46 protein-coding genes, 15 tRNA genes, 2 rRNA genes and 1 pseudogene (1 of these 64 running past the window's edge) are annotated in these 57,671 nt (G+C 50.8%); 52 read left to right on the top strand and 12 right to left on the bottom strand.

Annotation, left to right across the window (positions count from 1 at the left end; all coding sequences use genetic code 11):
- From K341_RS0109345 to K341_RS0109275, 15 genes are all read left to right on the top strand, one after another.
- A 23S ribosomal RNA gene (locus K341_RS0109345) occupies positions 1-155 on the top strand; its annotated part reaches 280 nt to the left of the window's first position; the annotation flags it as partial.
- 230 nt (positions 156-385) lie between these two features.
- Positions 386-502: ribosomal RNA gene (rrf, locus tag K341_RS0109340) — 5S ribosomal RNA — on the top strand.
- Between the two features lie 5 nt (positions 503-507).
- Positions 508-583, top strand: a tRNA-Asn gene (locus tag K341_RS0109335).
- A 160-nt stretch (positions 584-743) separates the two neighbouring features.
- Positions 744-820 (top strand) — tRNA-Gln (locus K341_RS0109330).
- Positions 821-861: 41 nt separating this feature from the next.
- Positions 862-937, top strand: a tRNA-Lys gene (locus tag K341_RS0109325).
- 85 nt (positions 938-1,022) lie between these two features.
- Positions 1,023-1,098 (top strand) — tRNA-Lys (locus tag K341_RS0109320).
- Between the two features lie 6 nt (positions 1,099-1,104).
- Positions 1,105-1,180, top strand: a tRNA-Val gene (locus K341_RS0109315).
- 19 nt (positions 1,181-1,199) lie between these two features.
- Positions 1,200-1,276, top strand: a tRNA-Asp gene (locus tag K341_RS0109310).
- Between the two features lie 8 nt (positions 1,277-1,284).
- A tRNA-Phe gene (locus K341_RS0109305) sits at positions 1,285-1,360 on the top strand.
- A gap of 71 nt (positions 1,361-1,431) precedes the next feature.
- A tRNA-Thr gene (locus K341_RS0109300) sits at positions 1,432-1,507 on the top strand.
- A 1-nt stretch (position 1,508) separates the two neighbouring features.
- A tRNA-Gly gene (locus K341_RS0109295) sits at positions 1,509-1,582 on the top strand.
- Between the two features lie 14 nt (positions 1,583-1,596).
- Positions 1,597-1,685: transfer RNA gene (locus tag K341_RS0109290), tRNA-Leu, on the top strand.
- 19 nt (positions 1,686-1,704) lie between these two features.
- Positions 1,705-1,790 (top strand) — tRNA-Leu (locus K341_RS0109285).
- Positions 1,791-1,829: 39 nt separating this feature from the next.
- Positions 1,830-1,915, top strand: a tRNA-Leu gene (locus K341_RS0109280).
- Between the two features lies 1 nt (position 1,916).
- Positions 1,917-2,002 (top strand) — tRNA-Leu (locus K341_RS0109275).
- A 66-nt stretch (positions 2,003-2,068) separates the two neighbouring features.
- On the opposite strand, the gene K341_RS0109270 is transcribed toward K341_RS0109275, so the two are convergent.
- Positions 2,069-3,199, bottom strand: a complete 1,131-nt coding sequence (locus tag K341_RS0109270) for a cation diffusion facilitator family transporter (protein WP_026762613.1) — start codon at positions 3,197-3,199, stop codon at positions 2,069-2,071.
- Positions 3,200-3,507: 308 nt separating this feature from the next.
- On the opposite strand from K341_RS0109270, the gene K341_RS0109265 reads away from it, so the two are divergent.
- The gene (locus K341_RS0109265) at positions 3,508-4,848 is read left to right on the top strand and encodes a lipase family protein (RefSeq protein WP_026762612.1); all 1,341 of its coding nucleotides are present in this window, start codon (positions 3,508-3,510) and stop codon (positions 4,846-4,848) included.
- 565 nt (positions 4,849-5,413) lie between these two features.
- The gene (locus tag K341_RS0109260) at positions 5,414-6,073 is read left to right on the top strand and encodes a trimeric intracellular cation channel family protein (protein WP_211221216.1); all 660 of its coding nucleotides are present in this window, start codon (positions 5,414-5,416) and stop codon (positions 6,071-6,073) included.
- Positions 6,074-6,320: 247 nt separating this feature from the next.
- On the opposite strand, the gene K341_RS0109255 is transcribed toward K341_RS0109260, so the two are convergent.
- Both K341_RS0109255 and K341_RS0109250 read right to left on the bottom strand, forming a co-directional pair.
- On the bottom strand, positions 6,321-6,545 hold the full coding sequence (locus tag K341_RS0109255; protein WP_009350094.1) for a TOBE domain-containing protein: 225 nt from the start codon (positions 6,543-6,545) through the stop codon (positions 6,321-6,323).
- Between the two features lie 122 nt (positions 6,546-6,667).
- Positions 6,668-7,576, bottom strand: coding sequence for an LPP20 family lipoprotein (locus K341_RS0109250; RefSeq protein WP_026762610.1), 909 nt, complete (start codon positions 7,574-7,576; stop codon positions 6,668-6,670).
- Between the two features lie 193 nt (positions 7,577-7,769).
- Here K341_RS0109250 and K341_RS0109245 point away from each other — a divergent pair.
- Positions 7,770-7,858: transfer RNA gene (locus K341_RS0109245), tRNA-Ser, on the top strand.
- A 155-nt stretch (positions 7,859-8,013) separates the two neighbouring features.
- On the opposite strand, the gene K341_RS0109240 is transcribed toward K341_RS0109245, so the two are convergent.
- Positions 8,014-9,282, bottom strand: coding sequence for an SLC13 family permease (locus tag K341_RS0109240; protein ID WP_026762609.1), 1,269 nt, complete (start codon positions 9,280-9,282; stop codon positions 8,014-8,016).
- A 304-nt stretch (positions 9,283-9,586) separates the two neighbouring features.
- On the opposite strand from K341_RS0109240, the gene secA reads away from it, so the two are divergent.
- The 5 genes from secA (at position 9,587) to csaB (ending at position 18,224) form a co-directional block, all read left to right on the top strand.
- Entirely contained in the window at positions 9,587-12,223 is a 2,637-nt protein-coding gene (secA, locus tag K341_RS0109235; protein ID WP_026762608.1) for a preprotein translocase subunit SecA, read from the top strand.
- A gap of 429 nt (positions 12,224-12,652) precedes the next feature.
- Positions 12,653-13,759 (top strand): peptide chain release factor 2, encoded by a 1,107-nt coding sequence (gene prfB / locus K341_RS0109230; RefSeq protein WP_009350105.1) that lies wholly within the window; start codon positions 12,653-12,655, stop codon positions 13,757-13,759.
- Positions 13,760-14,314: 555 nt separating this feature from the next.
- The gene (locus tag K341_RS0109225; protein ID WP_026762607.1) at positions 14,315-14,998 is read left to right on the top strand and encodes a hypothetical protein; all 684 of its coding nucleotides are present in this window, start codon (positions 14,315-14,317) and stop codon (positions 14,996-14,998) included.
- A 25-nt stretch (positions 14,999-15,023) separates the two neighbouring features.
- Complete coding sequence (locus K341_RS0109220) at positions 15,024-17,072, top strand: DUF5693 family protein (protein WP_026762606.1); 2,049 nt, start codon at positions 15,024-15,026, stop codon at positions 17,070-17,072.
- A gap of 57 nt (positions 17,073-17,129) precedes the next feature.
- Positions 17,130-18,224, top strand: a complete 1,095-nt coding sequence (gene csaB / locus K341_RS0109215; RefSeq protein ID WP_009350111.1) for a polysaccharide pyruvyl transferase CsaB — start codon at positions 17,130-17,132, stop codon at positions 18,222-18,224.
- Positions 18,225-18,362: 138 nt separating this feature from the next.
- Here csaB and K341_RS0109210 read toward each other — a convergent pair.
- The 5 genes from K341_RS0109210 to pyk form a co-directional block, all read right to left on the bottom strand.
- A tRNA-Ala gene (locus K341_RS0109210) sits at positions 18,363-18,438 on the bottom strand.
- Between the two features lie 83 nt (positions 18,439-18,521).
- Positions 18,522-18,773, bottom strand: a complete 252-nt coding sequence (locus tag K341_RS0109205; RefSeq protein WP_026762605.1) for a hypothetical protein — start codon at positions 18,771-18,773, stop codon at positions 18,522-18,524.
- A 100-nt stretch (positions 18,774-18,873) separates the two neighbouring features.
- Complete coding sequence (locus tag K341_RS0109200) at positions 18,874-20,034, bottom strand: YibE/F family protein (RefSeq protein WP_026762604.1); 1,161 nt, start codon at positions 20,032-20,034, stop codon at positions 18,874-18,876.
- A 409-nt stretch (positions 20,035-20,443) separates the two neighbouring features.
- Entirely contained in the window at positions 20,444-20,815 is a 372-nt protein-coding gene (locus K341_RS0109195; RefSeq protein ID WP_026762603.1) for a RidA family protein, read from the bottom strand.
- 137 nt (positions 20,816-20,952) lie between these two features.
- The gene (gene pyk, locus K341_RS0109190; protein WP_026762602.1) at positions 20,953-22,368 is read right to left on the bottom strand and encodes a pyruvate kinase; all 1,416 of its coding nucleotides are present in this window, start codon (positions 22,366-22,368) and stop codon (positions 20,953-20,955) included.
- Positions 22,369-22,574: 206 nt separating this feature from the next.
- Between pyk and K341_RS0109185 the strand changes: the two genes are divergently transcribed.
- Together K341_RS0109185 and K341_RS0109180 are read left to right on the top strand one after the other, a co-directional pair.
- On the top strand, positions 22,575-23,294 hold the full coding sequence (locus K341_RS0109185) for a DUF4198 domain-containing protein (protein ID WP_081657301.1): 720 nt from the start codon (positions 22,575-22,577) through the stop codon (positions 23,292-23,294).
- 242 nt (positions 23,295-23,536) lie between these two features.
- Positions 23,537-24,286, top strand: coding sequence for a hypothetical protein (locus K341_RS0109180; protein ID WP_026762600.1), 750 nt, complete (start codon positions 23,537-23,539; stop codon positions 24,284-24,286).
- A gap of 86 nt (positions 24,287-24,372) precedes the next feature.
- On the opposite strand, the gene K341_RS0109175 is transcribed toward K341_RS0109180, so the two are convergent.
- Entirely contained in the window at positions 24,373-25,743 is a 1,371-nt protein-coding gene (locus tag K341_RS0109175; RefSeq protein WP_026762599.1) for an FAD-dependent oxidoreductase, read from the bottom strand.
- 213 nt (positions 25,744-25,956) lie between these two features.
- On the opposite strand from K341_RS0109175, the gene K341_RS0109170 reads away from it, so the two are divergent.
- The 26 genes from K341_RS0109170 (at position 25,957) to K341_RS0109035 (ending at position 55,418) form a co-directional block, all read left to right on the top strand.
- Complete coding sequence (locus tag K341_RS0109170) at positions 25,957-26,898, top strand: AEC family transporter (RefSeq protein WP_026762598.1); 942 nt, start codon at positions 25,957-25,959, stop codon at positions 26,896-26,898.
- 15 nt (positions 26,899-26,913) lie between these two features.
- A complete protein-coding gene (gene wbaP / locus K341_RS0109165; RefSeq protein WP_026762597.1) occupies positions 26,914-28,347 on the top strand; it encodes an undecaprenyl-phosphate galactose phosphotransferase WbaP in 1,434 nt (477 codons plus the stop codon).
- 251 nt (positions 28,348-28,598) lie between these two features.
- Positions 28,599-29,726: a glycosyltransferase family 1 protein gene (locus K341_RS0109160; RefSeq protein WP_026762596.1), complete on the top strand. Its 1,128-nt coding sequence runs from the start codon at positions 28,599-28,601 to the stop codon at positions 29,724-29,726.
- 15 nt (positions 29,727-29,741) lie between these two features.
- A complete protein-coding gene (locus K341_RS12635; protein WP_156024931.1) occupies positions 29,742-30,611 on the top strand; it encodes an O-fucosyltransferase family protein in 870 nt (289 codons plus the stop codon).
- Positions 30,601-31,437, top strand: coding sequence for a glycosyltransferase family 2 protein (locus tag K341_RS11805; protein WP_051217799.1), 837 nt, complete (start codon positions 30,601-30,603; stop codon positions 31,435-31,437). Before K341_RS12635 ends, K341_RS11805 begins: the two co-directional genes overlap by 11 nt.
- Positions 31,412-32,377: a glycosyltransferase family 2 protein gene (locus K341_RS0109140; protein WP_081657299.1), complete on the top strand. Its 966-nt coding sequence runs from the start codon at positions 31,412-31,414 to the stop codon at positions 32,375-32,377. Before K341_RS11805 ends, K341_RS0109140 begins: the two co-directional genes overlap by 26 nt.
- Positions 32,374-33,267 (top strand): glycosyltransferase family protein, encoded by an 894-nt coding sequence (locus K341_RS12105; RefSeq protein ID WP_026762593.1) that lies wholly within the window; start codon positions 32,374-32,376, stop codon positions 33,265-33,267. The genes K341_RS0109140 and K341_RS12105 overlap by 4 nt, the downstream gene beginning before the upstream one ends.
- Positions 33,268-33,313: 46 nt before the next feature.
- Positions 33,314-34,345, top strand: coding sequence for a GDP-mannose 4,6-dehydratase (gene gmd / locus K341_RS0109130; protein ID WP_026762592.1), 1,032 nt, complete (start codon positions 33,314-33,316; stop codon positions 34,343-34,345).
- Positions 34,342-35,286 carry a GDP-L-fucose synthase family protein gene (locus tag K341_RS0109125; protein ID WP_026762591.1) on the top strand — a complete coding sequence of 315 codons (945 nt, stop codon included), beginning with the start codon at positions 34,342-34,344 and terminating at the stop codon, positions 35,284-35,286. Before gmd ends, K341_RS0109125 begins: the two co-directional genes overlap by 4 nt.
- Positions 35,287-35,450: 164 nt before the next feature.
- Positions 35,451-37,190: an ABC transporter ATP-binding protein gene (locus tag K341_RS0109120; RefSeq protein ID WP_026762590.1), complete on the top strand. Its 1,740-nt coding sequence runs from the start codon at positions 35,451-35,453 to the stop codon at positions 37,188-37,190.
- A gap of 42 nt (positions 37,191-37,232) precedes the next feature.
- The gene (locus K341_RS0109115; protein ID WP_026762589.1) at positions 37,233-38,885 is read left to right on the top strand and encodes a cytidylyltransferase domain-containing protein; all 1,653 of its coding nucleotides are present in this window, start codon (positions 37,233-37,235) and stop codon (positions 38,883-38,885) included.
- Between the two features lie 65 nt (positions 38,886-38,950).
- Complete coding sequence (locus tag K341_RS0109110; RefSeq protein ID WP_248676902.1) at positions 38,951-39,610, top strand: TylF/MycF/NovP-related O-methyltransferase; 660 nt, start codon at positions 38,951-38,953, stop codon at positions 39,608-39,610.
- 65 nt (positions 39,611-39,675) lie between these two features.
- The gene (locus K341_RS0109105; RefSeq protein ID WP_248676901.1) at positions 39,676-40,731 is read left to right on the top strand and encodes an N-acetylneuraminate synthase family protein; all 1,056 of its coding nucleotides are present in this window, start codon (positions 39,676-39,678) and stop codon (positions 40,729-40,731) included.
- Positions 40,732-40,739: 8 nt separating this feature from the next.
- Entirely contained in the window at positions 40,740-41,831 is a 1,092-nt protein-coding gene (locus K341_RS0109100) for a class I SAM-dependent methyltransferase (protein WP_156024929.1), read from the top strand.
- Positions 41,832-41,885: 54 nt separating this feature from the next.
- Complete coding sequence (locus K341_RS0109095; protein WP_081657298.1) at positions 41,886-43,175, top strand: DUF4910 domain-containing protein; 1,290 nt, start codon at positions 41,886-41,888, stop codon at positions 43,173-43,175.
- A 342-nt stretch (positions 43,176-43,517) separates the two neighbouring features.
- Positions 43,518-44,750: an MBOAT family O-acyltransferase gene (locus tag K341_RS0109090; protein WP_211221215.1), complete on the top strand. Its 1,233-nt coding sequence runs from the start codon at positions 43,518-43,520 to the stop codon at positions 44,748-44,750.
- A gap of 130 nt (positions 44,751-44,880) precedes the next feature.
- Entirely contained in the window at positions 44,881-46,140 is a 1,260-nt protein-coding gene (locus K341_RS0109085; protein WP_162141748.1) for an alginate O-acetyltransferase AlgX-related protein, read from the top strand.
- Between the two features lie 94 nt (positions 46,141-46,234).
- Positions 46,235-47,626 carry a hypothetical protein gene (locus tag K341_RS0109080; RefSeq protein WP_026762582.1) on the top strand — a complete coding sequence of 464 codons (1,392 nt, stop codon included), beginning with the start codon at positions 46,235-46,237 and terminating at the stop codon, positions 47,624-47,626.
- Between the two features lie 32 nt (positions 47,627-47,658).
- Entirely contained in the window at positions 47,659-48,435 is a 777-nt protein-coding gene (locus K341_RS0109075; protein ID WP_026762581.1) for a polysaccharide deacetylase WbmS family protein, read from the top strand.
- A gap of 8 nt (positions 48,436-48,443) precedes the next feature.
- Entirely contained in the window at positions 48,444-49,655 is a 1,212-nt protein-coding gene (locus tag K341_RS0109070; RefSeq protein ID WP_026762580.1) for a nucleotide sugar dehydrogenase, read from the top strand.
- Positions 49,656-49,876: 221 nt separating this feature from the next.
- A complete protein-coding gene (locus K341_RS12100; protein ID WP_026762579.1) occupies positions 49,877-50,479 on the top strand; it encodes an FkbM family methyltransferase in 603 nt (200 codons plus the stop codon).
- A 29-nt stretch (positions 50,480-50,508) separates the two neighbouring features.
- Positions 50,509-51,450: a sugar transferase gene (locus tag K341_RS12390; RefSeq protein WP_071604419.1), complete on the top strand. Its 942-nt coding sequence runs from the start codon at positions 50,509-50,511 to the stop codon at positions 51,448-51,450.
- A 16-nt stretch (positions 51,451-51,466) separates the two neighbouring features.
- Positions 51,467-52,357: a hypothetical protein gene (locus tag K341_RS0109050; protein ID WP_026762578.1), complete on the top strand. Its 891-nt coding sequence runs from the start codon at positions 51,467-51,469 to the stop codon at positions 52,355-52,357.
- 38 nt (positions 52,358-52,395) lie between these two features.
- The gene (locus K341_RS12385) at positions 52,396-53,604 is read left to right on the top strand and encodes a glycosyltransferase family 9 protein (RefSeq protein ID WP_156024928.1); all 1,209 of its coding nucleotides are present in this window, start codon (positions 52,396-52,398) and stop codon (positions 53,602-53,604) included.
- 32 nt (positions 53,605-53,636) lie between these two features.
- The gene (locus tag K341_RS12380; protein WP_248676899.1) at positions 53,637-54,356 is read left to right on the top strand and encodes a class I SAM-dependent methyltransferase; all 720 of its coding nucleotides are present in this window, start codon (positions 53,637-53,639) and stop codon (positions 54,354-54,356) included.
- An 87-nt stretch (positions 54,357-54,443) separates the two neighbouring features.
- Entirely contained in the window at positions 54,444-55,418 is a 975-nt protein-coding gene (locus K341_RS0109035; RefSeq protein WP_026762575.1) for an SDR family oxidoreductase, read from the top strand.
- A gap of 66 nt (positions 55,419-55,484) precedes the next feature.
- Here K341_RS0109035 and mtnA read toward each other — a convergent pair whose 3' ends face one another.
- Positions 55,485-56,540, bottom strand: coding sequence for an S-methyl-5-thioribose-1-phosphate isomerase (gene mtnA / locus K341_RS0109030; protein WP_026762574.1), 1,056 nt, complete (start codon positions 56,538-56,540; stop codon positions 55,485-55,487).
- Between the two features lie 103 nt (positions 56,541-56,643).
- A pseudogene (locus tag K341_RS11785) lies at positions 56,644-57,072 on the bottom strand (class II aldolase/adducin family protein); the annotation flags it as partial.
- A gap of 125 nt (positions 57,073-57,197) precedes the next feature.
- Here K341_RS11785 and K341_RS0109020 point away from each other — a divergent pair.
- Positions 57,198-57,671 (top strand): IS256 family transposase (locus tag K341_RS0109020; RefSeq protein WP_026762573.1); only part of this gene is annotated, 474 nt, incomplete at its 3' end.

Genomic DNA, 57,671 nt, shown 5'->3' with positions numbered 1-57,671 from the left:
CTGAAAGCATCTAAGCGTGAAGCCCGTCCCGAGATGAAGTATCTCATCTTTTAAGAGAGTAAGACCCCTTGCAGAAGACGAGGTAGATAGGCTGGGCGTAGAAGTGCGGCAACGCATGCAGCTGACCAGTACTAATCGGTCGAGGGCTTGACTTAAGCAGAGAGTTAGGTTTGCGCGATATAAAGAGCGCAAAGCTATACGAATCGCTTATGCGACGGTTACGAAGTCGGGAGACTGAGTAAATGTCGCTACGGCGTGGGTAACGTCCCAAGAACATGAGCGAAAGCGAAGTGTGGTTGGCAGACGTTGACCGCTCATTGGTATTTCGCAACTAATTTGCAAAGAGTTTCTTCTGTCTAGTTTTGAGTGAACAACACTCTAGTAATGCGGTGATGATGCCCGGACGGTTCCACCTGTTCCCATTCCGAACACAGCAGTTAAGCGTCCGCAGGCCGAGGGTACTTCGTTGGAGACGACGCGGGAGAGTAGGTAGTTGCCGCAATATATTCCTCGGTAGCTCAGTTGGTAGAGCGTCTGACTGTTAATCAGAATGTCACAGGTTCGAGTCCCGTCCGAGGAGCCATTTTTGATTTCTCGCTGTAATTGCAGTAATAGATACAAGCGGTCAACGTCTGCCAATCACACGTCGCTCACGCTCGTGTTCTTGGGACGTTTTCGCATACGACCTGTTACCCGTTCATCGTTCGCGCTGTGCGCTCCGATTCACGGACAGGATCAGTAGTTGGGGTATAGCCAAGTCGGTTAAGGCACGGGACTTTGACTCCCGCATCCGTTGGTTCGAATCCAACTACCCCAGCCAATTTATCTCATCTCCGGATGGGATGTGTGGCGGCTGATAAAGGTTCACTAGCTCAGTTGGTAGAGCATCTGACTTTTAATCAGAGGGTCCCGGGTTCGAGTCCCGGGTGAGCCACCACTTTTTACTTTTTTAGGATACACTAGCGAAACGGAAGTTTTGATGCATCACTAGGCGCAAAAATCCCGTTTTGCGTCTCTATCATGACTCACTAGCTCAACTGGCAGAGCAACTGACTCTTAATCAGTAGGTTCACGGTTCGATTCCGTGGTGGGTCACCATTTTATGGGCGATTAGCTCAGCTGGGAGAGCGCTTGCCTTACAAGCAAGATGTCGGCAGTTCGATCCTGTCATCGCCCACCAAAGGATGCTTTTAGCACACGGCCCGGTAGTTTAGTTGGTTAGAATGCCGCCCTGTCACGGCGGAGGTCAGGGGTTCAAGTCCCCTTCGGGTCGCCATTTTTTATGCCTCGGTAGCTCAGTTGGTAGAGCAGGGGACTGAAAATCCCCGTGTCAGTGGTTCGATTCCGCTCTGAGGCACCACTTTTGACCATGTTGGTCATCTTTTGACGCAAAGGACAGTATCTCCGGCAGTTTGCTCCGATGTATCTGCCGCTGGCGTAGCTCAATCGGTAGAGCAGCTGATTTGTAATCAGCAGGTTGGGGGTTCAAGTCCTCTCGCCAGCTCCACGCGGGTGTAGCTCAATGGTAGAGCCCCAGCCTTCCAAGCTGGTCACGTGGGTTCGATTCCCATCACCCGCTCCATTATTGCCTACTGCGCCGGGGTGGCGGAACAGGCAGACGCAGGGGACTTAAAATCCCCCGGTTGGCAACAATCGTACCGGTTCGATTCCGGTCCTCGGCACCATTTTCATCTATATTGTCACGCGGTCGTGGCGGAATTGGCAGACGCGCTACTTTGAGGGGGTAGTGTTCACAAGACGTGTGGGTTCAAGTCCCACCGACCGCACCATTTTTTAGGCAGTAAATACCATTAACTAAATACAGTCACGCGGTCGTGGCGGAATGGCAGACGCGCTAGCTTCAGGCGCTAGTGATGGCAACATCGTGGAGGTTCAAGTCCTCTCGACCGCACCACGCGGTTGTGGCGGAATTGGCAGACGCGCTACTTTGAGGGGGTAGTGTTCACAAGACGTATGGGTTCAAGTCCCATCAACCGCACCATTTTGAGAAGATACCGTTACGGGAAACCGCAGCGGTTTTTTGTTGTGTTTTAACGGAAGAAAGAATTTAATACTCTCCGTCGGCATAGTTGATGTCCGGGCGCGCGACGATGGTATAATCGGGGAAGAGGGCGGCGATTTCGCTGCAGATGGCCTTTAGGATGGGGCGGTAGTCATAGCCAAAGTGGAAGGTGACGTCGAAGAAGAGTTCTTTGCGGCTGTCGTAGAGACAGATGCCGTGAAAGCCGGCGATTGCTTCCTGTGCGGCGGCATGACACGCTAAGATGTCGTGTACCTTTTTTGTGTTCGGCGAGGTGAAATCGATGGCGTAGAATCCTACGGTGACGATGCAGTTAAATTCTTTGAGGAGGTCTCGCTCAATTTGGAAGAGCAGGGGATAGGTTTCGCTCAAGGATTTGCTGCCGTCGAGCTCCACGTGGATGGAGCCGAGGTAGGAATCGGGACCATAGTTATTGAGCCGTAAATCATGCGCGCCTAAGACGAAGGGATAGGAGCGCACCTTATCATAAATCTCTTTCGTGAGTTCGCTGTCGACACGCTCTCCGAGGAGTATGGAGCCGGTTTCTTTGAGGATGTCAAGCCCTGCTTTGATAACGGCAAGGGAGATGAGACCGCCCGCATAGGCGTCGATATTGAGCTCCCATAGGAAATAAGCGGCTGCCGAGAGGAGCGTCACGACGGAGATGAGGGCGTCGCTTCTGGCATCGATACCGGCGGCTTTGAGCGCGCCCGAATGCACTGCCTGCCCTACGTTGATCGTGTAATTGGCAAGGAATACTTTTGCAATGATCGTGATGATAATGATGAGGACAAAGCCCGCGGAATATTCGACTGGCGTAGGATGTAGGATGCCTTCGACGGACTCTGCGGCGGCGCCGATCCCGGCGGCGAGGACGATCGCGCCGATGATGAGGGCGGTGATGTACTCAAGGCGCCCGTGACCAAAGGGGTGTTCTGCATCCGGCAATTTGCCCGCCATCTTTGTCCCCGCGATGGTGATGATGGAAGAAATGACATCGGACAGGTTGTTGACCGCATCGGTGACGAGCGCAAGAGAGCCCGCGAGTGTGCCGACGGCAGCTTTGACGATGACGAGGAGGACGTTTGCGGCAATGCCGATATAGGATGTGCGCAGGATGCGCGCCTCGCGTGAGCGTGCACCGGATGGAACGTTCATAATAGCTCCTTACTGTCAAGATGATATTCTGCGTGATGCGTATGATACCGGTATCTGACGTTATGCAAAGTGTATCGATCGTTTTTGTAGACCCTATGGAGAGCCGCCTGCCGGGGAGCGTCGTTAATTCATCGATTTTACCATAAAGATCCGGGGATTGCCAACGGATCATGGGAAAATCACTGCTTTGCGGTTAGGGGGAGGGGGAGACGATGCACGATTGCGATTGAAATTGACAAAATGGAAAAAGTATATGAAAATATAGTCTATGAATTTGACGGGGCGATAACGAGGAGATCATTGATGTGATGAAAGCGGCGAAGGAGCGGAACATGCTTGCACGAGTTCTATTATGCATTGTCTTTTTCGTTGTCATTGGCATGCCGCAGCGTGCGCTTGCTGTGCCGTCCGATCTGCCGTCGCTCCTTTTTGTGACGGCCGCGGCATCGGAGGCGGCGTACAGCGGGGAGCTCTCCGAGATGCTGCGGGCACGGCTCGTCGCAGCGGGTTGGCGCATTGAGGGTTATGAGACGCCGGGGCGGCAGCGGACGGTGGGGCGGTTCTTCCATATGGTGCGCACGGCGCCGGACGGCAGCGAGACGCACCTCCTCTCGTTCCCGGGGACGGAGCGCGGCAGCGACGTCTTTACCGACCTGCGCCTGGGGCGTGCGCCGTTCGGCGGGCATACGCCGGCGGAGTTCTTAGAGACGGCAAATGCGCCGGTGTCGGAGCGAAAGGAAACGCCGCTCGTGCACCGCGGCTTCCTCGACTATACGCAGGCGGCACTTTTTACCGACACGCTCGATGAATACGGCGGGCGTACGGCGGGGGAGGTGATTGCGGCGGAGCTGCGGGCGCATCCGTCGGCGAAGATCTATCTCACGGGGCACAGTCTCGGCGGGGCGGCGGCAGTTCTCGCGGCGGCGCGGCTCGCGGATATGGGCGTCTCGCCCACGCAGCTCGAGGTCGTGACGTTCGGCGCGCCTGCGGTTGGAAATGCCGCGTTTGTGCGCGCGTATACGGAGAAATTTACCCTGCACCGCGTCGTGATGCAGGGCGATCCGATGAAGGACTTGCTCGCCGCGCCGCTCGGATTTCGGCAGTTTGGCGAGCGGATCGCGTGGCGTCCCGCGCCCTCCGTGGCGGCGTTTCCCCATGCGATGATTGCCTATGTGGATGCGGCGATCCGCCGGCTCTATGACAGCGCGGGGACGGACAGCTTTCTCTTTCTCGCAGCACAGCCGAATCGTGCGGCGGGTCGGACGGTCTATGTCGCACCGATCGCGGCGGAGGTCGACGGTGTGCTCGCGGCGGATGCGCCGTATATGAAGGCGCTCCTGCGCGACGGGCTCTATGCGCGCAATGCCGGTACCGTGTTCGCGGCGGCAGACGGCGGACTCTCAGAGAATGGGCTGCTCTCGGAGCTCGAAGAGCACCTCACGGCGGCGCGGGAAGCGGGCGCGACGATGCTCTATGCATACCGCATCTCCGGGGCAAAAGTGCGTGACCAGCGTGAAACCTATCGGTTGACGCTCGAGCGCGCGGTCTACGATATGGAAGGGAACCTCGTCGCGGCATCGTCGCGGTCACAGGTGACGGGGATGTTGACGCCGATTGAGACTATACTGTATCTCTTCACCCAAGACTGAGATGTGACGTGCGATATTTGTGCATGGCGTTGTCATATCGTCGAATGCTTCGCTAGGAGTAGCTTTTTACTACGCCGTCGCTCGCATTCTCCTCATTCCTAGCCCTGCATCAAATCTTGCACGTCACTCAGGTTACGGCGGGATGTGACACGGGATTTTCGCGCCTAGCAGTGTCATTTTTGGCAAACGCTTCGTTGACGTAGGTTTTGGCTGCGCCTTCCTCGCGTTTGCCGCAATTCCTATGTACGCAAATAAAAAGACACGTACGCAACGTGTCTTTGTGCTGATATAATGGTTTGTGAGGTGCTGCCACAGCGGTAGGCGGTCAAATCTTGCCCCTAATTTTGAGGGGGTGGGTACTATGAACGAGACAAATGTAACACTGTTGCTTTTTATCGTCTTTGTCGTACTCTTAACAAGAAAGTAACCGCCCCTAGCTCACAACTTTAGGCGGTTACTTTTCCGTATAAAAGATTTGGGGCTGACCGTCTGCCGGAGCACCTTTTCTAGGCATATTATACGATAAGAGACGATTGATGTCAAATCTTACATAGTGGCAGGAGGTATGTTTGTGGATGCTGCGGCGCTTTGGCGACTGTTTGATATGATTGGGACGATTGCGTTTGCGGTGTCGGGGACGCTGGTCGGGATTTCGCGGCGGATGGATATCTTTGGCATCTCGGTGCTTGCTCTCGCTACGGCGGTTGGAGGCGGGATGATTCGCGACTTGCTCGTGGGGATTACGCCGCCGATGACGCTGCGTGATACGACCAATTTCCTCCTGTCGGTCGGTGTTGCCGTTATCACCTGTCTGCTCTACCAATGGACGGCGCTTCATCGGCTGCGGCGCCGGCGCCTCCTCACGGTGTTCAATGTGTCGGATACGATCGGACTTGCGGCGTTCACGGTCACGGGGGCGTTGACGGGGATTCGGTTTGTGCCGGAGGGCAGCTTTGTTCTGCCGATCCTGCTCGCTGCGATCACGGCGGTCGGGGGCGGGATGATCCGCGATGTACTAGCCTCGCGGATGCCTGTTGTGCTATATGCGGAGGTCTATGCGGGGGCATCGCTTGCGGGCGCGTTTGTATTTTGCCTCCTGCGCCCTGTGCTCGGCGTAGAGGTTAATTCGTGGCTTGCCTTTACGCTGGCACTCCTGATTCGGTTTGCAGCGATTCGGGGGAATTGGAGCCTTTACCATCCCCGCTCCCCGCGCCGGAAGGCATGAAGCAGGATTTTGGCGCATCGCTGTGTCATGTCGTCGAACGCTTCGCTAGGAGCAGCTTTTTTCTGCGCCGTCGCTCGCGTTCTCCTCATTCCGTGCGCTGCATCCAAACTTCTGCTTCACTCAGGTTATGGTATAAAAGATGGGATCTTGACGCTTAGCGTTGTTAGTCCGAAAATCCTGCACAAAAAAATCCCTCTGCGCGTACGGTGCAGGGGGATTTTGTACGCGTCGCTATGGTGCGGCGGTTTTATTTGCAGTGGTGGTGATCGACGCCGACCATGACGGACGTCGCCTTGATGACGGCGTATGCATCGCCGCCGACTGTGAGCCCGAGCTCCTCGATGGCGCTGAGAGTGATGGTCGCACTGATGACGTCGCCGCCCTTGAGCTCAATGCCGACGATGCCGTTGACGGCGCCCTTTTCGATTGATACAACCTTGCCCTTGAGCTGGTTTCTTGCACTCAGTTTCATAAAAAGTTCCCTCCTTAATTCATAATACTTATTTATTATAACACAAAACCCTCTGTAGATTTCGTGACAAAGGTCACATTTTACAGAGGATTTTGCAGAGGAAGGTGTATCGGCAGAAAGGGTCAGCGGATGAAGACGACGTTGGTGGCGTCGAGGAAGCCGCTTGCTCCGTTCTCAATGAGGACACGGCGTGCATCGTCGGCGGAGAGGACGGGATTTGCTCCCGCATCCACGGCGACAGCGCGGACGATGAGCGGATTGCGTCCCGCACGCGTCGCGTCGGATTCGCTGCGGACATAGCCCGCCATTCCGTTCTGCACGACTTTGTCGCTGTCAAGGTTCTTGTACCCGTAGATGGGACGTCCGTTGTCTGCCTTGATGACCGGGCTCATGACGGGACGCAGACCAAGTCCGCGGCAGTCGACGATGAGACCCGTATAGCTGCCGACGGCACGTCCGGAAGGCGCACTTGCGGCGGAACTGGTCGAGGGGGTGCGGCGTGCGGGCGCGGCAGGTGTTGTGTAGGTGCCGTATCCCGTGGTGTCGTAGCCGCGTCCGCCGTCGTAGGGCTCATAGACGCTGTCGGGAGACACCCATTGTGCACGCGTTTCGTTCCGTGTAAAGACGGAGCTTGCGAGTGAACCGACGCCAAAGACGGGAACCTCGAGGGTGACGGTGTAGGCACCGTCCTTCAGCGCTTTTTCACTTACGATACGTGCGCCGCGTACGAGGGCGCTGACGTGGGTGCGGACGGTGTCGTTTGCGACCATCATGTTCTCAACGGTGGTCGTGGCATCGACGTCCACGCCCTGAATCTGCTCGGCGAGCGCCCGGTAGGCGTCGGCAATGGCGGCACGTCGGGCGAGCGCACGTGCCTGTGCGGCACTGACGGTGCGCGCGGGGGCAATACCCGTCCCCTCGGCGCGGATGCTCCCGCCGTTCCAGTCAGTCGCCGCCTCCGCTGCGGGGAGCGAGATGAGCGCGAGCACACACACGAGGAGTGCGCAGATGCCGGATTTTAATAGATGCATAGAGAAACCTCCTTGGCAATATTTGTGCTTATGCTTTCTCTAGCAATATCGCAAAGAAAGGATAAAGGAGGATGAAGCCGGGATTAGTATTCTGTGAAATCGTGGGGGAGGCAAGTTCGGGCGTGTTTTGCGGAAAAATCCCTTGCCAATGCGCCCGCGCGTGTGCTATAATGCCACATGTCGCAATCGCGATGGAGAGGTGTCCGAGTGGTCGAAGGTGCTTGACTCGAAATCAAGTGTGGTGATGAGCCACCGTGGGTTCGAATCCCACCCTCTCTGCCAGTAAAATCAATGCTCCCGAGGATTTTCCCCCGGGAGCTTTTTTTGTGCCTGTTTTATAGGTGCCTGCCTCATATATGCCCAGCAGAAAACCCCGCCGAAGCATTACACCTCGGCGGGATTGATATGTGTGCTCCAACTATAATGATGAGACGTCTTTATTTGAACGGCCACACGAGCGGGATCACCGCGACGCAGACGAGCAGCGAGATAAAGACGAGCGGCAGCCCGATCTTCACATAATCCATGAAGCGGAATTTGCCGGGACCGAGCACGAGTGTGTTCGGCGGGGTCACGACCGGGGTTGTGAACGCGCAGGACGCCGCGATGCCGATTGCCATGACGACCGGGTACGGCGAGACGCCGATGGACTGCGCGATGGAGATGGCGATCGGTGCGAGCAGCGCCGCCGCCGCGGTGTTCGACATGAACTGCGTGAGACCGCACGAGAGGATGAACATGGCGACGACGATGAGGTACGGGGAGGGGGCGTCGCCCATGAGTCCGACGACGAAGTTCGCGATGAGTGCGCCCGCGCCGCTCTTTTCCATCGCGCTCGCCAGAGGAAGCATCCCGGCGAAGAGGAAGATGGTCGTCCAGTCGATGCCCTCGTATGCCTGCTTTTCATTGAGGCAGCCGGTGAGGACGCAGAGGAGACCGCCGATGATGGCGGACATCTGCATCGGGATGTGAATTTCCTTTTCGAGTACCATAGCGGTGACGACACCGAGGAGGATTGCGGCGCAGATCATCATCTTGCGCGTGTCCTTTGCCTCTTCCTTTGAACCGCTGCCGGCGGAGGCGTCGGACTCGACCATGTGGCGCGGGCAGAGCTTGCGGCCGATGGTCAGCATGTAGATCATGCCGACGATGGACAGAGGCACACCGATCCATGCGAATTCGAAGAAGCCGAACGGCTCAAGCCCCGTTGCCTGGAGCGTCGCGCTCATGAGGATGTTCGGCGGCGTGCCGATCATCGTGATGGTGCCGCCGACGTTCGCGGCGACCGCGAGCGCCATGAGCTGCGGGGAGACGGGCAGTTTTGCCGCGGCGCAGATCTGGATGACGACGGGCATGAGGCACGCGACGGTCGCGGTGTTTGACGAGACCGAGGACAGCACGATGGTGATGAGCATCAGCGCCGCCATGAGCGGGCGCTCGTCACTGCCCGACTTCTTGACGACGGCGATGCCGATTTTCTGTGCGAGCCCCGTTTGGAACATCGCCGCGCCGATGATAAACATGCCGGCGAAGAGGACGACCGTGGAATTGGACAGGCCGGAAAAAACCTGCGCGGGTGTGAGGACGCCCAAGAGTCCGAGTGCAATCGCCGCACCCATGGCGGTGACGGCAAGCGGGATAATTTCGGTGGCGAAAAGAAGTGCCGCGACGGCGAGCACGCCTAATGTGAGCATTGCTGCATCCATTGATTCAACTCCATTTCTTCAGTTCTGACTGTGTTTCCATCGAAAAAATTTAGAAACCTACTATAATGTACTTCCTAAGAGAATACATAGATGTTAATATATACACCTCCTTTATTTTGTAATAATAACACATAATCAATGTTAATTCAATTCATAAATGATTTCAATTAAATTTGAATACGCTTTTCAGGAGTTCACTTCAACTTTAGATATTGAACTTTTTGTGCAAAGGCGGGGGCTTTGTGCTATAATAAGGCGGATATTGTCTTTCGATCGGATGTAATCATTAGGAGTGTGAAACCACTTGTTTGGAATATCTTCCATTTTGAAGCGTTTTCTTGGCGACAACAATGATAAGGAAATCGCGCGGTATCGCGAAATCGTCGATCAAATCAACGGGTTCGAACCCGCGATGACGAACCTCACGGACGATAAGCTGACTGGCTACACGCGCCGGTTTCGCGAGCAGATCGATAACGGCGCGCCGCTTGAGGAGATCCTTCCCGAGGCGTTCGCGGTCGTGCGCGAGACGTCGCGGCGCGTGCTCGGAATGCGGCATTTCGACGTCCAGCTCATCGGCGGCATATGCCTGCACGAGGGGCGCATCGCCGAGATGCGCACAGGCGAGGGCAAGACGCTCGTCGCGACGACGGCGGTCTACCTCAACGCGCTTTCGGGGCGCGGCGTCCACATGGTCACCGTCAACGACTACCTCGCACGGCGCGACAGCGAGTGGATGGGCAAACTCTACCGCTACCTCGGGCTCTCGGTCGGACTCATCGCGCACAACATGGATTTCCCGGAGCGCAAGGCGGCGTACGCCTCCGACGTCACGTTCGGCACGAACAACGAGTTCGGCTTTGACTATCTGCGCGACAACATGGTGCTCTCGGAGAGTCAGATGGTACAGCGCGATCTGCATTACGCGATCGTCGACGAGGTGGACTCCATTCTCATCGATGAGGCGCGCACCCCGCTCATCATCTCGGGTCCCGGAACAAAGTCGACGGACAACTACGCCGTCATGGCAAATGCCGTGCGCCACCTCAAGGAGGGCGAGGACTACACAGTCGACGAGAAGCAAAAGACCGTCGCGCCCGCCGACAGCGCAGTGCCAAAGATCGAAAAGCTCGTCGGCATCCAGAACCTCTATGCGCCCGAGAACATCGAGCTTTCGCACTGCTTCACCGCCGCGCTGCGCGCCAAGGCGCTCATGCACCGCGACCGCGATTATGTCGTGCGGAACGACGAGATCGTCATCGTGGACGAATTCACGGGGCGTCTCATGGAGGGACGCCGCTACTCGGACGGTCTGCATCAGGCGATCGAGGCGAAGGAAGGCGTAAAGATTCAGCGCGAGTCACAGACGCTCGCGAGCATCACGTTCCAGAACTATTTCCGCATGTATGAAAAACTCGCGGGCATGACGGGCACGGCAAAGACCGAGGAGAACGAGTTCCTCAAGATCTACAAGCTGCCCGTCATCGTCATCCCGACGAACAAACCCGTGCAGCGCATCGACCACCCTGATGTCATCTACAAGACGAAGGCGGCGAAATACCGCGCGGTCGGGCAGTCGGTGAAGGACATCCACGCGTCGGGGCAGCCCGTCCTCATCGGCACGACGTCCATCACGCAGTCCGAGGAGATGTCGAACGTTCTCAGGAAAAACGGCATCCCGCACGTCGTCCTCAACGCGAAATTCCATGAAAAAGAAGCCGAGATCGTCGCAAACGCGGGGCAAAAGGGTGCCGTCACGATCGCGACGAACATGGCGGGACGCGGTACGGACATCAAGCTCGGCGAGGGCGTCGAGGAACTTGGCGGACTCTTCATCGTCGGCACGGAGCGGCACGAGTCGCGGCGCATCGACAACCAGCTCCGCGGGCGTTCCGGGCGTCAGGGCGACCCCGGCGCGTCGAAATTTTTCCTCTCGCTCGAAGACGACCTCATGCGTCTCTTTGCCTCCGACCGCATCGCGAGCATCATGGATAAGCTCGGCATGGAGGAGGATGAGCCGATCGAGCACGCCATCATCACGCGCTCGGTGGAGCACGCGCAGAAAAAAGTCGAAGCGCGCAATTTTGACATCCGCAAGCACGTCCTCGAATACGACGACGTTATGAACCAACAGCGCGAGGTCATTTACGGCGAGCGGCGCAAGATCCTCTGCGGGGAGAACCTGCGCGAGAACATCCTCGCGATGGTCAAGCACATCATCAAGGACGAGATGACGCAGTACGCGAACGAGAAGCTCTATCCCGAGGAGTGGCAGCTCGACGCACTCATCGAGGATGCGGAGAAGGTCTATGCGCCGCAGGGCAAGTTGAAAAAGGAAGAACTCGAAGCACTCGCGCGCGACGAGATCCAAGAACTCCTCGAACAGCTTGCCGAGGAGGGCTACAAGAACCGTGAGCTCATGTTCGGCGAGGAGAATATGCGCGAGCTTGAGAAGGTCGTCATGCTCCGCGTTGTCGATCAAAAGTGGATGGATCACCTCGACCACATGGATATGCTGCGCGAGGGAATCAACCTGCGCGCGTATGGACAGCGCAACCCGCTCGTTGAGTATAAGATCGAGGCGCTCGAGATGTTCGAAGCGATGGAAGCCTCCATCATGGATCAGATCGCGAACCTCATGTACCATGTGAGCATCGTCACCCCGCAGACCGCGCCGCCCATGCAGAGTAATGTTGCGCCGGACGGCACGCCCGCACCCGTCGCCGATCCCGCCGCCGCACAGCGCGCGCACGAACTGCTCGCGCGCGAGCGGTCAAAACTCGAGGATCACCTCCGCACAGCCCGCACCTCGCACGGCGGAGAGAGCGCGCCCGCCGAGGCGCGCGCCGAAAAGGACGAGGACGGCAGGAAGATCGGGCGCAACGATCCGTGCCCGTGCGGGAGTGGGAAGAAATATAAAAACTGCCACGGCAAGGCGTGACGCGGGATTTTCGCGCCTAGCGTCGTCACTGTGTCGGTCGCGGCGGTCGACGTAGGTCTTAACTACGCCTTCCCTTGCGACCTCCTTGTTCCTAGCTATGCATCGAAACTTCCGCGTCACTCACGGTACGGTATGACGTGCGATCTTGGCGCATAACTGTGTCACTGCGAAAAATACTGCGCTCGTAGTAGCTTTTTCTACGACGTCGCTTGTATTTTTCTTGTTCCTTGTTCTGCATCCAAGCTTGCGCGTCACTTAGGTTGCGGTATAATGGCTGACGCGGGATTTTCGCACATAGCGTCGTTTGCGGAGCGGCGAGAAAGATACCCTGAGCCGCATATAACGTAAGGCTTTTCTACGCAACGGCAAGACACATGCCTGTGCGCTGCGGCAACCAATATGAATTTATCGAAATAGGAAAGAAACAACATGCTGGAAGATCTGAAACCAACACTCAATGATTTGGGCGAAAAGCTGGATCAGATGCGCATTTCCCTTGAAATCCCTGCGAAAGAGGAAAAAATCGCCGAGCTCGAATACAAAATGAGCGAGCCGACCTTTTGGGACGACGCGGCGGCGGCGCAAAAAGTCAATCAAGAACTCGCGGGACTCAAGGGCGGCGTCGACACCTACAAAGCCCTCGCCGCCAAATACGAAGACGCCGAAACCCTCTACGAAATGGGCATCGAGGAAAACGACCCCACCATGGAGGGCGACATCCGCGCAGAGCTGGACGCGATCGCCGAGGGGCTTGAGACACTCCAGCTCGAGGTGCTCCTCTCGGGTGAGTACGACGCCAACAACGCCATCCTCACACTCCACGCGGGCGCGGGCGGCACCGAGGCGCAGGACTGGACACAGATGCTCCTGCGCATGTACGGACGCTGGGCGGAGCGGCACGGATTTTCCGTTGAGACCGCCGACCTCCAGCCGGGCGACGAGGCGGGCGTCAAATCCGCGAGCCTTTTCATCAAGGGGCACAACGCCTACGGCTTTTTGAAATCCGAAAAAGGCGTGCATCGTCTCGTCCGCATCTCCCCGTTTGACTCGCAGGCGCGGCGGCACACATCGTTCTCCGCGTGCGACGTCATGCCCGAGATCGACGACGCCGTCGAGGTCGACATCGACATGGACGACGTGCGCGTCGACTACTACCGCGCGAGCGGCGCGGGCGGACAGCACATCAACAAAACCTCGTCCGCCGTCCGCATGACGCACGAGCCGACGGGCATCGTTGTCCAGTGCCAAAACGAACGCTCGCAGCTTCAAAACAAGGAGCAGTGCCTCAAGATGCTCCGCGCAAAGCTCTTTGAGTTGGAGCAGGAGAAAAAGGAAGAGGAGCTTGCCAAGCTCGAAGGAGTCCAGCAAAAAATCGAGTGGGGCAGTCAGATTCGTTCCTACGTATTTCAGCCGTATACCATGGTCAAGGATGTCCGCACGAACGCCGAGACCGGCAACGTGCAGGCAGTTATGGACGGGGAGATTGATCCGTTTATTAGGGCGTACTTAAACGCAAAGGCTAATCATGACTTTTAGGTGTGATGGTGTGACGCGGGATTTTCGCGCCTAGCGTCGTCATTTCGTCGAACGCTTCGTCGACGTAGGGTTCATCTACGCCTTCCTCGCGTTCTCCTCACTTCCTAGCTATGCATCGAAACTTCCGCGTCACTTGCGTTGCGGCTTGGGCGGTAGTGCCCGCGACATCGTGGTATTGAATGTCACACCGAGCTGTTGCGCCCTCCTTCGATCTGCGCGTGCGTTGCATCGTGCCGTACATGATGTGCGAATCCGTATCGCCGTTACCTATCGCACGGTGAGGGGGCGCATATCGCCGTCGCGGAGCTTTTACCCCATAGGGGCGTAGTATCTGAGCATACCGTCGGTGACGCGCACGTCGTTTGCGCAGCGACAAGAATGCGCCTGCGAACCGGAGATGCCGAAAAAATGCCTCATTTGCGCAGCAGCGAGAAAGATACCCTGAGCCGCTATACGTTGCATACCTCGCTTGCACAGCGACGTCGATATGCGCCCACGACCCAAAGACACCGCCGCGCATTCATCCCACAAAATACCCAAAGGAGGGACGCTCTCATGTGGAAAGCCGCCGTCACACTGCTCGTCGTCATTATCATCGCCGCAGGAGCGGCGCTCGTCCTCCCCGGCATTGCCACGAACCTCATTGTTGACGCTCTGCGTGAGCAGACGGCGGCGGAGGACGTACAGATCTCCATCACGGACAGCCCGCGTCTCATCTTCGGTGAGATCGGTGCGGTGGACGGCGTCATGCGGCAAGGGCGCATCGGCAAAATCTTTGTCCGCGAGCTCACCCTTAGGGGAACAGGGCTGCACATCGCCCCCATGACGCTCCTGACCGAACACAAGGCTGTCCTCACCTCTGCCGAGACGGCGGAGCTGCGCGGCGTGATCGACGCGGAGGCGATCCGCGAGCTGATTACAAAATCCTCGGGGAAATTCGAGGATGTCGCCGTGACCGTAACGCCTGCGGGCGTTACCGCGACCGCAAAGACCAAGGCGCTCGGGCAGACCTTTGACGTGACGCTTGAGGGCGCGTTCGAGGTCGTATCGGGCGATCTTTACTACAAGATTCGCCGCATTTCGGCGCGCGGGCGCGGCATGAATACGCTCAGCCTCGACTCCCTGTTTCCCGACGTCGTTGTCGCGCGTGCCGATGCGCTCCCCCTCGGGCTTACCTTTCGGAGCGTAGAGGCGCGCGATGATGTCGTTATCGTGACGGCGGGCAAGGACGCACCGTGATTTTCGCAGCGGAGAAGGAAGGTTCATGAAGAAATTTCACTATCATCCCGTGCTGCTCGCAGCCATATTCATCGGACTTATTGCCTCGCTTGTCATCGGTATGCAGCGCCACGCCGTCGAGGAGGAGAGCTGCACGGTGGAGCTCGCCATCGACTATGAGGGGCTCTTGGAGCTCGCCGCGCGCGAGGGACTGCCCGCGGACGAGGTGTTCGCGCGTGCGAAGGACGCGGGCATCACATCGCTCGCCGTCTACGAGACGACGTTTAAGAAGTTCAACGTGAACGGCAAGGCGGTCGCACTCACGGGCGCAGACATCCTCGCGCGCTACCATGCGGGGATGCTGACCAATCCGCTGTGGCGCGCAATGGTCGAGGACGGGAAAATCGTCGGGACGGAGATCTACATCGTCGGGCATGATGCGGCGGCATTCGCAGAGCTCAAGGACGATCTCTTCCGCAGGTTCGGCGCACAGCGCGTGACCGTCCACACAGTCGGAAGCGACGAGGTCATCGCGGTCAAGGACTATTACGAGGCATTCGAAAAGCGCAACATCGGCTTGCCGAGCGATGAGCTGCGTGCGGTGAACGCGGCGGGCTTCGACGTCATCGCGCGCCCGTCGAACTACCATACGGCAACGTCCGACGATGTGCGGGCGGTCTTTGCGCGGCTCGACGGTATCCGTGTCTCGGACATTGTATTTTCGGGGACGGAGACGCTCGGCGCGCCGAAAGCGCTCCAAACGACCATTGACGAGATGCGCGCGCGCAATTTAACCCTCGGACTCATCGAGGGCGTGACACAGCTGCAGTTTTACAACCAACAGGGCATGGAGGAGATCGCAAAGGGCGTCGGCTACGATCATGTCGCGCGGCTCTACTCCATCCCAAAGGATGAGTTGACAAAGCTCAAGATCGACGCCGCCGTTGAGCGATGGGTGACGACGGACGAGGAGCGCAACATCCGCATCAACCTCCTGCGCATCTACGAAGATCCTGCGCCGAATATGTCGCTGCTCGAAACGAATATGAAGTATTTTTCCGATACGAGCGCGGCGCTGCGTGCGCACGGATTCAAAATCGGAAAAGCCGGGACATTTGCCGCCTACGAGCCGCCGCGCATCCTGCGTGCCCTCGTCGTCATGGGCGTCGCGGCGGCGGGCGTGCTCTACCTCTCGCTCGTCGTTCCCGCGCTGAACCGCAGGCGGCGCGCCGTCCTGCTCTTCTTCGCCATCGCGGCGCTCATCGGCATGATGCCGATCCTCCTCGGTGCAGGGAGCAAAATCCGGATTCTCGCGGCGCTCGCGAGCGCCAACCTCTTCCCCGCACTCGCGATGGTGGGACTTCTCGACCTCCTGCGCGGCAGACGGTTCCAAAAGGACGCCCCCGTATGGCGCATCATCGTTGCGGGGCTGATACTGCTCTCCATCACAAGCGCGCTCTCGATGATCGGTGCTTCCTATCTCTCGGGCGCGCTCGCGGACACGCGCTACTTCCTCGAGTTCGACATTTTCCGCGGGATCAAGCTCACCTTTGTCCTGCCGATGATTTTGGTGGCCGTTGCGTTCATGCAGCGGTTTGACATATTTGACGGGCGGTTCGACACCTCCGCGGGCGTCATGGGACAAGTGCGGGAGATTTTGGACACCCCTGTGCGTGTCGGCTCGCTGCTCGGCGCACTTGTGCTCCTCGGGGCGCTCGTCGTCCTCGTCCTGCGCAGCGGGCACACCTCAGGTCTGCCTGTACCCGGCATCGAGCTGAAGCTGCGCGCCTTCCTCGAACAGCTCTTTTATGCGCGTCCGCGGACGAAGGAATTTCTGATCGGGCATCCCGCGTTCCTGCTCGGCATCTACGCGGCGGCGCGGCGGTGGAAAACCATGATCGTGTTCGGACTTGTCCTCGCCGCCACCATTGCGCAGGGATCGATGGTCGAGACATTTGCGCATATGCGCACGCCGATCGAGATGTCGCTCGTGCGCGGCGTCGGCGGTGTCCTGCTCGGAGGGGCGATTGGAGCCGTGCTTGTCGCGCTCGTTGCGGCATGGAATCGATTGCTCGAGCGGGTCAAGGCGGCATGATGCAGAGGGAACACAACCAATACTATGGGATCGAAGGAACGGAGGGGATCTGACCCGATGAAGCGGATCGTCGTATCGGGGTACTACGGTGCAAAGAATGCGGGCGACGAGGCGATGCTCGCGGCGATGCTCGAGGTGCTCGGAGACCTGGACCCGGAACTTCATATCACGGTGATCTCCGCCGATCCCGCCGACACGCGCCGCCGGCACGGCGTCGAGGCGATCGGCTCGTTTGATGCGGGGGCGATTTTTTCCGCCATGCGCCGCGCGGATCTCGTCGTCAGCGGCGGCGGGAGCCTCCTCCAGAACGTCACGAGCGGGCGCAGTCTGTACTACTACATGGCGGTGATCTTCCTGGCGCTGCTCCTCGGCAAACGTGTTATGCTCTACGCGCAGGGGATCGGTCCCGTCACGGGGGTGTTTGCCTGCCGCGCGATGCGCTGGCTTGGCAACCGTGTGTCGCTCATCACCGTGCGCGATGAGGGCTCCATGGCGGAGCTGCGGCGGCTCGGCATCATGCGTCCGCCTATGGAGTGCACCGCCGACCCTGTGCTCGGCATCCATCCCGTCGGAAAGGAGGCGGGGCGCGCCATCCTCGCGCATTACGGCGCGGACGGCGCAAAGCCCGTTGTCGGCATCTCTGTGCGCGACTGGCAGGGTTGGCAGCATTATAAAGAAGTCCTCGCCGAGATCAGTGATGCTGTCGTCCGGGAGCTCGGCGCGCGCGTCATTTTCCTCCCCATGCAGTACCCCGAGGACGTCCGCACCGCCGAGACCGTTGCCGCCCGTACGCACGAGGAATGCACCGTCCTCACGGACGAATACACGACGAGCGAACTCCTCTCCCTCGTCGCGAACATGGATCTCATGATCGGCGTGCGCCTGCATGCACTCATCTTCGCCGGCGTTATGGGCGTCCCCATGATCGGTATCTCATACGACCCAAAGGTCGACCGCTTCCTGCGCTCCATCGGCGAAAAACCCGTCAACGACCTGCAGGACATCACAACGGCAAGTGTCCTCAAAGAAGTGCGGCGCAAGTGGAACGAGCGCCGCAGCTTTGCCGAGACAAGCGGCGAACTCCTCGCGCAGATGCGCACTCTCGCCGCGCGCAACGCAGAGCTTGCTCTGCGGCTCATTCATGAAAATTGAGCAATAAAATTGGGCTTGCATCGCCGGAGAAATCCGATGGTGCAAGCCCGGTTTTTATTTGTTTTTCCTTGTCGCGGTCAATTGCCATACATACAAAAAACGGAGAAACCGTGCGGCTTCTCCGTATACTGTCGTCGATGGTGGAGACGAAGAGGATTGAACTCTCGACCCCCAGATTGCGAACCTGGTGCTCTCCCAGCTGAGCTACGTCCCCATGACTGACAAGGGACATTATAACGCGGCACCGGGAAAAAATCAAGCTCTTTTTTCTCATCGGGGGCAAAGCTTGTGTTGTGGTCAATGCGCGTGGCTGTGGTCGTGTGTGTGTTCGCCTGTAGTGCCGAAATCGGCGGGGGCTGCTTCGATCTCGCCGTGCGAATGGGTGTGGTGATGATCGGAGGACTGCACGTCATGCTTGTGCTCCACGAAATGCTGATAGACGGGGATGGCGATCATCACGGCGAGCATGAAGAGAATCGTGATGATGAGCGATCGGCTCGGGCGGCGGCTGCGTTTCGGCGGCTCCTGCCCCTGTGGAATATGTTCCATGCGGACGACCTTCTTTCTCGGTGCAGACGATGCGCACGTTCCGGATACCGACAGCATACCATAATTTTGGGAAAAGTGAAATGGGGGAACAGCTTTTACATCAGCTTCGTTCAGTCTCCGGCAGAGCATCTGATTTTTCCCGCCGTCTGCGCGTCGGCTTCACGGTCAGTAGAAATGCGGTCGCGTACGCGGTGATGGGGATGGCGCAGAGGAGCCCGATGCTGCCGATGAGCGAGCGTACGATCTCGGCGGCGATCATGTTGAGGTTCAGGACGCGAATGAGGTCGATATTTGGCTGTGCGGAGATGAGGAGAATGAGCGGCAGTGCGCCGCCGATATAGGCGAGGACGAGGGTGTTTGCCATTGTCCCCATGACGTCGCGCCCGACCGACAGCCCAGAGGAGACGAGCGCTTTGAACTTTGTCGCGGGGGCGAGCTGCTTCATCTCGTACTGCGCGGCAGCGATGGAGACGGCGACGTCCATGACCGCACCGAGCGCGCCGAGGATGATGCCCGAGAAGAGCAGTTCGCGGAAATCAACATCCTGCAGATAGAGCACCTTGAGCATGGTCGCCTGCTCTTCGTCGATGCCGGTCAGGTACGTTCCGTGAATGGCAATCAGCGCCAGAATACCCGCAACGAAGATGCCGCCGATGGTGCCGATGATCGCGCCCGCCGATTTCCGATTCCGGCCGCCGATGATGAGCTGCGTGGCGAGCGTGATGACGCTGCCGATGAGGAACGTCCAAAAGAGGATGTGCGACGGGGAAAAGAGGATGAAGGAGATCAGCCCCTTTGCGATGAGGAGCACCGCAAAGAGGAGGACGAAGAGTGCCTTGAGTCCCGTCAGCCCGCCAAAGAGCACGAGGAGAACGCCAAAGCCGATGAGCAGCCATATGATTCCGGGCAGGCGGTCATAGTCCGCAATGGCATAGCCCTCACCCTCGGCGCGCAGGAGCACATCCTCGCCCGCCTGCGGGTGGATGTCAAAGGCGGGATTATTCGCAGTCGCGTGCAGGAACGAGACTTCCGTCCCTGCGGCGGAGCCCGACGTGAGCCGTGCCGTGACGTCGTACTGGACGCTGCCGGGGGCAAAGGAAGCAAACGCACCGTCCGTCTGTGTCGCGGAGATGATTTCCGCCTTGTAGGTCGGGGGCTCGGCGTCCTCTCCGCCCGGCAAGTGGAAGATGCAGTAGAGCAGCACGGAGAGCGAGAAGCAGACGGCGAGAAAGCGTGCAAATCGGCGCGGGTGAATTTTCATAGCAGGCAGCCTTTCGTCTAGCAGTGGGAATGGTTGAAATTATCATACAATAACAACGTGATAATTGCATGAAGGAAATTGGGGCGTGTGCGCAGTATAAAACTTGACGAATCACATCGGAAGTCATATAATAAGCATAGAAAAGGTGCTGTATCTGCGGTGACGCGGTAAAGCCCCATATATGTGTTCTGGAATTAACCGCCACAAGATTGGAAGCTAGGGGCGGTTAATTTCTTTGTAGGAGAACCACGAGAACGACGAGGAGCAACAAAGTTACATTCGTGTTATCCATGGTGCTCACCCCCTTCCAGGGGTAAGAGTTAACCGCGCCTCCGCTGTGCAGAACAGCACCTCAAAACTATTATATCACAGCTTGCAGGCACGATGACAACGTGCCTTTTTGTTTTGGCTATACCTCGGCAATGACCTCGATCTCGCAGAGCGCGCCCGCAGGCAGCGCCTTGACGGCGAAGCAGGAACGGGCGGGTTTGCCCGTAAAGTAGCGTGCGTAGACCTCATTGAATGCGGCGAAGTCCGCGATGTCCGCGAGGAAGCAGGTCGTCTTGACAACGCGTGTGAGATCCGTGCCGGCGGCTGCGAGCACGGCGCCGAGGTTTTTGCAGACCTGCTCTGTCTGCGCGTCGATTGCTCTTGCCGTGATCTTGCCCGCAGCGGGATCAATGCCGATCTGTCCCGAGGTGTAGACGAGATTGCCGACCCGCATGGCTTGGCTATAGGGACCGAGGGCGGCGGGGGCGTTGGGGCTGTGGATTATTTCCATGGATAATTTCTCCTCCTTAAAGACGTGACGCCGTTATGGGACGCGGGATTTTCGCGCCTAGCTGCGTATATCCGCGCACCTACGAAAAGAAGCCGTCCAAGAATATTGAGACGGCTCCCTCCGGTTCATTTCAAAAATTAGTTGATGGTTGTGACGCGCACGGCGACGGAGCTTGCCTCGTTGTAGGTCATGCCCGCGACCATGACGACTTTGTCGCCCTGTGCGACGTAGCCGTGTGCGAGTGCACCGCGCGTGCAGGACTCGATCATCTCCTCGACGCTCGACCATTTGCGCCCGAGGATGGAGTAGACGCCCCAGCGCAGGTTGATGTGGCGCGCGACCATGTGGTTCGGCGCGTAGGCGACAATCGTTGCCTTCGGGCGGTACTTCGACACGACGCGCGTGGTGTAGCCGGACTGGGTCGGCGTGAGGATCGCCGCCGCGCTCGTCTCGTATGCGAGCTGTACGGTCGCGTGCGAGACGGCGTCCGTGACGGAGGAGCGTTCGCGGATGCTGCGCGAGCGGATGATGGTGTCGTACTCGAGCGATTCCTCCATGCGCAGGGCGATGGTGCTCATCATCTTGACCGCCTCGACGGGGTAATCACCGCTCGCGGTCTCGCCCGAGAGCATGATGGCGTCCGCGCCGTCAAAGATGGCGTTGCCGACGTCCGAGACCTCCGCGCGCGTGGGGCGCGGGTTCGTGGTCATGGATTCGAGCATCTGCGTGGCGACGATGACGGGCTTGCCGACGGCATTGCACTTGCGGATGATTTCCTTTTGGATGACCGGGACATCCTCTGCCGGCACCTCGACGCCGAGATCGCCGCGCGCGACCATGATGCCGTCCGAGACGGCGAGGATCGCGTCGAAATTATTGACGCCCGCGAGGTTTTCGATCTTTGGGATGATCTCCATGTGTCCGCCGTGCTTGGCGATGAGGTGTCGGATCTCCTCAACGTCCGCGGGGCGCTGGATGAAGGAGGCGGCAACGAAGTCCATGTCGTTCTGGATGCCAAAAATAATGTCGCGCTCGTCCTGCTCGGAGATCGCCGGGAGGCTCAGCTCGATGCCGGGCGCAGCGACGCGTTTGCGCGTGGACATGGGACCGCTGTTCTGGATCGTCGTCACGATGTCCTTGCCGCGCACCTCGTCGACGACGAGTCCGACGAGACCGTCCGAGAGGAGGAGCGTGTCGCCGGGTTTGACCTCTTCCCAGAGTTTCTTATGGTTGACGCTGACGTGCGTCTCGTCGCCGGGCGCGTCGTCGTAGGTCAGTGTGAATTTGTTCCCCTTTTCGAGATGCACCTTCCCTTCGGCGAACTCGCCGAGGCGCATCTCGGGGCCTTTGGTATCGAGGATGAGCGAGATGACCTTGCCCGAGCGCTCCGCCGCCGCGCGCACCTTCTTGATGCGCACGAGGTGTTCCTCATGTGTGCCGTGGGAGAAGTTAAAGCGCGCGCAGTTCATCCCATTCTCGATGAGCGCGTCCACAATCCCGTCCGGATCGGTCGACGGCCCCTGCGTGCATATGATCTTGGTTTTCTTCAGCATCATAAATATCCCCGCCTTTTATTCCCTGAGTGTTTGTAACTGATAATATTTTACACTCTTTTTTAGGAGAAGTAAAGAACGGCGCGGTGTTATTTGAAAAATCCGCCGGGCGGTACGCTTGCAAATATCTCTTATTTTTATTATAATAAATGAAGATGTGCGGGGGATCCCGCGAAAATCTTCTCTCTGCGTTAGGAGGATGACTGATGAAAAAATTTCTTTCTGCCGCGCTCGGCGCGGTCGTAGGGCTCGGGCTCTATGCGGCACCCGCGGATGCGCACGGCGTGTACTTTGCCAATCGGTTTGACCAAAAGGCGCTCGTCCTGGGCGAGGGCCCGATCGACAATGCCTATGATCCGGCGTGTGCGCTCGGCATCGATGCGTACGATGTGGACTTTATGCCGACGACGATTGAGCGCGTCGATTACAGCGACCACATGTCCGTTGTCCCGTCTGACCGGCTCGGCGTGACGGCGACGTTCTTTGACTACGGATATTTCGCAAAGACGACGGATGGGCAGGTCATCCCGACGCGCGATTACTCGAACATCGAGAATCTCGTCTCGGTGACGCACGCGCGCAAGTACAACGTGCATTATTGGAGCGAGGCGGTCAAGCCGGGCGGGCTCTACAACGTGCCGATCCAGATCGTGCCGAGCGTGAACCCGCTGACGCTGCGCCGCGGCGATACGCTCGAACTCCGCATCTATAAGGACGGTCAGCCGTATGCGAACGCGCCCGTCATCGCAGACGTCATCGGCAACCTCGCATCGGAGATGCAGGCGGATGCGAACGGCTATGTGTCCGTGCGCGTTGCGAACAACGGACTCAACGTCATCGGCGTCGAGGTCGCGTTCCCGACCGCCGATCCGAATGTGAAGGAGAAGGTGTTTAGTTCGCTGTCGTTTATTCTCCCTGCCGAGTGAGACGCGAGACGTGACGCGGGATTTTGGCGCATAGCGTCGCCATTTTTGACGAACGCTTCGTCGACGTAGGGGTCATCTACGCCGTCCTTGCGTTCGTCTCAATTCCTTGCTCTGCATCCAAACTTCCGTGTCACTCACGCTGCGGCGGGGCAGCACGAGATTTTGGCGTATCAAATGAGACAGCCACCCTGCGCAACAATGCGTCCGGGCGGTTGTCTCGTTTATTTTATGGGGGAGTACCAATGAAACATCAAATAAGCGACGCCTACACCCCCTTCGTCTTGGGGCGCCAAGCGGTGCTCGATGCGGTACGAGCGCATGCCGGGGCACGGCTCTTCACTGCTACAGGTGATGTCTTCCGTCCGGAATCATTCCGCGCCGTCTATGTCCCTTTTTGGCGTTTTCGTACCACTGCGATGTGCGAATATCAAGGTGCGTGGGACGAGGAGCAGGACTATGAGGACAGCGACGGGAACTGGCAGACGGACACCGACCGCCATTACATCAGCGGCACGGCACATTATGATCTCGACGACAACATCCTTATCTCTGGTGCAGAGGAATACACGGATTCCTTCGAGGAGGGGCTTTTCCCTTATGACCTTTCACAGGGAGAAAACGGTGTCCCGGGGCATACGGCGGGTGTTGATATTGTCTCCTGCACTGTCAATTCACAAGACGCGTGGGACGGTGCGCAGGCGGAGATACAGGACTTGCTTGCAGGACGCATCGAGGACGATTTGTGCGGGGAATATCAAACGCAGTCGGCAGAGGTACATGAACTGAATATCTCATACGGCGATATTGTGCCGGAATGTATCCTTCTGCCGCTTTGGGAGATCTCATTCATCCATGACGGCACGACCTATACCGTCCGCGTGAACGGTCAGACCGGAAGTGTCTGCGGGGATCTGCCGCTTGCTCCGCGGCGCACAGGATGCCCGGCGGCAGTGGCGGCAATACTGTCTATATTGCCGGTTTTATGGCAGTAACGTAAAAAGGAGCATCGTGATGGGATGCTCCTTTTTGGTATGCCGGTTTATCCTGTGACGGGAGGTCGTGTCTCTTTCCGTCCGCCTTACACAAACAGATCGTTCAGCGCCTCGCTCATGGTCGGGTGGTTGTAGATACTCTGTCCAAGCGTATGCGCGGTAATGCCGGCGTCAATGGCGAGTTTCATGAGGTTGATCATCTCTTCCGAGCCGGGGCAGAAGAAATGCGCGCCGAGGACTTTATCCGTCTTGGTGTCGACGATTGCCTTGAGCAGACCGACAGGGTTCCGGAGGACTTGCGCCTTTGGTACGGCGGCGGCCTCGAGCTTCAACATGCGCACGTCGTATCCCGCCGCGCGCGCTTCATCCTCGGTCATGCCGACGCGTGAGAGCGGCGGATCGAGGAAGACGGTGTAGGGAACGGCACCGCGGTTCTCCGTTGTGCGCGCACCCGCACCGGCGAGCTGATCCCGCACAATGCGGAAGTCGTCGAGCGAGATGTAGGTGAACTGAAGGCCGCCCGTCACGTCGCCCATCGCCCAGATATGCGGCACATTGGTTTGCAGGTGCGCGTCCACGGCGACCGCGCCGCGCGGCGTGACATCGATGCCTGCTGCCGAGAGGTTCAGCCCCTCAATGTTTGGTTTACGCCCTGTGGCGAGGAGGACGGCATCGGCGGAGATGGACTGCTCTCCGACAGAAGTCTGAACGACGACCGTCGTCTCTGCCGCATTGTCCTCAATACGCTGCGGTGCGGCATCGGTCAGCACGGTAATGCCGCGCGCCTTGAGCGATGCCTTGACGCGTGCCGCGATCTCCGTATCCTCACGCGGGATGAAGTTCGCACCGTCCTGGACAACCGTGACCTCCGAACCGAAATTCGCATAGTACGAGGCGAACTCAAGCCCGATGTACCCGCCGCCGATGATGACGAGGCGGCGCGGGAGTATGTCGAGCTCCATCATGGTCTCGCTCGTATAGCAACGCGCGCTCTCCGCCGCACCGGGGACAGCGGGGATGATGGGCAGGGCGCCTGTATTGATAAAGATACGCTCCGCATGTACCTGTGTCTCTGCGCCGTCCTCGGCAGTTACACAAACGGTGTGCGCATCAATAAAACGAGCCTCGCCGTCGAGGATGTCCGCGCCCGTCCCCGCGACTTTATCGTAGTTCTTTTGCCGCAGCATGGCGGTGAGTCGGCGTTTTTCTGCGATGGCGGCCGCATACCGGCGCGCCTTTTCTTCGAAACTGCCGCCCTCCGCCGCCGAGAGTCGTGCGCTGTATTCGAGCGATTTTGACGGGATGCACGCGATGTTGATGCAGGTACCGCCGTAACGCTGCTTCGAGCGTTCGGTGAGTACCGTTTTCTCGCCGCGTTTTGCGAGGAAGCCTGCGAGCGTCTTGCCCGCCTTGCCAAATCCAATGATGAGGTTTTGTACGTTTATTTCATTTGCCATGATCGGGTCTCCGTTTCTATCATTCATAATATGCGGCTCGCTGCCGCCTGCTTGTATCATAGGCGGTGCAGCGGCACTTGTCAAGAAGGCGGGAGACTGTCGTATCGTATTGTACGGAACGCTCAAATATTCCGACGGGAATTGTACAGGATAATTGCGCTGTTCTCACTTTCCTGTTATAATAAAATGGGATAATCAGGAGGAGGCATCTGTATGCTTAGCAACTTTTTCGTTGCGCTTGGCGGCGTGGTGCCGCTCTTCTGCTTGATGGCGGTCGGGCTCTTTGTCCGGCGCGTGCGGCTGCTCACGGATGAAGAGTTGTTCCACGTGAACGGCATGGTGTTTCGCGTGTTTTTCTTCTTCATGATGTTCTACAACATCTACGCGGCGAAGCCGGGAACCGTTATCAGTCCGCTCCTCGCGGTACTCGGCGCGGGCGGCGTGCTGCTCACGGCACTCGTCGCGACGGGGGTTGTCTGTATTTTTGAAAAGGACAATGCGCGCCGCGGCGTCATCGTACAGGCGGCGTACCGCGGGAACTACGTTCTCATGGGCGTGCCGCTCGTGGCTAATATCTTCGGATCGGATGCGGTCGCTATTCCGACGATGATGATTGCTGCCGTTGTTCCCCTCTATAATGTGCTCTCGGTGTTCATACTTGAGACGTTTCGCGGGGGACGGTTCGATCTCCTGAATATCCTGCGCAGTGTCGTGATGAATCCCATGATCCTCGGCGGTATCCTCGGAGCGCTCTGCCGCGCTGCGGAGCTGCATATCCCCGCACCGATCCTGAGACCTGCCGCAGAGATCGCGGCGGCGACGACGCCGGTAGCCCTCATCATCCTCGGCGCATCGTTCCGGGGCGGGAGTTTCCATACGCATTTACCGCAGCTCATCGGAGCGGTTGCGGCACGTCTCGTCATCGTACCGGGGATCATGCTCGCGATCGCGATCGCTCTCGGCATGCGGGATGTGGAGCTCGTGACGCTCATCGCGATCTATGCAACGCCCTGTGCGGTCGCCGGCTTTGCCATGGCGCAGCAGATGCACGCCGACGCAGAGCTCGCGGGGAACTGCGTCGTCTACAGCAGCGCACTCTCGTGTGTGACCATCTTCGGATGGGTGTTTTTGCTGAAGAGCTTGGGGTATTTTTGAGAGAGGAGGCGAAGCGTGGCTAGCCTGTCGCTGTGGGAACGCTATGCTTCCTATCTCCTGCCGCTCTTGGTTGTCTTTGTAGACTATGCCGCCGTGGTGGCTGCGGAGCTCCTTTCCTATCAGCTGCGCCGGCACTGGCTGCCCATCGCCGATCCCCACTTTTATATCCCCGACATCTATATCTTCGGCGTCGTTCCCTTTATCTTTCTCGGGTTCCTGTATGCGATGGGGGCGCGCAGCCGCAACATGCCTTTTTGGGTCATGGTGCAAAAGATTTTTTGGGCATGCGTCTACGCGGTACTCATCATCATCCTGCTGATGTATTTCGCGCAGGTAAGCGAGGTGGTCTCGCGTATCTTTGTCGGTGTGACGGGGATTCTTGCGGTGCTCTTCCTTTGGAGCGGGCGCTATCTCTATCGCAAATGCGTGCGTTCGCTGCATCTCTTCCGCGTGCCGGTGCTTTTCATCGGGGCGGGGCTCACGGCGGAGCGCGTGCTGCGGTCGTTTGAATACGACGCGGGATTTGACTACCACATCGTAGGCTTCCTGGACGATCACCCCGTCAGCGATAAAATCGCGGCGATCTATCCGATCCTCGGCGGATTTGACGATGCGGAGCGTGTCATTCGCGCCACCGGGGTGCGCGACGTGATTATCACCGCACCCGGCATGGAACAGGAAGCGCAGGTGCGGCTCATCAATCGCATCCAGCCGCTTGTCACGCGTGTTATCGTCGCGCCGAACCTCATCGGGATCGCGATGGGACGTCTCACGGCCATCAGCCTCGTGAGCGAGAAGATCATTCTGCTGGAGACGCACAATAATCTGCGCAGTGCGCTCAACCGCGGGCTGAAACGAGGCTTTGACCTCGTATGCAGTGTTGTGGGGCTGATCGCTGTTTTCCCTGTCATGGCGATCATTGCCGTGCTGGTCTACATCGATGACCCGGGGCGCGTGCTCTTTGCGCATCAGCGGGTCGGACAGAACGGCCGCATGTTTCCCTGCTATAAATTCCGCTCCATGGTAAAGGATGCCGGGGCACGCCTCGAACACTATCTTGCGGAGAATCCCGAGGCACGTGAAGAATGGGAACGGGATTTTAAGCTGAAGGATGATCCCCGCATCACGCGCATCGGGCATTTCCTGCGGCGTACAAGTCTTGATGAACTGCCGCAGATCATCAACGTCATCCGCGGAGAAATGAGCCTCGTCGGACCGCGCCCTATCGTTGAGAAAGAGATCGAGAAATACGGCGATCTGATCGCAGACTACTATCTCGTCCCGCCCGGCATCACGGGACTCTGGCAGGTCAGCGGCCGCAGCGACACCACCTACGACGAGCGCGTGCAGATGGACTCGTGGTACGTGCGGAATTGGTCGATTTGGCTGGACTTTGTGTACCTTATCAAAACCGTGCAGGTCGTATTCAAGAGAGAAGGGGCGTATTGAGGCCGGATATGCTGTTTCTGAAACGATCGCCTGTGCACTGCTGTGATAGATGTGGAAACGGAGCAAGGAAGGGCTTATATCTGGCTCTCATGCCGTTGCGAAGGGAATATTGACCGGCCCGAATCAAATTCATATTTCCTATGTTCACTCGCCGATGCGATACGCATGGGATCATCTGTTCAAGACCGTGAAGACAGTATTTACAGGAAAAGGAGCTTATTAGGCGTCGTTGTGCTGGAGGGGGTGGTTTCTTGCACAGAGACGATCATTCGCCTATGCGCGTGCTGCAAATTATCGGGAATGTATGCGGCGGCGGTGTGGAAGCGGTTGTCATGAACTATTACCGCCATATCGACCGCAGACGGATACAATTCGACTTTGTGATCGACGGTTATGAAAAATCGTTATTGGACGACGAGATCGCATCCCTTGGCGGACGCGTCTATAAGGTGGAACGATACAGCAAAAATGTTCTGAAGCAAATCTATCAGATCTATCGCATTGTCAAAGATAATAAATATGAAGTTGTGCACTCTCATATGAATACCCTTGCCGTATTCTCGCTCTGTGCGGCATGGCTGGGCGGCGCGCGCATCCGTATCGTACACAACCACACGACGGCAACGAGACAGGAGAAATTACGCTCCCTACTGAAATACATGTTGCGTCCCTTTTCGAGGACATTTGCAAACGTCTATCTCGCTTGTTCTATGGCGGCCGGCAAATGGATGTTTGGAGATCGTGTAGAAACAGGGAATGTGACGATTGTCAACAATGCGATTGACGTGCATCGGTTCGCGTACGATGAGAGGTTGCGTACAGAAGGGAGAAAGCGCCTTGGCATCGAGCCGGATGCACTTGTCGTAGGACATGTGGGGCGGTTCGCATATCAGAAGAACCATGCCTTTCTCATCGACATCATGGCTAAACTCGTGAAAAGAGATGCAACTGCTGTCCTCGTCCTCATCGGCGACGGACCGCTCATGGAGAAGATAGCCTATGAGGTAAAACAGAGGGGACTGGAAGGCAACATCTGCTTTTTGGGGCTGCAAAAAAATGTCGCAGAACTCTATCACATCATGGATTTATTTGTCCTTCCGTCATGGTATGAGGGGCTTCCGGTCGTAGCTGTGGAGGCACAGGCAAACGGACTCCCATGCATTGTTTCGGATCGAGTATCCAAGGAGTGTAAGCTCACATCGTCCCTGTCATTTTTGCGCCTTGAGCAATCAACTACAGCGTGGGCAGAGGAAATTTTGCGCCGACAAGGGAAACGAAATTCACACGCGGAAAAAGAACTGGCAGAAGCGGGATTTGATATAAAAACGGAAGCCGGTAGATTGCAGAACTTTTATGAGGCACTTGTGACGTGCATATGAGATGGGGGCAATACTTTGGTTGTTTTAGGTTATCCAACAGGACAGCTGGGAAACCGCCTATTTCAATACGCACACTGGATGGGAAATGCATGGGCGTATCGATATTCCCTTTACAATCCTAGCTTTGATGACTATGGAACATATTTCAATCGGAACAAAGTGCAAAGTATCTATGAAGCGAAAAGATCATTCCTTAGTTTTTGTATTGTTCGGAAGCTGGTGGTGTTCTTTTCAAAAATTGTTTTTAGATATCTGCATTTGCGGCAAAAAAACACAGTTGGAAATAGATGGATTCGGTTTTACCGAATACGCGACGACGAGGAATGTGACCTGCGAAATTCTGACTTTATCCGATTGCGTGAAAGTACAAAATGTCTGGTGGTACAGGGGTGGCTTTATAGAGATGTGACATCATTTCATACGTATGCAGATCAGATTCGGGACTTTTTTCGGGTACTTCCTGAGCACGAAAAAAACATTGAAATATTGATACATCATTTAAGAGACTCCTGTCCTCCCCCTGAAGTTGTCATCGGGCTGCATATACGCGGCGGGGATTATAAAGATTTTTTAGGAGGGAAATACTTTTATCCGCCGGAGCAATATTGTGGAGTCATGCATAAGGTCGAAGTCTATTTTGAAAAGAAAAAAATACGTTGGCTTGTCTGTTCAAATGAGGCTGTTGATATCGACCATTTTTCCGGATTTGATGTGATGAAGGGAAATGGTCAGATTGTGGAAGATATGTACGCCTTTGCTGCTTGTGACTACATTGTCGGAGCGCCAAGCACGTATACCGGTTGGGCATCATTTTATGGAAATAAGCCCCTATACTATATAGAAGACATCGAGGGAGAAATTGTATTCAGAAAAAATGAGGGATGAGGGATATTCGCCTAAAATTAGCATAATTACTGTAAGTTATAATGCACAGGCAACCATTGGACGAGCGATCGAGAGTGTTCTATGTCAGTCCTATAAAAACCTCGAATACATAGTGATCGATGGTGCGTCAACGGATCAAACTACTGCCGTATTAGATCGATACAGTCAAGAGATCTGTATGATTATGAGTGAGCCGGATCATGGTATTTATGATGCAATGAATAAAGGAATCCGGCATGCAACAGGTGACTACGTTTATTTTTTGGGTGCCGATGACTGGTTGTGCAACAGTGAAGTGATGTGTACAGTTTCTGATTTTATCGCTGCACATCCGGGGTATTCTTTTTACATGGGAAATGTCCTCCTGTATCAGAACGTATATCGGTTGGTCAAACGGAAGAGGGCACCCCGCTCAATGGATGATATGAAGAGGGGGGAGATGTGCCCCCATCAAGGATTATTAGTGAGCAGACGTCTCATGCAAGAGGGGTTCAACACCGAGTATCGAATTGCGGCGGACTATGAGTTTTTTTTACGCAACATTATGGGGGGAGCATCCTATTGTATAATGGATGTAGATGTCGCCTACTACAGTGTTTTTGGAGTGAGTTCAGGCAGTGACTTGTACGATGAATACATTGCCGTCATCCAGAAGTATATAGGAGAAGAGTATCTGAATCGAATCCATGAGATTCAGAAGAAGGATACAGATAAAAACTGCCTGCGAAATCTCATCAAAAGATTGTTGGTGACATTTATGGGAGAGAGGTTTTTTTTACGCATCCTAGGATGGAAAAGAGATGATGATGAGTCGCAAAGAGGGTAATATGGTATCGGTTGTAATTCCTGCCTACAATAGAGCGACGTGCCTCGTTAGAGCTGTTGAGAGTGTATTGACGCAAACCTATACAGATATTGAGGTTATTATTGTGGATGACGGCAGCACAGACGACACTGCCTCTGTCATTGAGAAGCTGCAAAGAGTGCATGGAGCAAGGTTGAAATATTTTTATCAAAAAAATTGTGGCGTTTCTGCTGCCAGAAATAAAGGCCTTTTCCATGCGGTAGGTGAATACGTTTCATTTCTCGATTCAGATGACTGTATATACCCGAAAAAGATAGAGCTGCAAATCGCCTTCATGAAAGAACAAACAGCAGATGTCTGCTTTTGCAACTATCGTGTGATAGAAAAAAAGAAATGCAGACGGGGCCTTCGCGGACAGATGGAAGAGCCTTTATTGCGTTATATGCAGAGTAGGATGACACCGCAGACTAATGCTTGGATGATCCGCAAAGAGCTTCTTGAACGGGCTGACATTTCGTTTCGTGAAGGATGTTCGTGGGGCGAGGATATGGAGTTCTTTATCAAGGTTATGTATGTGGCGGATAAGATTGTGTTTTTGGATGAGCCGCTTTTTGATTACTACAAAAATGGAACAGGGCTGTCAGAGTTTTCATGGGATAAGCTCGAACAGGATGTATTCATATGGAACGAGATCTGGTGCTGGCTAGAAAAACATGTGACCGATCAAGAGCGACTGCAGACGTATAAGAATGTCATTTTTGGTTATCGTATTCCATCACTTCTTGTCTATCGTTTATGGGAAGGGCGTAGTATGGCGTCGGAGGCAAGGGAATATGCGGCATACTACCGATCGTATCTAACCCGGATGAATTGTTCCAATGGTTTGCGCAGCGTGAAAATGGCAATAGTCTGGTGGCTGTTTCAGTTGAAAATGATTTGTACGAGAAAGACGGCGCGATGAAAAAGATATTGCTCCTGCATTCCGGTAGAGCGCATTTGCCGGAGCTCTCCATGTATAAGAAATTTTTTCAAGAATATTCTTTCACAGATTGTCAGGATGTGGATGCATATTCCATAAAGGATTTTGATTTAACGTGGCATTTTATGGGGACGGATTTTCGCCTGTCGAAGGATATTCCATGCGTTCATGAGTACGCGTCCCTATCTGTGGGACGCGCTGCAAAGCTGAAAGACATGATAAAGCGACATTTTAATGTGCAGCCGTCACTGAGGATATTTTTGAATCATGCGGTTCAGAATCAATATTCATTTCGTGACCGTGTACCGCATTGTTACCGAGATATGGGAATTGATGAGAATTTTTTTTGCGTTGGGACGGCAAAAAAGGCATATGATTTCGTCTATGTCGGAAATATGGGAACGGGTCGATCGTTTCATAAGGTATTGGAGTTTTTTTCCAAGCATCCAGAGATAAAGTTGCTTTTAGTTGGTCTTCCGGGGAATGCGTTATATGAGGAGTATAAAAAATATAGGAATTTAATATTTGCGGGAACAGTCCCCTATCAGGAGGTTCCTGCGCTTGCCGGCCAGGCAGAATATGCACTGAACTATATTCCTGATAAATATCCATATCATGTACAAACCTCGACGAAGCTTGTGGAATATGTTGCGATGGACTTAAAAGTCGTCACAACGAGTTATTATTGGGTGAATCATTTTGAACAGAGCAGGAAGATGACGTTCTATAAAATCAGTGAGGATCTTCATGACTTGGATATGGAGAGCCTAAGGAGATTTCCTTTTACCAATACAAGTGTCGACGATTTGCGTTGGGAAAATATTTTCAAAAACTCAGGCATCAAGGATGCCTTGCGCATCCTATTAGGGTAAGAGAATGGATGCAGACTACGTCCATGATTTTGAAATGAGGAATTGTATGAAGAAAGCGCTTATCACAGGCATCACGGGGCAGGACGGATCGTATTTGACGGAGCTGCTCTTTAAGAAAGGATATGAAGTACATGGCGTTATACGTCGTCACAGCACATCGTGCACGGAACGGATAGATCACATCTTAGAAGATGTGTCGCTGCGAGAACGTCTCTTTCTTCACTACGGGGATCTGATGGATTCCAGCAATGCACGCCAGTTGATCGAGAAGGTGCAGCCGGACGAGGTCTATAATCTTGCGGCACAGTCGCATGTGGGCGTTTCGTTCGAGGTGCCTGAGTATACGGCAGAGGCGACGGGTGTAGGGACGCTCCGTCTACTGGAAGCGGTGCGGCAGAGCGGCCGAGCGATTCGCTTCTATCAGGCGTCTACCTCGGAGCTTTTCGGCGGGATTCCGGAGACTGCGCCGCAGAGTGAGACAACGCCGTTTTATCCGAAGTCGCCTTATGGTGCGGCAAAGCTCTATAGTTACTGGATCACGAAGAATTATCGCGAATCGTACGGCATGTTCGCGGTCAACGGAATCCTTTTCAACCATGAGTCGCCGCGTCGTGGGGAAACTTTCGTGACACGCAAGATCACGCTGGCACTTGCCCGTATTCTCGCGGGAAAACAGGAGAAACTATCGCTGGGGAATCTATCGGCAAAACGTGATTGGGGGTTTGCCGGCGATTATGTCGAGGGTATGTGGCGCATGCTGCAGCAAGATACGCCGGACGACTATGTGCTGGCGACCAACGAGACGCATACGGTGCGCGAGTTTGCAGAGCTGGCGTTCCGTGCGGCGGATATTGAGCTTGAATGGCGCGGCTCGGGGCTTGAGGAAAAAGGATATGATCGAAAGAGCGGGCGGCTGTTGATCGACGTAGATCCGCGCTATTTCCGCCCGGCGGAGGTTGAACTCCTGTGGGGGAATCCGGCGAAGGCAGAACGTGAGCTTGGTTGGCATCGCAATGTTTCGTTCCTAGAGCTTGTTCGGATGATGGTCAGAGCCGATCGGGAAGTGTATGGACAATGATGGAGAAAAAGGATAAAATCTATGTTGCGGGACATTGCGGCATGGTCGGCTCGGCGATCGTTCGCGAACTCGAGCGGCAGGGCTATCAAAATATTGTTGTGCGGACACATACGGAGCTTGATTTGACGCGGCAAGAAGCGGTGGAAGCGTTCTTTGCCGAGGAAAAGCCCGACTATGTATTTCTTGCAGCGGCAAAGGTCGGCGGCATTGGCGCGAACAGCGAAGCCCCTGCCGATTTCATGTATGACAACATGACCCTTGAGATGAACGTCATTCATGCAGCATGGAAAAATAATTGCAGGAAATTGGAGTTCCTCGGCTCGTCCTGCATCTATCCGCGCATGGCGCCGCAGCCGATGAAGGAGGACTGCCTGCTGACATCGCCGCTCGAGGAGACGAACGAGGCATATGCCCTCGCAAAGATTGCAGGTCTGAAGTACTGCGCGTACCTGAACAAACAGTATGGGACAGACTATATCTCAGTGATGCCGACAAATCTCTACGGTCCGAATGACAACTACCATCCGGAGCACAGCCATGTGCTTCCTGCCTTGATCCGGCGCTTTCATGAGGCGAAGGAAGCGGAAGCTCCGTCCGTGACCTGCTGGGGCGATGGCTCGCCCTTGCGCGAGTTCCTCTACGTCGACGATCTTGCCAATCTCTGTGTGTACTTGATGAATCATTACAGCGGAGATGAGACGGTCAACGCGGGGACAGGGAAGGAAATCTCCATTCGAGAACTCGCAGAGCTGGTTGCACGCGTTGTTGACTATCGTGGTGAGATCCTGTGGGATACAAACAAGCCGAACGGGACGCCGAGAAAACTTCTTGATGTTTCAAAGGCAGAGCGGCTGGGGTGGCGGTACAAAATGGAGCTTGAGGATGGAATCCGGTTGGCCTACCAGGATTTTCTGAACAATCCGATGCGTGCAGAGAGATAAACTTCTCAGCAACAGGAAACTGCTTTATTGCGGAAAGATTAAAGCCCGCGTTGACAGCTTACATTGATGCATCTATACTATTGTGTAGTAGGTGTGTACTTTATTGTACTCACGATTTACGCAGAGCCTCAACGACTCCACATATAGCAGGGAGCTTTTTCTGAATGAAATTATTTCTGAAGATTTTTTCCATCTTCACGCCGAAGGAACTCCGTTACTGCGCGTTTCTTGTGATTGTGATGATGGTCGGCGCTGTTCTTGAGGCGATTGGCATTGGTGCTATTTTGCCCCTCATCTCCCTCATGGGGCAGCCGGATTTTCTTGTACAGCATCCGGAAATAGCAGGATATGCGGCGAAACTTGGCATTACGACACACACAGAGCTGATCATCGGTCTCGCGCTTCTGCTTATACTGCTCTACATCCTGAAAAATCTCTATCTCGCTTGGCAGCTTCGCTTGCAGATTAACTTCTCAATTTCCAATCAAATTCAGTTTTCCAAAGAACTGATGGCGAATTATCTTGCCAAACCATACCTTTTTCATTTGAATCATAATACGGCGGTACTGCTTAGGAATGTTAACAGCGGTGGTGTCGTTATTTTCTCGAATATATTGATTCCGACATTTCAACTACTCACGGAAATCATAACGGCGTTGACGATCTGGGGGATGCTTGTTTTTGCAGATCCGTTCACTGCGATTGTTGTCGCCGGAGTGATGGGAGTGATGATTTCTGCATTGCTTCGATCATTTCGACAAAGCATAGATGAAGCCGGGCATGTGCAGAATGAGTATGCTGCGCACTATGTTCAGTCTGTGAATCAAGGCCTAGGGGCAATCAAAGAAACAAAAGTCATGCGTAAGGAACCGTTTTTCCTTCAGGAATTTGCACGGAACTATGAACAATATGGACTGGCAAACCGGCGCTTCCTTTTTTTGAACCAGCTTCCGCGTATGATTATAGAGACCCTCGTTGTATGTGCGCTGCTTCTTCTTATTATTGGAAAGCTCGTCATCGGCGATGCTCCAACGGATATCGTACCCCTGCTCGCAGTTCTGGCTCTTGCGGCATTTCGCCTGATGCCGAGCGCGAACCGCATCGTAAATCTTTCCAATGGAATCAAATTCCAATTACCGTTATTTGAGGAACTTTATCGTGAGCTCATCGCTGTCAAATCGCGAAAATATCATCATCGGAGCCTTAAATTGACCGATGCGCCGCAACCGCTCCCTTTTTCGGGGGAGATTCGCATCGAGCATTTGGGATTTTATTATCCTGGTGTTGCGGAAGAGGTACTTACAGATGTCAGCTTTTCGATTCCAAAAGGAAGTTTCGTTGGGATTCTGGGGCCATCAGGAGCAGGGAAAACAACCTTTGTTGATATTCTTCTGGGGCTCTTTGTGCCCACGCGCGGTAAGATCACCGTTGACGGCGTCGACATTCGCCAAAAGCTGCGTGCATGGCAGGCGAATATCGCCTATGTTCCGCAGTCGATTTATCTAACCGATGCGACCATTCGCGAGAATGTGGCATTAGGAGAAGCCCCCGATGAAATCGATGATGCTCGAGTACATAAAGCCCTTGCGATGGCAGAACTCGATGAGTTTGTGAATGCTCAGCCCAAGGGAATCGAAACGATGGTCGGCGAACGGGGCGTCAAGCTCTCCGGCGGACAGCGGCAGCGTATCGGCATTGCGCGTGCAATCTATCAGCAGCCGGAGGTCCTAATTCTTGACGAAGCGACCTCTGCACTTGATACGGAGACAGAAAAGAGCATCACGAGTACAATAATGAAATTCAAAGGACAAATTACAATTATCGCCATTGCACATCGCATCAGTACCCTGGCTGAGTGTGATTTCAGGGTGCGGTTTGACTCTGGCAAAGCAGAAGTTTTATAAACGGATAAAATCTCTTATAAGAGATCATGAAAGGTACGACTTATGCGCATCTTGGCAATCATTCCAGCACGAGGTGGATCCAAGGGAATTCCCCTTAAAAACATTCGTATGATGAATGGGAGACCGCTCATTTCCTATGCAATTGCCAATGCCAAAAAAAGCAAATATATTACCGATATTTTTGTAACAACGGACAGCAAAGAAATTGCGGACGTAGCGCATTACTATGGAGCCGATATTATTGAGCGCAGCGAAGAGCTCTCCGCAGACTTAGTTACGTTGGATCCGGTTGTTTATCATGCAAAAATTCAGGCCGAAAAGAAGTGCCGCTGTACTTTTGATTATGTTGTGACAATGCAGCCGACATCCCCGCTGTTAACCGTATCAACGCTGGATCATGCGATTGAATATGCTGTAGACAGAGGATACGACACGGTTATCAGTGTAGTCAACAGACCCCATCTTTCCTGGGGACGGCGGGAGAATGGAGAAGTGTATTCACTTTATGAGGAGCGTAAAAATCGGCAGGAGCTTCCTCCTCAGTATTTAGAGACGGGGGCGTTTGTCATTGCACGTGGTCCTTGTGTCAGACAAAACACGCGAATCGGTGAGAAAATATCTGTTTTTGAAGTAGATGAAAAGGAAAGTATTGATATTGATGGGCCAAATGATTGGATCCTGTCCGAGAGCCTAATGCGGCGAAAACGCATTATTTTTCGCGTGGACGGTTATGTCGAGTTGGGTATGGGACATATATACAATTGCATTACGTTAGCACTTGCAATGATCGACCACGATGTACTGATTGTCACGCATGAAAAAGCGGAGCCGGGCATAACGAAGATTAAGGAGACAAATCTTCCATATCGGACATTCCGAGAGGAATCAGAGATGGACGAAATTATTGCATCCTATCGTCCGGACATCTGGGTAAACGATTGCTTGAATACAACGGAAGAGTACATTCGTAAACTCAAGTCACTCGTTCCGCGCGTTGTTACAATTGAAGACCTCGGCTCCGGCATAAATGCGGCAGACGCCGTAATTAATGCACTGTATGATGAAGATGAGCCAAGAAGAAATGTATACAGCGGCTATAAATACGTATGCCTTCGCGATGAATTTCAGATGGAGGAGCCAAAACCCTTTTCGAAGGAAGTTAAAAATATCGTCATTATGTTTGGCGGAACGGATCCGTCGAATCTGAATCGATTGGTCTATGATGCATTGATGTCACAGAATGATCACTTCAAGGGGATACGTTTTTTCTTTATTACGGGCATCGGATATGATAACGAGGCGAATGAAGTCGTTACCTGTTCAAAAAATAATATTTTTGTTTACCCAAACGTACCACGTGTGACAAAATATCTGAAGGATGCCGATCTTGTTATTATGGGGCAAGGACGATCCATCTTTGAAGCCGCATGTATGGGGGTCCCGGCTGTTGTTCTTTCGCAGAATGAGCGTGAAATGTCGCATAGTTTTGCACAGATGGAGCACGGTTTTCTTAATCTGGGCCTCGGAAAGAGCGTCGATGCCTCACTTATCTTAAATACACTTGAGTGGCTCGTGAGCACAGCTGCCGTCCGTGAAAATATGCATAACTTGATGCTACAAACTCCTTTGAAAAGAGGGCTGGAACATGTAAAACGTATTATTTTAGGGGAGGATAATATTGAACATAATTATTGAACTCGGATAATCGTGAGAGAGGTGTAAGTGATCTTTTTAGAATTGTTTTTGGAGGGATGAATGAGATGATTAATCGCTTTGATGAAAGCAAGGCATTTGATTATGAAAACGGATTTTATCTGACTACATCGGTCAACCGTATGGGGAATATTTTGGCGCACTATGAATTGTACAAGAAAATCATTGACTTGCCTGGAGCAGTTGTAGAGTGTGGCGTCTTTCGGGGAGGAACTCTTATCCAGCTCGCTACTTTTCGGGAATTGCTTGAAACGGAGAACTCGAGAAAAATTATCGGATTCGACGTGTTTGGAGAATTTCCTGAGGCGAAGAATGTAGCAGATCAAAAGTTTCGTGAAAGTTGGGTAAATGAGACTAACAACGAATTTTTGACGAGGGAGGAGTTAGCTCAAAGCTTTGCCTACAAGGGGATTGGAAACGTCGAACTCGTGAAGGGAGATATCTTAGAAACGGCAAGGCAGTATGTCGCTGATCATCCAGAGCTAAAAATTGCATTTTTGCATATTGATACAGATATATATGAGCCGGCGAAAGAGGCGCTCGATGTCTTTTATGACCGTGTCGTGAAAGGTGGAGTTGTAGTATTTGACGACTACGGGACGGTAGGTGGTGAGACTCTGGCAGTGGATGAGTTCTTCGGTGAATCGGTGCCGGAGCTTCGAAAAATCCGTTTTGCTCATGGGAAGCCAAGTTACCTCGTTCGATAGGAGTATATTTTCAGCCTCATGTTTAGAAAATAAATAGTTGGAGGGAAATCTCGTTGAGTAGGATCGTGGAGCACTGTAAAAAAGGAAAGTTTTCTCTTATTGCCGAGATTGGTGTTAATTACTATGATATTGCAAAGAAACTGCACATATCTCCGATGGAGGCAGCGAAGTTCATGGTGCTCTCTGCTCGGAACGCAGGCGTTCATGCAGTCAAATTCCAGACCTATAAAGCCGAGACGCTCGCATCAAGATACTCTCCCTCATATTGGGACACGACAGAAGAGCCGACCCCCTCGCAGTTCGAACTCTTTAAAAAATTTGACTCGTTTGGAGAACCCGAGTATCAGGAACTCAGCAGGTTCTGCGATCAGATCGGCATCGAGTTTTGTTCGACGCCGTTTGATTTTGAATCCGCTGATTATCTGGCTCCCTTGATGAACGTGTATAAAATCTCTTCATCGGATCTTACCAATCTGCCATTCATCGCGCATATGGCAAAGAAAGGAAAGCCGATTCTCCTCTCGACCGGCGCGTCAAATCTCGATGAAATCAGTGCGGCCGTTTTTTGTATACGAAAATATAATAATGAAGAACTTATCCTTCTTCACTGCGTTCTCGAATATCCGACGCCGTATGAGCATGCAAATCTCGATAAGATTAGGGCTTTGAAAAAGGCTTTTCCTGAAGTTACAGTTGGATACTCCGATCATACAAAACCGGATACTTCTTATGATGTTATTAAGACGGCATATCTTCTTGGTGCGACTGTTATTGAGAAACATTTCACTGTCGATAAGACACTGCAGGGCAACGATCATTATCACGCGATGGATCCGCACGATGCAGAAAATATACTTGCGGCAATCTATTATATTGACAAGATCAAAGGAAAAGATAAACTCTGCGCACTGGAGAGTGAGCAGCCGGCTCGAGAGAATGCGAGACGTTCCATCGTTGCAGCTGTAGATATCCCGGCGGGTACGATGATTTTGGAAGAGATGCTGACGTTTAAGCGGCCAGGGCATGGAATCTCGCCGAAAGAGCTCTCGAGTGTTCTTGGTAAAACAGCAAAAGAAACAATTAAAGGAGACACGGTTTTGATGAAAGATATGCTGAGGTGATATATACTATGCGGCCCGAAACCCTTCATGCGGAGCCTCTGCTTCGTTTTGGAAAACCTTATGCGGATATATGGAAAATCAAAACAGATTTCCATACTCAGAACCGAATCTTGTTAAGTGAAAGGCAACGTATAGCAGAGATTTATTCTCAGCAGCCGTTGCGCAGCGTATGCAAAATATGCGAGCAGAAGATAAGAGAAGGTGACACCACATTTATTTCGCATGGGATAAAATATATCGTATGCTCTCATTGTGGACATCTGAATGGAGCATATCAAGAAACTGCTGCGTTTAGTGAGCAAGTATATGAGCAAGACGATTATGGAAAAGTCTATCGCGGGGAAACAGAGGAACGGAATGCATATAAGGAACGTGTAGAGGCGGTCTATCTTCCAAAAGCGGAGTTTATGGTAGAGGCAATGACTAGCAGTATGCCGGAACAGACACTCAATAGGATGAAATTCTTGGATGTAGGTGCCGGTTCCGGATATTTTGTTGCGGCGATGCAGCGCCTCGGTCTGCATGCGCAGGGGATTGAGATATCTGCAGACCAAGTCCGTTGGGGAAGCCAATTTGTTGATGAAGGAGCATTGGTCCATTTCGCATACAATGATATTGTCAATCGTATCTTAAATGCAAAGGAGGAAGTTGTCTCCTTCATTGGTGTCTTAGAACATATTGTAGATTTACATGAAGTGCTGCAGGCAATTGAGGATAACCCGCATATTAGATATGTATTCTTTTCTGTGCCTTTATTTTCTTATAGTGCTATTTTTGAAAGTATCCATCCGGCGGTCTTTAATCGTCAGCTTGGAGGTACACACACACATCTGTTTACCAATGAGTCGATTGAATGGCTGTGCGGTCGTTTCAATTGGGAAATGATTGGCGCATGGTATTTCGGAACGGATATTGCGGATATGATACGCATGGTTATGGTTGAAGCGGAGATGGCCGGCAATCAAGAAGTAAGTATCTATTTCAAAGATAAAGTGGCTCAGATATTAGACCAATTGCAGATCGTTATTGATCAACAAAAATTCTGTTCAGAAGTACATATGTTGATTCAAAAGAAAGATAATATACAATCAATAACATAAAACTTTTCCAGCATTTTCTTTGTATATATAGTTAATAGTGGGGGAATAAAAGTCGTGGATATTGGAAATAGAATATATTCTCTCTGCGCAAAACTTTTTCCGATTTGCCGCAGCATTACCGGAAATGGCGTGCGGGAGACACTTCGTATTTTACAAGAAATTGTTCCGGAAATGACGATCCATGAAGTATCCAGCGGCACGAAGGTTTTTGATTGGACCGTACCCAAAGAGTGGAATATTCGTGATGCATGGATAAAAAATGGGAAAGGGGAGAAAATCCTCGATTTTCAGGAGATGAATCTTCATGTTATGGGCTATTCTGTTCCTGTGGATAGAGAGGTGTCTCTGGATGAACTTTTGCCCCTTATCTACACACAACCAGATCAGCCGGATGCCATCCCATATGTTACGAGTTACTATAGGGAGCGCTATGGATTCTGCATGACGCAGAATCAAAAAGATGCGCTCGTTGATGATACCTACCATATCTATATTGACAGTGAACTCAAAGACGGCAGCCTGACTTATGGGGAGCTCAGAATTCCCTCTACGGAGGGAAATGCCGAGGAAATTTTCCTCTCGACCTATGTTTGTCACCCTTCAATGGCAAACAATGAGCTTTCCGGACCGGCAGTTACGATATATCTTGCCAAGAACATTCTTTCTCAGAAACGGCGTCGCTATAACTATCGCATCATCTTTATACCGGAGACAATTGGTGCGATTACTTATCTCAGCGAATACTTGCCCGAAATGAAAAAAAATGTGCGTGCGGGATTTAATATTTCCTGTGTTGGGGATGACAGGACATACTCCTATGTTGCTTCGCGCTATGGGGAAACACTTGCAGACAGAGCCGCAAAAAATATTCTCTCATTCCATTACCCAAATTATAAAAGCTATTCTTTTTTACAGCGTGGTTCCGATGAGCGTCAATACAATGCACCAGGAGTTGATCTCCCAGTGTGTGCCGTCTGCCGCTCTAAATACGAGGAATATCCTGAATACCATACAAGTAAGGATAATATGAATCTTATTTCACCGAGCGGACTGCAGGGGGCTTATGAAGTTTATCACGATATTATTGAAGCGTTAGAACATAATGTGTGTTATCGAGTCAAATGTATCTGTGAACCTCAACTTGGTAAGAGGGCTTTATACCCCTCTGTCAGTCAAAAAGGGGGATTTGGAGAGTTGAAAGGGATGCTTGATTTTATTGCCTATGCAGATGGTAAAAATGATATCATTGACATTAGCAATCGAATCCGAGTGCCTGTAAAAAAACTTATCTTAATTGCAGAAAAATTATTAGAGAATCAGTTGCTTGAGAGTGTGAGAGAATGATTAGGCATGGGGGATGACGTTGTTGGTGTGAAGTGCAGAGCAGAAGTCCCTGAAACAGCCTTTGATATGGGGGGGATGAGATGGGGGGATAGATTTTAAGGCCCCTTCCTATTGGGGAAATATGATGACATTGATGTATTCCATATAACTTGATGATAACTAAGAAAGCTGCGGTGTTTATATTTGGTTTTCTCATCAACGATATTTCTCTTTTTATTTCTGCCGTTAACGGTAATAATATATTATAATCCTTTTATACAAGGACGTAGATTTCGCAATATATTTCTTTTACTTGCGAGCATCTTTTTTTATGCATGGGGAGAACCTTTCTTTGTCCTCTTGATGTTAGTAGAAATATGCGTTGGTTGGTTTATTGGAATAAAAATAGAAAATTCCTTTGAAGCTGCGTCACGAAAAAAGTATTTGAATTATGGTGTGGTATTTCATGTCGGGCTCCTATTCATCTTTAAATACCTAGGATTCATAGTGCGCGAAGCCGGGATATTTCTGTACCAAGATCTTTCATGGTTTCAAATTCCGTTACCGATAGGTATTTCTTTTTTCACATTTCAATTACTGTCGTATCTATTTGATGTTTACTATAGAAAATCTCACGCACAGAGGAACGTTTTAAATCTCGGATTATATATTTCGTTTTTTCCCCAGTTAATTGCTGGCCCTATCGTACGATATGATGTCATAGAGAATCAAATCCAGCACCGGAAAGAACATCTATATGGTTTTTCTGAAGGAATGATTCGATTTATATACGGGCTTGCAAAGAAAGTTTTGATTGCGAATTATATTGCGCAAATTGCCGATAATATCTTTGATGCAGGAGTGCCTCTGTCTGTGGGGACTGCATGGCTGGGAGCGATAGCCTATACGCTTCAAATATATTTTGATTTTTCCGGGTATTCGGATATGGCGATTGGCCTTGGAAGAATGTTTGGTTTTTGTTTTCCAGAGAATTTTAATTATCCGTATATCTCCAATAGTGTAACCGAATTTTGGCGGCGTTGGCATATGTCTCTTAGCTCTTGGTTTAGAGATTATGTTTATATTCCTTTAGGTGGGAATCGTGTTCCTGTCAGACGTTGGGTTTTTAATTTGTTTATTGTATGGGCATTGACGGGACTCTGGCATGGTGCAAATTGGACATTCCTTTGCTGGGGACTCTATTATTTTATTATTCTGCTTTTAGAAAAAAAGCTGAACCCCCAAAACTTCCTAGGAGGATTCTCACACATTTATACCCTTTTTATAGTTGTTATCGGTTGGGTGATATTTCGATCTGACAGTATTGCAGATGGGATATCTTTTGTTGGTATGATGTTCGGCTTTGGTTGTAATTCTATCATTGACGATGTCTTTCTTGAAATGGTTTATGCGGGGAGAAGTATTCTCCTTTTAGGTGTTTTGTTGTCCATGCCGGTCTTTCCTTGGCTTGGAAAGCGATTTGAGAGTAGAGGATGGAGTGTTTTTGAGTCTCTTTTTGTATTAGGCCTTTTTCTCTTATCATTACTTATTGTAGTGAGTTCATCGTATAATCCGTTTATTTATTTTAATTTTTAAGGGAGTATAGAGAGTGCATAAGACTCCAAAGATCTATACCATGATCTTTTGCCTTAGCGTGCTTGTTTTTGTTATGATAATGATATTTGTACGCACGCTTTCTTATGATGTACTGGTCAAAAAGTTCCATATGGATCACCCGATCCTTCATGTTATTTTTTTTGATAATAAAGGATTGCGCTCTTCGGAGCGAGAAACATCAAGACGTGAGAATAATCTCGGAATTGATTGGAAAGACCGTTATCCCTTTTCTAACATGGAGAAAGATGACGATTATGTATTGGTGAGAACCTTATTGACGACTATCAATAAAGTAAAGACAAAGGTTTATGAAAAAGAAAATAAGTTGATTAAGCAGATAAATGAGCAGTTACCTCTTTATGTTGCTGCAGTGGAACAAGGACGACGTTATGAGGAATTAATCGGATGGAATATTATAAATCCGGAGTGGGAGATCGCATTTTTGCCGGACGGATACCTGACGTCTGCTTTGAAGCGGAATAACAACATGAAAGAATATATTGATTCGGTGTCTTTTTTAGATAAACATACTAAGGAAATGGGGGGCGAGCTTTTGTTCGTGCAGGCTCCTTTTAAAGTATGTAAATATGGTGATTCTGATATAAACAATAAATTTGATTTCAGCAATGCAAACGCAGATGATTTAATCGCCGGACTAAGTAAGAATGGCATTCGATATATAGATTTACGAGACGAAGCAAGATCGGATTTTGGTGTCGATCAATATCATGAACTTTTTTTTCGTACAGATCATCATTGGAAACCGGAGACTGGGCTATGGGCCGCTTCTGTTATAGCACACACACTGAATTCTAAATACGGATTTCATATCGACTTGAATTTGTTTCATGAGGAGCAGTATGAAATTAAAGTTTTTCAACGATGGTTTCTTGGCTCTCTAGGGAAAAAGCTGACTCTTTCCAGAGTTGAGCCGGAAGATTGCTCTTATATGTTGCCCAGGTTCCCTCATGAGATACATTATGAAATCCCTTCACTAGGTATTAATGCTACGGGGACATTTGAGATCACATATGATCCTTATCAGTTTTCCTCTATTGACTATTATGAAAAGACATTGTATGAAGGGTACAACTACTCAGATAATCCGGTGATCCGGTTTCATAATAATCAAGTTATTGATGGGAAACGTATTCTGATCATCAAAGATTCATTTGCTAATGTTATTGTACCGTTTCTTTCTTTGGGGGTTGAAAATCTATGTGTTATTGACACGAGAATGTTTACCGGGAGTTTATTGAGATTTACTGATGAATACCGACCAGATATAGTGCTGATTATTGCAAATCCAAGCAGCTATGAACGACCAATTGATTGGGAATCGCATACGTCTTTTTTTGACTTTCGATAAAATGACGGAAATCTTTTTCTTATAGGATATCGTTTTGAATGTTTTATAAGGCTGTGGTATACTGGCCTTAACAAAACTCTTATGGGAGGATACCATGAAACATGTACTGCTTATGACTAGGAATGAAGGGTCTGATCATATTATCGAGGCTCTTATGGAACATGATGATGTCCATGTGGTATTAGAAGTTGCCGGGACAATTGAAGAAAAAGAAATTGCTGAAAGATATGCAAACCGCATAGATAAGATTTATGTATATTGTGAAGGGGATTTATTCAATTTAGAGACGGTTCATGGATTAGACCATGAACTTATAGATATATGCAAAGAAATTGAAACCGACTTTGAAGATGGTACGGGGCGGTTTGTAGACGATTATGCACTGATAAAATACAAATACTACACATCCATTGCTTTTTGGAATGATTTTTTTAGCCAGAATAAAATTGACTATATGATTATACGTGGGTTGACACATGGAACGGTACATGACAGCATACCTATTTTTTTTGCAAAAAAAAATAATATTCCCTGCTATCAAATGGAAAATAATTATTTTTCTACAGGATGTGTCTTTCTTCCTAGTCAACGAGAGTATATGAAGCTGGAGCTTGGAATGCATCTTCAAGCGCGCAGGAGTATGTTTTATCCGCTCGAATTTGGTGCCCTTTTAGCAAATAGGAATCCTCTCAAGAATTTGGCCAAGAAGGCGTTATATAAGATTGGCGGGCTTCTTCTTCTGCAGCTTGTTATGGATATCTTTAACAGGAGGATGACTCATAAACTATTTGGTATAGACGGATCTGAGCATACAACTTTTGGGAAGATATTTTCGTATATAAAGTATAAGAGAACAGAAGCTTATCTGAAGAATATTGCTAAGCCGTTTGATCCTCAAAAGAAATATGTGATCTACTATTTACAGTTTGAACCAGAAGCAACAACTCAAGTAAGGTGTACGTTAAAAAGTCAACTGATAGCAATAAAAATGCTGTCAGAAGCTCTTCCTTATGGATGGACGCTTTATGTTAAAGAACACCCGCATCAATTTCAGCTAAATACAATAGATTTATCGATGGACTATTGTATGATTACTGCTAATAAATATAAAAACAAGAGTTATTATGATAGAATAGCCTCCATGAGAGGCACAGTTTTAGTTGATCCGATGGTATCATCAAGTGAGATTAACAAAGAGGCTATGGCGATAGCTACTTTTAATGGAACTGTTGCAATAGAGGCAACAGAAACGGGGAAACCAATCTTGCTGTTTGGGGCTGACAATACATGGATGCGGTATTGCAGAGATGTTATATCGATACGATCGTTTGTAGATTGTCAAACAGCTCTTGATAAAATTGACAAAGGTTGGATGCCGGAATATGATGATTTAGATGAGGTAATTAATCGATACGGCTATCCATTAACTCCAGAAGGAACAGCTGCTGCTGTGGATAAGATTGTGGCGGATGCACATGCAGTGTGATGTGAAAATGCGGGAGAGAGGATGATTATTTGATGGAAGTGCATGAAATTCAAAGACTTAAGATGGAGTTCAAGGATTTGGATGCTTTTTCAATTACTATGGATGTTGATTGGGCTTCAGATTTTGTGATTGAGACTGCAGTAAAGTTTTTCCAAGAGCGGAATATACCTCTTACACTTTTCTTTACCCATATGAGCCCTTATATTAGAAAACTTATACAAGAAGAACAGATAACATATGGAATACATCCAAACTTCATTCAACCGAGCAGCCAGGGTGGAGATAAAAGTGAAATCATTGACTACTGCATGGAATGCTTTCCACAGGCTGAGGTGTTTCGTGCACATCGCTGGTATGCCGATAATGATATATACACAGAACTTTATCAAAGAGGGATTCGCTATGAATCCAATTTATGTACACTGCTTGATGTAGTGTCACCTTTTATTCATCGATCCGGAATGATATCCTTTCCCGTTTTTTTTGAAGATGGTGCCTATTTATATCATAAACTTGACCTTAAATTTTCGCAGGCAAAATCTTTTTTTGAGCAGCCGGGAATCAAGGTGATTAATGTTCACCCGATGCATTTGATTGTCAATACGCCTTACTTTCAGTACATGCGTGATATAAAGGATACTGTGAGCAGAGATGCATGGAACTCCTTCTCTGCGGAGACAGTAGACCGTGTTTGTAATAAAACGATGCGTGGCATTACAGATTTTTTAACCGAATTAATGGATTTCGTTATTCAAAAAGATGTGCAAGTATACTCACTTGCAGACTTGTATCATATAGCAAGGGGTTGATTGAACGTATGATTAGCGTGGTTGGATTGGGATATATTGGCTTGCCTACAGCTTTGATGTTTGCTGCAAGTGGAGAGAATGTAGTTGGCTTTGATAAAAATGAACAGGTCATTTATGAGTTGCAGCAGGGAAATTTAAATATAGACGAACAAGGAATGAAGGAACTGTATAAAAAAGCGCTTTCAAATATTAAGTTTTCGTCAGTACTGGTAGAGTCAGATGTTTATATTATTGCCGTACCCACGCCATACAATAAAAATTCGAAAAAAATCAATCCTAATTTCGTAATTACTGCTGTTGAAGAGATTGTACAGATTTGTCCCGATGATGCGATCATTGTTATAGAATCAACGATCTCTCCAGGAACCATAGAGGTTTATATTCGCCCTATTGTAAATAGAATCGAAAAAGGAAAGAAAGTTCATCTTGTCCATGCCCCAGAGCGAATTATTCCAGGGAGTATGATTTGCGAACTTCGAAATAATGCAAGGACTATTGGTGCAGATGATCCCCGTATTGGTGAGTTGATAAAAAGTAAATATAATCTCTTTTGTGAGGGGGAAATTATCCTTACAGATATTAAAACTGCCGAGATGACAAAAGTTGTTGAGAACACATACCGTGATGTGAATATAGCTTTTGCAAATGAACTTAGCAAAATTTGCCATGTTGCCGGTATTGATGTTCATGAAGTGATTCGAATCGCTAATATGCATCCGCGTGTATCTATCCTATCCCCCGGACCGGGAGTAGGAGGACATTGTATTGCCGTCGATCCGTGGTTCTTGGTTGGGGATTATCCTCAGTTGGCAAAGTTGATTCTTGCAGCCAGAACCGTCAATGAGTCTATGCCTGATTTTGTTATGGAACGGATGGCTTTTGTAATGCGGGAGAACCATATACATAATCTAGAGCGTGTCGGTATATATGGTCTTACCTACAAGGAAAATATTGCAGATACCAGAGAAAGTCCATCACTTCAGCTTTTAGACAAGATGCAAAAACATATGGCGTTTGGTGTCAAGGTATATGATCCTTATGTTTTAGACGACATCACGGATAACCAATATCATGATTTTAAACAATTTATTTCGGATGTAGATTTTATTGTGGTTATGGTTGCTCATGAAGAAATAAAAATGGCAGAGGGGAACCTTGGAGATAAAATTATTTTAGATTGCAGGAATGTACTTCATTCCGAAAAGGTATATCATCTTTGAGCAGCACGCTTGCTTGTTGAAATTTAGATATTCTATCATTACGGGGTGTACGATATGAAAAAGATAGCAGGAAAATGTATCCGTTTCATTTTGAGTCTTATATCCAGAAGCCCAAAATTATATGATCATGTGCAACGGATATTTCCTAAAATAGGAGGTGCGCTATATATTTCTGAGCAATCATATGCTACAAACCTTGAGGATCTTATGGCGAAGTTTTACTGCAATCAACATCGCGCACAAGAGGGGGCTTTTATGTAGATGTTGGCGCACTGGATCCGTTTAGATTTTCGAATACATATGCATTATATTTGGCGGGATGGCGTGGAATCAATATTGAGCCACGTAAGGACAGTATAGCTAGGTTTAATCTTTATCGTAAAGGGGATATCAACTTAAATATAGGGGTATCATCTGACATTGGCGAGTTGGAGTATTTTCATTTTGCTGAACCGGCCTTTAATACAACGAATAAACAGCGTGCAGATTATGTAGTGGAACAAAAGTATTCAAACCTTCTCGATCATTATATGATTAAGACAATGCCTTTGAGGGATATTTTCCAGCGTTATGGGGTTCCTGTTGGCGGAATAGACTTTCTTGCGATTGATGTTGAGACATATGAGTTGCAAGTTTTACAGTCTAATGACTGGGAAAAATATCGCCCCTATTTCATTACGATAGAATCGCTTATGTCAAAGGAAAATGGATATAATATAAAGGCTCTGGATAAAGATCCAGCTGTAAGGTTTCTGTTGGAACAAGACTACAACATTGTGGCTAAGATACGAAATAAAATATTTTTTCTTGATGCTCGACAATGAACGTATAAAAACTCTATGAGGTGCTGACTATGTATGATATAGGTTTGGCTTTTTTTGTGTATAAAAGACCGGAACACACGCAACAAGTGGTTCAAAGCATCATTGAGAATCAATTTTGTAATATATACATTTTTCAAGATGGTTTGCGTGACCGGCAGGATGAAGAGAACTGGAAGAAAGTACAAGAAATCATCCGTCCGTTACAGAATCTGGATGGAGCGCACGTTGAACTGCATATATCTGAGATAAATAAGGGCTTGGTAAACTCTATTACACAGGGAATTACATATGTTTTAGGAAGACATAAAGCTGTTATCGCATTAGAAGATGATATTTTATTGGGAAAAGATTATCATAGATATGCCTCTGCTTGTTTTGAAAAATATGAAAATAACCCGCGTGTTATGTCGGTTTGCGCTGCTGGCGCTAGTGATGCTGTTGTAGCTGATAAATCATACATGCAGAACTATAAATATGATGTTTATTTTACATATCGGTTGTCAAGCCAAGCTTTTGGAACGTGGCGTGATCGGTGGAAACTATATCGCCGAGATCGTGAATTTGCTGAGGCTTTTTGGAATGATGAAGAAAAAAAATATCAGTTAGGTGAATTGGCCGGCAAAGATAATTTAGAATATCTGAATGCCGTTATTAATCATCCAGAGAAGATAAATACATGGGCATTATACTGGACTATTCTTCAAGTAATATCCAGAGGAGTAACGGTTACGCCAATCAGACCCCTTTCTTCTGATATAGGAAGAGATGGCTCGGGAACGAACTCGACAGCCCCCTCACGTCAATTTGTAACATCAATTACTGACCTTCCCGAACGACTACATCTTCCAGAAGCGGAAGATGTAGTCGTTGACAAATATCTCATGCGCAGACAAAATATTGTTGTGGAGAATCCAAGATCAATTGTTAGGGGCGCTAAACTTACATTTGCAAGCATTGCAGAAAAATTCTAGTGTAGGGGGGAATATTATGTTCTGGAAAATGAAAAAAATAAAACAAAGACTAAATCAAATTCATCAAATATCTCAAGATGTTGAACAACTGCGGTATTCTATCGGTGCAATGGAAGCCTTAAAGGTCGGTCCAGGTGCTTCTGTGCGAGAGTTCAAGGTGTTTTCTCAGAGTGGAGAAGATGGCGTCATTCAATGGCTGATTCATAATATTCCCATACAAAATAAACGATTTATTGAATTTGGTGTACAAAATTATACTGAGTCAAATACGAGATTTTTGCTTATGCATGATAATTGGTCAGGCCTCATCATGGACGGAAGTCAAAAGAACATGGATTATGTCAAGCAAGATAATATTTGCTGGATGCATGATCTAAAGCCTGTTCCTGCCTTCATTACTGCAGAAAATATCAATATACTTATTCGGGATAATGGTTTTGACGGCGAAGTAGGGATTCTATCAATTGACATTGATGGAAATGACTATTGGGTGTGGAAAGCAATAAGCTGCGTACAGGCTGATATTGTGATTTGTGAGTATAATAGTCGTTTTGGCTCTGAGCGTGCAGTAACTATTCCATATGATCCTAACTTTTATCGTACGGATGCGCATAGTTCAAACCTATACTTTGGCGCAAGCATCCGTGCATTAACATTGTTGGGAAAGCAAAAGGGTTATGCGCTTGTATACGGAAATGAGATAGGGAGCAATCTTTTTTTCATTCGGAGAGAGTTATTAAATGATATTGTGTATGAGAAAACTATCGAGGAGTGCTATGTACGTGCAAAATATCGTCAAGCAAAAGATACACAAGGGAAATTGATGCTTCTTAGTATCGAAGATGAAGAAAAACTCATCGAAGGATTGCCGTTGGTGGATGTTTCAATTGATTTTCGACGGGAATAAATGAGTGTTTATCTTATATTTTCAAAGAGGTTATTAGCGTGCGTTGGCTCAAACAAGTTTTATGTCAGGTAAATCGCTTCTGCCAATATTGTATTGTCAAGGCACTACAAGTGAAAACTAGGAAGAATATTTGTTGTGAGCAAGATTTGAAACGACCACAAGGTTGCTTCTCATCTATTCTCGTCATCCGTTTGGATGAGATTGGGGATATGGTTATGATGTCTCCTTTTCTGCGTGAGCTGCGACAGAATTATCCATCAGCACATATTACACTTGTTGTAAATCCAATCGTATATAATCTGGTAGAGCTATGCCCGTACGTGGATAAAGTACTGTGTTTTTCACGCATAGGAGGTCGTTACTCTTTTTATGTCAACTTATGGAGAGGGGGGGTATTTTCGTATCGTTATTTAAAAAAAGAACACTATGAGTTGGCGCTTGTTCCACGATTTGATGCTGATGCAGGATATGGAGCAGGTATGTTGGCGTTCCTTTCTGGAGCTAAGAAGCGTGTTGGTTATAGTGAATATGTATTGCCCCATAAAATGATCTCTGACAAGGGCTATGATGGATTTTATACGAGACTTTTATTTTCTAAAACGGCTGCTGTTTTCCATGAAGTGGAACGCAACTTGGATGTATTGCGATATATAGATGGGTATATTGCAGATGATTCTCTTGAAGTATGGTTTGATGATGCAGATCGGAATAAATGCCGCGGCATGTTATCCTCTTTAGGAGATGTAGAAGTTAAAATTGTCCTTTCAATATCATCGGGTAGTCCAAAACGTGAGTGGCCTGCTGAAAAATTTATAGAACTGGTAAAAGAATTAACCCCCTTCAATATAGCTTGGGTCATTGTTGGTGCTGGAGAACGAGCTGTTACTAACGCTCGTAAAATAGAAGAAGTGTGCCCTTTTGTTGCCAATCTGGTTAACCAGACCACGTTACGGGAAACGGCTGCCATTATAGATGCTTGTGATATATATTTAGGCGGGGATACTGGACTCATGCATATTGCTGCGGCATCGAAAAAAACGGGCGTAGTGATTTCTTGCCATCCAATTGGCGCGGATGAAGATCATGCAAATTCTCCTAAAAGATTTGGACCATGGAAAAGTCCAATGCAGATTGTCCGCCCCAAAGCCTTGCCAGGGTGTGAGCACGGATGTAACAGGGAAGATGCTCACTGTATTCGGGAAATCAGTGTTGAGGATGTGAAAAGACAGGTATTACTACTTTTGTGAGATTGCGTTAATATAAAAAAAGAGGTGACGAGATGAATATAGAGGATAAATATAAGTCGTATTTTTCGAGTAGAGGAGTAGATCCCTCTATATATAAAAATGCCAGACTTCCATATTACCTTAGAACTGTGTTTCAAAAAGGAAAGTCGATTCTTGATATTGGTTGCGGCTTTGGTCAAAATATGTATGCTTTATTGAATGAGGGGTATACGAATGTCCATGGTATTGATGTATCGCAAGCAGCAGTAGAATATTGCTTAACACAGGGGCTGTCTGTTGAACATTGTGATATTATGAATTATAGCGGAGACCGCTATGATTATGTGCTTATGAGTCATGTTCTCGAACATTTACCTAAAGAGTGTGTTGTTCCGATATTACGAAAGATTCGTGAGGAGATTCTTGCCACAGATGGTGCTTTGTGCATCATGGTACCAAATGCGCAGTCCAATACAGATTGTTATTGGGCATATGAGGATTTCACACATTATACGCTTTTTACAGCAGGAAGTTTGCTTTATGTACTCCGTGAGGCCGGTTTTACAGATATTGAGTTTCTTGATCCCGATGGGCTGAGCCCGTCAGCTGGATGGAAGAAGTGGATCAAATATTTATTACTGAAGGCATATGTCGGAAATAAACTGTTTTGGAATAAGGTAACAGGAAGTGCATATCATCGACCTAGTCCTATGATATTTACATGGGAGCTTAAATGTTTAGCAAAAGGTAAACATAATGCAAATCCGATGTAGAAAAACAAATACTCTTATTAACTATACCATGGTAAGAAGTGAGTGTATTATAAGCCTTGTTTTTATCGTTGATTATGGGAGGCTGCGATGAACTATCGTACGCTTGTATTTCCGGAGAACAGTTTATTTCTCGTCACAGGCGGTGCTGGATTTATCGGCTCGAATCTGTGCGAGGCGATTCTGTCGATGGGGCATAGGGTTCGTGTGTTGGATAATCTGTCGACGGGATATGCGAGGAATATAGAGGGATTTCGGGATAGCCCGAAGTTTGAGTTTATCGAGGGCGATATTCGGGATGCCTCTCTCTGTGACCGTGTGTGTAAGGGCGCGGACTATGTGCTGCATCAGGCAGCAGCGGTGAGCGTTCCGGAGAGCATTGAGCAGCCGGTGGAGTATACACAGACGAACATCATGGGCACGGTCAATATGATGGAGGCTGCTGCGAAAAACGGCATCAAGAAGTTTACCTATGCCTCGAGTGCGGCGGTCTATGGCGATAACGAGACGATGCCGAAGCGGGAAGAGATCGTTGGGAATCGTCTCTCGACGTATGCGGTGACGAAGTTTGCCGCAGAGGAGTATGCCTATCAGTATACGATGCACTACGGGCTTGACTGCTACGGCATGCGTTACTTCAATGTTTACGGACGCCGGCAGGATCCGAATGGGGCATATGCTGCAGTGATTCCGAAGTTTATTGAGTGCTTGCTTCGGGATGAACCCCCGACGATCAATGGCGACGGGGAGCAGTCGCGTGATTTCGTCTATGTGGAGGACGTTGTCCAGGCCAATCTACTTGCGTGCGTTGCACCGCATGAGGCGGCGGGTGAGGCATATAATGTTGCATCTGGCAAGCGGTTGAGCCTCAATGAGATGTATGCGGTGCTCAGCGAATTGCTCGGAAAAGATCTGAAGCCGGTGTTTGGGCCAGAACGGAAAGGCGATATTCGGCACAGCCGGGCAGATATCTCGAAGATTTGTGAGAAACTGGGCTATGCGCCGGAATATGATTTCGAGAAGGGGATCAAAGAGGCGATTCAGTGGTATAAAGAGAATCTGTAGAAATGAAAAGATGCAGCTGTGCGAAGTTATCCATCTTCGTGCAGCTGCATCTTTTGCATGAGCACCTCAAAACATATTTGCAAAATCATGTGTAAAATCTGTGATAACACCCTCCTCCGTCACAATCGCCGTAATCAGTTCGTGATCGGTGACATCGAATGCGGGGTTATAGACCTTTACACCGTCTGCGGTCATGCGTTCCTTGTACCACATATCGGTGACTTCGGCGGCGGGGCGTTGTTCGATGTGGATGTCGGCGCCGGTGGGCGTGTTCATGTCGATGGTGGACGTGGGGGCACAGACGTAGAAGGGGATACCGTAGTGTTTGGCGAGGATGGCGACGCCGGAGGTGCCGATCTTGTTGGCGACATCGCCGTTGGCGGCAACACGGTCGCAGCCGACAAAGACAGCGTCGATCCAGCCGTTTTTCATAACGGTAGCTGCCATGTTGTCACAGATGAGTGTGACATCCATGCCGGCAGCACTGAGTTCGTAGGCGGTGAGGCGTGCGCCTTGGAGAAGCGGGCGCGTTTCGTCGGCGTAGATTTTGAAATTGTAGCCTTTTTGGTGTCCGAGGTACATGACGGCGGTTGCGGTGCCGTATTTGGCGGTGGCGAGCTGTCCGGCGTTACAGTGGGTGAGCAGTCCATCCCCCGGCTTTACGAGGGTGAGCGCGTGCTCGCCTATTTTTTTGCAGATGTCAATGTCCTCCTGTTTGATGCGGAGGGCTTCGTCACGCAGGAGCGTTCGGATTTCGGGGATGGATTTGCCCTTTGCGTTTTTGACGACAGTTTCCATACGGTTCAGCGCCCACGAGAGGTTGACGGCGGTGGGGCGCGAGGAGTTCAGGTAGTCGGCGGCTGCGTGGAAACGTCGTGCAAATTCGCCGTAGTCGTCGGTGTCGATTTCAAGGGCGGCGAGGTAGATACCGATGGCGGCGGCATCGCCGATGGCGGGCGCTCCGCGCACTTGGAGCTCGCGGATTGCCGTCCAGATTTCGCCCTGCGTTTTGAGGCGGAGGTATTCGGCACGGTTTGGCAGTTTTGTCTGGTCAATGATGACGAGGGCGCGTTCCGCTTCGTCGAGGGCAAGGGTTTCCATGTCGAGGATGTTGGTGTTCATTGTGTGCCTCTTTTCAGGTTCTATGATAAATTATGCCTTACATGCCCACGCGAACGCTGAGAAGCTGTGTAAGGCACGTAGGATGTCAATATCCGGTGAGGGGCTATGCTTTGATTTCGGTCGGATACTTCCACTTTGCCAGTTCGTCTGCAGGGATTGTCTCCGGTTCGTGTCCGAGGACGGTGAGGCAGCGGTAGTAGATGTCGGCGAGTTCTTCGACGTAGCTTGCTTTGAGCAGGGCTTCTTTGAGGGTTTCGGCGACGGCGACGACACCATGCGCCTGCATGAGAGCAACGTCGGAGATGGCGAGGGGGCTGAGGACGTTTTCTGCCGCTGCATGTGTGCCGGGGCGGCCGTATGGTGCGACGGGGACATAGCCCTCCTTGCAGCCGAGGATGGAGAGTTCGTAGACGATGGCAGGAATCGGTTTGTTCATGACGGCGAATGCAGTCGCTGTGCGCGAGTGTGTGTGCGCGACGGCGCGGACATCGCTGCGGCTTCGATAGATCGCAATGTGCATCATCAGCTGGCTGTGATTATCCACTATTTATCAGTGATTCCTTAAAGATCGGGGAGTGTATAATAAACTGTGTAAGTAGGAAGACAGCTTAGGAGCACTCCCCGTGAGGGGAAGTCAAAAACTAAGGAGGAAACCTTATGTCAAAGAGGCCCCCACGGCGCGGTGCAACGCTCGCTAAGGCAATTATCGAAGAGTATCAGCCCAAGAGTGTAGAAGACATGCAAAACGCCCTCAAAGAAATCTTCGGCCCCATGTTTGAAGCCATGCTCAATGGCGAGATGGAAAACCATCTCGGTTACATGAGCAACGAGCGCGGCGAAAAGGATACAGCAAATCGCCGCAACGGATATACCCCCAAAGTCCTCAAAACCTCAGCAGGCGAGGTTCCCATCAGCGTCCCAAGAGACCGTGACGGCTCTTTTACACCGCAAATCGTTCCCAAAAGACAGACGGACGTTTCGTCCATTGAAGGAAAAGTCCTCGCGATGTATGCCAGAGGAATGAGTCAGCGAGACATCTCCTCCACCATCGATGACATCTATGGCTTTATGCTCAGTGCTGAGCAAATCTCGCATATTACAGACAGTGTGCTTGACGAGCTGCATGAATGG

The organism is Centipeda artemidis DSM 19719 (assembly GCF_000426665.1).
GTDB lineage: Bacteria > Bacillota > Negativicutes > Selenomonadales > Selenomonadaceae > Centipeda > Centipeda artemidis.
Note: the sequence above shows the minus strand (reverse complement) of the source record. Positions and strands in the feature narration are given on the sequence as shown.

Excerpts from the sequence above, each read along its gene's own strand:
- K341_RS11805 (WP_051217799.1), top strand. The coding sequence starts at position 30,601 with ATGAGGGATGAGGGATATTCGCCTAAAATTAGCATAATTACTGTAAGT.
- K341_RS0109200 (WP_026762604.1), bottom strand. The coding sequence starts at position 20,034 with ATGAAAATTCACCCGCGCCGATTTGCACGCTTTCTCGCCGTCTGCTTC.
- pyk (WP_026762602.1), bottom strand. The coding sequence starts at position 22,368 with ATGCTGAAGAAAACCAAGATCATATGCACGCAGGGGCCGTCGACCGAT.
- K341_RS0109090 (WP_211221215.1), top strand. The coding sequence starts at position 43,518 with ATGTTAGTAGAAATATGCGTTGGTTGGTTTATTGGAATAAAAATAGAA.
- K341_RS0109195 (WP_026762603.1), bottom strand. The coding sequence starts at position 20,815 with ATGGAAATAATCCACAGCCCCAACGCCCCCGCCGCCCTCGGTCCCTAT.
- K341_RS12105 (WP_026762593.1), top strand. The coding sequence starts at position 32,374 with ATGAAAAAGATATTGCTCCTGCATTCCGGTAGAGCGCATTTGCCGGAG.
- K341_RS0109080 (WP_026762582.1), top strand. The coding sequence starts at position 46,235 with ATGAAACATGTACTGCTTATGACTAGGAATGAAGGGTCTGATCATATT.
- K341_RS0109070 (WP_026762580.1), top strand. The coding sequence starts at position 48,444 with ATGATTAGCGTGGTTGGATTGGGATATATTGGCTTGCCTACAGCTTTG.
- K341_RS0109110 (WP_248676902.1), top strand. The coding sequence starts at position 38,951 with ATGATTAATCGCTTTGATGAAAGCAAGGCATTTGATTATGAAAACGGA.
- K341_RS12380 (WP_248676899.1), top strand. The coding sequence starts at position 53,637 with ATGAATATAGAGGATAAATATAAGTCGTATTTTTCGAGTAGAGGAGTA.
- K341_RS0109075 (WP_026762581.1), top strand. The coding sequence starts at position 47,659 with ATGGAAGTGCATGAAATTCAAAGACTTAAGATGGAGTTCAAGGATTTG.
- K341_RS0109175 (WP_026762599.1), bottom strand. The coding sequence starts at position 25,743 with ATGGCAAATGAAATAAACGTACAAAACCTCATCATTGGATTTGGCAAG.
- K341_RS0109265 (WP_026762612.1), top strand. The coding sequence starts at position 3,508 with ATGAAAGCGGCGAAGGAGCGGAACATGCTTGCACGAGTTCTATTATGC.
- mtnA (WP_026762574.1), bottom strand. The coding sequence starts at position 56,540 with ATGAACACCAACATCCTCGACATGGAAACCCTTGCCCTCGACGAAGCG.
- K341_RS0109050 (WP_026762578.1), top strand. The coding sequence starts at position 51,467 with ATGTTCTGGAAAATGAAAAAAATAAAACAAAGACTAAATCAAATTCAT.
- K341_RS0109100 (WP_156024929.1), top strand. The coding sequence starts at position 40,740 with ATGCGGCCCGAAACCCTTCATGCGGAGCCTCTGCTTCGTTTTGGAAAA.
- K341_RS0109115 (WP_026762589.1), top strand. The coding sequence starts at position 37,233 with ATGCGCATCTTGGCAATCATTCCAGCACGAGGTGGATCCAAGGGAATT.
- K341_RS0109225 (WP_026762607.1), top strand. The coding sequence starts at position 14,315 with ATGTGGAAAGCCGCCGTCACACTGCTCGTCGTCATTATCATCGCCGCA.
- K341_RS0109220 (WP_026762606.1), top strand. The coding sequence starts at position 15,024 with ATGAAGAAATTTCACTATCATCCCGTGCTGCTCGCAGCCATATTCATC.
- K341_RS0109240 (WP_026762609.1), bottom strand. The coding sequence starts at position 9,282 with ATGGATGCAGCAATGCTCACATTAGGCGTGCTCGCCGTCGCGGCACTT.
- csaB (WP_009350111.1), top strand. The coding sequence starts at position 17,130 with ATGAAGCGGATCGTCGTATCGGGGTACTACGGTGCAAAGAATGCGGGC.
- K341_RS0109205 (WP_026762605.1), bottom strand. The coding sequence starts at position 18,773 with ATGGAACATATTCCACAGGGGCAGGAGCCGCCGAAACGCAGCCGCCGC.
- K341_RS0109250 (WP_026762610.1), bottom strand. The coding sequence starts at position 7,576 with ATGCATCTATTAAAATCCGGCATCTGCGCACTCCTCGTGTGTGTGCTC.
- K341_RS12390 (WP_071604419.1), top strand. The coding sequence starts at position 50,509 with ATGTATGATATAGGTTTGGCTTTTTTTGTGTATAAAAGACCGGAACAC.
- K341_RS0109255 (WP_009350094.1), bottom strand. The coding sequence starts at position 6,545 with ATGAAACTGAGTGCAAGAAACCAGCTCAAGGGCAAGGTTGTATCAATC.
- K341_RS0109180 (WP_026762600.1), top strand. The coding sequence starts at position 23,537 with ATGAAACATCAAATAAGCGACGCCTACACCCCCTTCGTCTTGGGGCGC.
- K341_RS0109085 (WP_162141748.1), top strand. The coding sequence starts at position 44,881 with ATGGATCACCCGATCCTTCATGTTATTTTTTTTGATAATAAAGGATTG.
- K341_RS0109260 (WP_211221216.1), top strand. The coding sequence starts at position 5,414 with ATGTTTGTGGATGCTGCGGCGCTTTGGCGACTGTTTGATATGATTGGG.
- K341_RS0109035 (WP_026762575.1), top strand. The coding sequence starts at position 54,444 with ATGAACTATCGTACGCTTGTATTTCCGGAGAACAGTTTATTTCTCGTC.
- K341_RS0109185 (WP_081657301.1), top strand. The coding sequence starts at position 22,575 with ATGAAAAAATTTCTTTCTGCCGCGCTCGGCGCGGTCGTAGGGCTCGGG.
- K341_RS0109170 (WP_026762598.1), top strand. The coding sequence starts at position 25,957 with ATGCTTAGCAACTTTTTCGTTGCGCTTGGCGGCGTGGTGCCGCTCTTC.
- gmd (WP_026762592.1), top strand. The coding sequence starts at position 33,314 with ATGAAGAAAGCGCTTATCACAGGCATCACGGGGCAGGACGGATCGTAT.
- K341_RS0109140 (WP_081657299.1), top strand. The coding sequence starts at position 31,412 with ATGATGATGAGTCGCAAAGAGGGTAATATGGTATCGGTTGTAATTCCT.
- K341_RS0109120 (WP_026762590.1), top strand. The coding sequence starts at position 35,451 with ATGAAATTATTTCTGAAGATTTTTTCCATCTTCACGCCGAAGGAACTC.
- prfB (WP_009350105.1), top strand. The coding sequence starts at position 12,653 with ATGCTGGAAGATCTGAAACCAACACTCAATGATTTGGGCGAAAAGCTG.
- K341_RS0109125 (WP_026762591.1), top strand. The coding sequence starts at position 34,342 with ATGATGGAGAAAAAGGATAAAATCTATGTTGCGGGACATTGCGGCATG.
- K341_RS0109270 (WP_026762613.1), bottom strand. The coding sequence starts at position 3,199 with ATGAACGTTCCATCCGGTGCACGCTCACGCGAGGCGCGCATCCTGCGC.